42 protein-coding genes, 1 pseudogene and 1 CRISPR repeat array (1 of these 44 running past the window's edge) are annotated in these 57,671 nt (G+C 58.3%); of the genes and pseudogenes, 18 read left to right on the forward strand and 25 right to left on the reverse strand.

Annotated elements, in window-relative coordinates; genetic code table 11:
* The 4 genes from QZ766_RS06130 to poxB all read right to left on the reverse strand — a co-directional run.
* The coding region (locus QZ766_RS06130; RefSeq protein ID WP_297198823.1) for an NAD(P)-dependent oxidoreductase at positions 1-470 on the reverse strand (470 nt) is incomplete at its 3' end.
* Positions 471-560: 90 nt separating this feature from the next.
* Positions 561-2,000 carry an SDR family oxidoreductase gene (locus QZ766_RS06135; protein WP_297198826.1) on the reverse strand — a complete coding sequence of 480 codons (1,440 nt, stop codon included), beginning with the start codon at positions 1,998-2,000 and terminating at the stop codon, positions 561-563.
* A gap of 9 nt (positions 2,001-2,009) precedes the next feature.
* Positions 2,010-3,008, reverse strand: a complete 999-nt coding sequence (gene ltaE / locus QZ766_RS06140) for a low-specificity L-threonine aldolase (protein ID WP_297198829.1) — start codon at positions 3,006-3,008, stop codon at positions 2,010-2,012.
* Between the two features lie 38 nt (positions 3,009-3,046).
* Positions 3,047-4,765 (reverse strand): ubiquinone-dependent pyruvate dehydrogenase, encoded by a 1,719-nt coding sequence (poxB, locus tag QZ766_RS06145; protein ID WP_297198832.1) that lies wholly within the window; start codon positions 4,763-4,765, stop codon positions 3,047-3,049.
* A 150-nt stretch (positions 4,766-4,915) separates the two neighbouring features.
* Here poxB and QZ766_RS06150 point away from each other — a divergent pair, with 150 nt between their 5' ends.
* Positions 4,916-5,350: a DoxX family protein gene (locus QZ766_RS06150; protein ID WP_297198834.1), complete on the forward strand. Its 435-nt coding sequence runs from the start codon at positions 4,916-4,918 to the stop codon at positions 5,348-5,350.
* 173 nt (positions 5,351-5,523) lie between these two features.
* Here QZ766_RS06150 and QZ766_RS06155 read toward each other — a convergent pair whose 3' ends face one another.
* The 6 genes from QZ766_RS06155 to aqpZ form a co-directional block, all read right to left on the reverse strand.
* Entirely contained in the window at positions 5,524-6,036 is a 513-nt protein-coding gene (locus tag QZ766_RS06155) for a YrhA family protein (protein ID WP_297198837.1), read from the reverse strand.
* A gap of 3 nt (positions 6,037-6,039) precedes the next feature.
* Positions 6,040-7,107, reverse strand: coding sequence for an HNH endonuclease signature motif containing protein (locus QZ766_RS06160; protein WP_297198840.1), 1,068 nt, complete (start codon positions 7,105-7,107; stop codon positions 6,040-6,042).
* Positions 7,108-7,472: 365 nt separating this feature from the next.
* Entirely contained in the window at positions 7,473-8,441 is a 969-nt protein-coding gene (hcr, locus tag QZ766_RS06165; RefSeq protein ID WP_297198843.1) for an NADH oxidoreductase, read from the reverse strand.
* Positions 8,442-8,451: 10 nt separating this feature from the next.
* On the reverse strand, positions 8,452-10,104 hold the full coding sequence (gene hcp / locus QZ766_RS06170) for a hydroxylamine reductase (protein ID WP_297198847.1): 1,653 nt from the start codon (positions 10,102-10,104) through the stop codon (positions 8,452-8,454).
* A gap of 145 nt (positions 10,105-10,249) precedes the next feature.
* Positions 10,250-11,149, reverse strand: a complete 900-nt coding sequence (locus QZ766_RS06175; protein WP_297198849.1) for a lysine exporter LysO family protein — start codon at positions 11,147-11,149, stop codon at positions 10,250-10,252.
* A 120-nt stretch (positions 11,150-11,269) separates the two neighbouring features.
* Positions 11,270-11,965, reverse strand: coding sequence for an aquaporin Z (gene aqpZ / locus QZ766_RS06180; RefSeq protein ID WP_297198852.1), 696 nt, complete (start codon positions 11,963-11,965; stop codon positions 11,270-11,272).
* 370 nt (positions 11,966-12,335) lie between these two features.
* On the opposite strand from aqpZ, the gene QZ766_RS06185 reads away from it, so the two are divergent.
* Positions 12,336-13,994, forward strand: a complete 1,659-nt coding sequence (locus QZ766_RS06185) for an ATP-dependent endonuclease (protein WP_297198855.1) — start codon at positions 12,336-12,338, stop codon at positions 13,992-13,994.
* On the opposite strand, the gene QZ766_RS06190 is transcribed toward QZ766_RS06185, so the two are convergent.
* Positions 13,991-14,941 (reverse strand): VirK/YbjX family protein, encoded by a 951-nt coding sequence (locus tag QZ766_RS06190; protein ID WP_297198857.1) that lies wholly within the window; start codon positions 14,939-14,941, stop codon positions 13,991-13,993. The genes QZ766_RS06185 and QZ766_RS06190 overlap by 4 nt on opposite strands.
* A 151-nt stretch (positions 14,942-15,092) precedes the next feature.
* On the opposite strand from QZ766_RS06190, the gene macA reads away from it, so the two are divergent.
* Together macA and macB are read left to right on the forward strand one after the other, a co-directional pair.
* Positions 15,093-16,208 carry a macrolide transporter subunit MacA gene (gene macA / locus QZ766_RS06195; protein WP_297198860.1) on the forward strand — a complete coding sequence of 372 codons (1,116 nt, stop codon included), beginning with the start codon at positions 15,093-15,095 and terminating at the stop codon, positions 16,206-16,208.
* Positions 16,205-18,148: a macrolide ABC transporter ATP-binding protein/permease MacB gene (gene macB, locus QZ766_RS06200; RefSeq protein ID WP_297198863.1), complete on the forward strand. Its 1,944-nt coding sequence runs from the start codon at positions 16,205-16,207 to the stop codon at positions 18,146-18,148. Before macA ends, macB begins: the two co-directional genes overlap by 4 nt.
* Before the next feature lie 68 nt (positions 18,149-18,216).
* Here the strand turns inward: macB and cspD are convergent, their stop codons facing one another.
* Positions 18,217-18,438 (reverse strand): cold shock-like protein CspD, encoded by a 222-nt coding sequence (gene cspD, locus QZ766_RS06205; RefSeq protein ID WP_297198868.1) that lies wholly within the window; start codon positions 18,436-18,438, stop codon positions 18,217-18,219.
* Positions 18,439-18,778: 340 nt separating this feature from the next.
* Here cspD and clpS point away from each other — a divergent pair, with 340 nt between their 5' ends.
* Together clpS and clpA are read left to right on the forward strand one after the other, a co-directional pair.
* Positions 18,779-19,099, forward strand: coding sequence for an ATP-dependent Clp protease adapter ClpS (gene clpS / locus QZ766_RS06210; protein WP_297198872.1), 321 nt, complete (start codon positions 18,779-18,781; stop codon positions 19,097-19,099).
* 30 nt (positions 19,100-19,129) lie between these two features.
* Positions 19,130-21,406, forward strand: coding sequence for an ATP-dependent Clp protease ATP-binding subunit ClpA (clpA, locus tag QZ766_RS06215; protein ID WP_297198875.1), 2,277 nt, complete (start codon positions 19,130-19,132; stop codon positions 21,404-21,406).
* Between the two features lie 179 nt (positions 21,407-21,585).
* On the opposite strand, the gene QZ766_RS06220 is transcribed toward clpA, so the two are convergent.
* From QZ766_RS06220 to QZ766_RS06230, 3 genes are read right to left on the reverse strand one after another with little or no spacing between them, the layout of a single operon-like run.
* Positions 21,586-22,983 (reverse strand): c-type cytochrome, encoded by a 1,398-nt coding sequence (locus tag QZ766_RS06220; RefSeq protein WP_297198877.1) that lies wholly within the window; start codon positions 22,981-22,983, stop codon positions 21,586-21,588.
* Between the two features lie 13 nt (positions 22,984-22,996).
* Positions 22,997-24,586, reverse strand: coding sequence for a GMC family oxidoreductase (locus tag QZ766_RS06225; RefSeq protein WP_297198880.1), 1,590 nt, complete (start codon positions 24,584-24,586; stop codon positions 22,997-22,999).
* Between the two features lie 27 nt (positions 24,587-24,613).
* Entirely contained in the window at positions 24,614-25,135 is a 522-nt protein-coding gene (locus QZ766_RS06230) for a sugar dehydrogenase complex small subunit (RefSeq protein WP_297198883.1), read from the reverse strand.
* Between the two features lie 305 nt (positions 25,136-25,440).
* Here QZ766_RS06230 and QZ766_RS06235 point away from each other — a divergent pair.
* Together QZ766_RS06235 and cas3f are read left to right on the forward strand one after the other, a co-directional pair.
* Positions 25,441-25,641, forward strand: a pseudogene (locus tag QZ766_RS06235) (subtype I-F CRISPR-associated endonuclease Cas1); the annotation flags it as partial.
* On the forward strand, positions 25,638-28,883 hold the full coding sequence (gene cas3f / locus QZ766_RS06240; protein ID WP_297198886.1) for a type I-F CRISPR-associated helicase Cas3f: 3,246 nt from the start codon (positions 25,638-25,640) through the stop codon (positions 28,881-28,883). The pseudogene QZ766_RS06235 and the gene cas3f, both read left to right, overlap by 4 nt.
* Before the next feature lie 49 nt (positions 28,884-28,932).
* On the opposite strand, the gene QZ766_RS06245 is transcribed toward cas3f, so the two are convergent.
* Both QZ766_RS06245 and QZ766_RS06250 read right to left on the reverse strand, forming a co-directional pair.
* Complete coding sequence (locus QZ766_RS06245; RefSeq protein ID WP_297198889.1) at positions 28,933-29,241, reverse strand: CcdB family protein; 309 nt, start codon at positions 29,239-29,241, stop codon at positions 28,933-28,935.
* Positions 29,242-29,243: 2 nt separating this feature from the next.
* Positions 29,244-29,483, reverse strand: a complete 240-nt coding sequence (locus QZ766_RS06250; RefSeq protein ID WP_297198892.1) for a type II toxin-antitoxin system CcdA family antitoxin — start codon at positions 29,481-29,483, stop codon at positions 29,244-29,246.
* Positions 29,484-29,697: 214 nt separating this feature from the next.
* On the opposite strand from QZ766_RS06250, the gene csy1 reads away from it, so the two are divergent.
* The 4 genes from csy1 to cas6f are packed head-to-tail and all read left to right on the forward strand — an operon-like array spanning position 29,698 to position 33,512.
* A complete protein-coding gene (gene csy1, locus QZ766_RS06255) occupies positions 29,698-31,002 on the forward strand; it encodes a type I-F CRISPR-associated protein Csy1 (RefSeq protein ID WP_297198895.1) in 1,305 nt (434 codons plus the stop codon).
* Positions 30,999-31,937: a type I-F CRISPR-associated protein Csy2 gene (gene csy2 / locus QZ766_RS06260; RefSeq protein WP_297198898.1), complete on the forward strand. Its 939-nt coding sequence runs from the start codon at positions 30,999-31,001 to the stop codon at positions 31,935-31,937. Before csy1 ends, csy2 begins: the two co-directional genes overlap by 4 nt.
* 10 nt (positions 31,938-31,947) lie before the next feature.
* Positions 31,948-32,949, forward strand: coding sequence for a type I-F CRISPR-associated protein Csy3 (gene csy3 / locus QZ766_RS06265; RefSeq protein ID WP_297198900.1), 1,002 nt, complete (start codon positions 31,948-31,950; stop codon positions 32,947-32,949).
* An 8-nt stretch (positions 32,950-32,957) separates the two neighbouring features.
* Positions 32,958-33,512, forward strand: a complete 555-nt coding sequence (cas6f, locus tag QZ766_RS06270) for a type I-F CRISPR-associated endoribonuclease Cas6/Csy4 (protein WP_297198904.1) — start codon at positions 32,958-32,960, stop codon at positions 33,510-33,512.
* Between the two features lie 189 nt (positions 33,513-33,701).
* Positions 33,702-34,269: a CRISPR direct-repeat array (repeat unit 28 nt; unit sequence GTTCACTGCCGTGCAGGCAGCTTAGAAA).
* Between the two features lie 90 nt (positions 34,270-34,359).
* On the opposite strand, the gene nifJ is transcribed toward cas6f, so the two are convergent.
* From nifJ to QZ766_RS06285, 3 genes are all read right to left on the reverse strand, one after another.
* Positions 34,360-37,944 (reverse strand): pyruvate:ferredoxin (flavodoxin) oxidoreductase, encoded by a 3,585-nt coding sequence (gene nifJ, locus QZ766_RS06275; RefSeq protein WP_297198907.1) that lies wholly within the window; start codon positions 37,942-37,944, stop codon positions 34,360-34,362.
* A complete protein-coding gene (locus QZ766_RS06280) occupies positions 37,941-39,575 on the reverse strand; it encodes an NAD(P)-binding protein (RefSeq protein WP_297198910.1) in 1,635 nt (544 codons plus the stop codon). Before QZ766_RS06280 ends, nifJ begins: the two co-directional genes overlap by 4 nt.
* Positions 39,576-40,223: 648 nt before the next feature.
* Positions 40,224-41,615 (reverse strand): sodium:solute symporter family protein, encoded by a 1,392-nt coding sequence (locus QZ766_RS06285; RefSeq protein WP_297198914.1) that lies wholly within the window; start codon positions 41,613-41,615, stop codon positions 40,224-40,226.
* Positions 41,616-41,929: 314 nt separating this feature from the next.
* Between QZ766_RS06285 and QZ766_RS06290 the strand changes: the two genes are divergently transcribed.
* Positions 41,930-43,090 (forward strand): amidohydrolase, encoded by a 1,161-nt coding sequence (locus QZ766_RS06290; protein WP_297198917.1) that lies wholly within the window; start codon positions 41,930-41,932, stop codon positions 43,088-43,090.
* Positions 43,091-43,227: 137 nt separating this feature from the next.
* On the opposite strand, the gene infA is transcribed toward QZ766_RS06290, so the two are convergent.
* The 5 genes from infA to trxB all read right to left on the reverse strand — a co-directional run bounded on the left by infA (position 43,228) and on the right by trxB (position 49,319).
* Positions 43,228-43,446: a translation initiation factor IF-1 gene (gene infA, locus QZ766_RS06295; RefSeq protein WP_001040187.1), complete on the reverse strand. Its 219-nt coding sequence runs from the start codon at positions 43,444-43,446 to the stop codon at positions 43,228-43,230.
* 271 nt (positions 43,447-43,717) lie between these two features.
* Complete coding sequence (gene aat / locus QZ766_RS06300) at positions 43,718-44,422, reverse strand: leucyl/phenylalanyl-tRNA--protein transferase (RefSeq protein ID WP_297198937.1); 705 nt, start codon at positions 44,420-44,422, stop codon at positions 43,718-43,720.
* 324 nt (positions 44,423-44,746) lie between these two features.
* Positions 44,747-46,468, reverse strand: coding sequence for a cysteine/glutathione ABC transporter ATP-binding protein/permease CydC (gene cydC, locus QZ766_RS06305; protein WP_297198940.1), 1,722 nt, complete (start codon positions 46,466-46,468; stop codon positions 44,747-44,749).
* Positions 46,469-48,235 (reverse strand): cysteine/glutathione ABC transporter permease/ATP-binding protein CydD, encoded by a 1,767-nt coding sequence (cydD, locus tag QZ766_RS06310; protein WP_297198943.1) that lies wholly within the window; start codon positions 48,233-48,235, stop codon positions 46,469-46,471.
* A 115-nt stretch (positions 48,236-48,350) separates the two neighbouring features.
* Positions 48,351-49,319 (reverse strand): thioredoxin-disulfide reductase, encoded by a 969-nt coding sequence (gene trxB / locus QZ766_RS06315; protein WP_297198945.1) that lies wholly within the window; start codon positions 49,317-49,319, stop codon positions 48,351-48,353.
* A gap of 547 nt (positions 49,320-49,866) precedes the next feature.
* On the opposite strand from trxB, the gene lrp reads away from it, so the two are divergent.
* The 5 genes from lrp to serS form a co-directional block, all read left to right on the forward strand.
* Positions 49,867-50,361, forward strand: coding sequence for a leucine-responsive transcriptional regulator Lrp (gene lrp / locus QZ766_RS06320; protein WP_297198947.1), 495 nt, complete (start codon positions 49,867-49,869; stop codon positions 50,359-50,361).
* Positions 50,362-50,496: 135 nt separating this feature from the next.
* Positions 50,497-54,339 carry a DNA translocase FtsK 4TM domain-containing protein gene (locus tag QZ766_RS06325; protein WP_297198950.1) on the forward strand — a complete coding sequence of 1,281 codons (3,843 nt, stop codon included), beginning with the start codon at positions 50,497-50,499 and terminating at the stop codon, positions 54,337-54,339.
* 137 nt (positions 54,340-54,476) lie between these two features.
* Positions 54,477-55,088 (forward strand): outer membrane lipoprotein chaperone LolA, encoded by a 612-nt coding sequence (gene lolA / locus QZ766_RS06330; protein WP_297198953.1) that lies wholly within the window; start codon positions 54,477-54,479, stop codon positions 55,086-55,088.
* Between the two features lie 9 nt (positions 55,089-55,097).
* Entirely contained in the window at positions 55,098-56,441 is a 1,344-nt protein-coding gene (locus QZ766_RS06335) for a replication-associated recombination protein A (RefSeq protein ID WP_297198955.1), read from the forward strand.
* A 96-nt stretch (positions 56,442-56,537) separates the two neighbouring features.
* A protein-coding gene (serS, locus tag QZ766_RS06340; RefSeq protein WP_297198958.1) for a serine--tRNA ligase crosses the window boundary here: on the forward strand, positions 56,538-57,671 show its 5' portion. 159 nt of this gene lie beyond the right edge of the window; 1,134 of the gene's 1,293 nt are visible here — the first part of the coding sequence; the start codon lies at positions 56,538-56,540; its stop codon lies off the right edge, out of view.

A 57,671-nucleotide genomic window follows, 5' to 3' on the forward strand; every position in this document is an offset into this window, starting at 1 on the left:
GCCTGCGCCAGCAGCTTGATCACCTCTTCGCCTGCCGCCTTGCTGCGGGCAAATTCGTTGGCGTAGCGGTGCGGGCGGAAATCTTCTTTCACGTCCCGGTGATGGCGATAGTCGAAGTACAGCGACGGCGAGGAGATATGGATAAAGTTGCGCACGCCCCAGGCCACCGCCCACTCGCCGAGGCGGCGGGTGGCGCGCACGTTCGCCAGATCGAAGGCTTCCTGGGTGCCCCAGGGGGAGGTAAAACTGGAGCAGTGCCACAGCGTGTCAATTCCGGCCAGCATCACCTTTGCCTGGGACGAGACCAACTGCGTGAGATCGGCGTGCACAAATTCGGCGCCCATCTTCTCAAGCAGCCTGCCCATCGCCTCATTGCGGCCGGTGGCTTTAACGCTAACGCCCCTGCGACGCAAATACTCCACCGCGTTGCGGCCCAGACCGCTGGTGGCGCCGGTGACCAGTACTTTCATATCAATTTGCTGTTCCTGAAAAGAATTTCGTGGGCATTCTTCCGTGAATCACAGCGAGTTGCAATGGGAAACAGGTAACAAATGCGTTCATCATGCCTCTTCGCGCGGGATTTGTTCTGCCAGGGCCGCAATTCGCTTCGCCATTCCGCGAAAGATAAACAGGTGGGCGGGGATCATCAGCAGCCAGTAGCCTAAGCCTGGCATACCGTGCGGATGCCACCAGGCGCGAACGTCAATTTCGCGATGGTCGCCCTTATCTTTTAGCGAAAAGGTGAGCCTGCCGAGGCCGGGTGCCTTCATACCGAACAGCAGCGAAAGCTGTTTTTCCGGCTCGACGATAATTACCCGCCAGCTGTCGACCCGATCGCCGAGCGCCAGCATAGGATGTTCCGGGCGGCCTTTATCCAGCTTGTGGCCGATCAGCCCGTCCATTGCGGCGCGGGTATCCCACAGCACGTTGCCGAAAAAGTAGCGGTGCGGGCCGCCGAGCTGATTTACCACCTGCCACAGCGCGCCAAGGCTTGCCTGAGTGCTGACCGTGTAGCCCGCCTGTTTCGGAAAGAAGCCGTACTCCGGGCGCCAGCGGGCGTAGGCGTGCTCGTCGTAGCCCCAGTCGCTGGAGTTCACCAGCTTCGCCTCTTCCGCCAGGGTGCGCGCGACCGCCTCGTCAAAGCCGATCAGCGTCTGCGGGATCAGCGCGCGCAGGGCGCGGTCGTCTGCCAGCATGTCGTGCTTGAGCCCCTGAATCAGCGCTTTCGCAATTGAGGAGGGTACGGACGTAATCACTTTCAGAAACCAGACCGAGATCCAGCGGGTCGGGAACGGGATGGGGATCAGCGGGCGGTGGCGGCCGCTGATGCGCATGAAGTGCTCAAATTGCTGCTGGTAGCTCAGCACTTCCGGCCCCGCGGCCTCGAAAATGCGGCACTCCTGCGCGGGATGATCGAGCAGGGTCACCAGATAGGTCAGCAGGTTTTCCAGCGCAATCGGCGAGGTGCGCGAGCGCACCCAGCGCGGCGGCGTCAGCACCGGCAGGTTATAGACCATATCGCGCATCACTTCGAACGCCGCGGATCCCGCGCCGATAATAATGCCGGCCCGCAGCTCGGTGACCGGAATGGCGGTATCGCGCAGAATATCGCCGGTGATTTGCCGGGCGCGCAGATGATCGGACTGCTCGGCTTCCGGCACCTGCAGGGAGCTGAGATAGATGATTTGCTTCACCGGCTGCTCCCACAGCGCGTCGCGCACATTGAGCGCTATCTGGCGCTCGTGGGCGATGAAGTTGCTGCCTTCGCCCATGCTGTGCACCAGAAAATAGAGCGTGTCGACGCCGTTGAGCAGGGCCGGAAGGTTCTCCGGCCAGCTGAGATCGACGTGGTGGCAGCTGACGCCGGGAAGCGCCATTTTTTCCAGACGTTCCGTGTCTCGCGCCGCAGCCCGCACGGTATGTCCGCGCTGGCTGAGTTTGGTCACCAGATGCTGTCCGATATAGCCGCTGGCGCCGAGCACCAGAATTATTTGCGGCACGTTATCTCCTTAACGTTTTAAAAATGTCTGCCAGGCCTCGGCGACGTCCGCCAGCTGCTGGCGGCTGATATCTAAATGGGTGACCAGACGCACGACCGGGGAGGCATTAATCAGCACGCCTCGCTCGCGCATGAACGCGCCGAGCGCCGCGTGGTCGTCGCCCACCCGCACGAACAGCATATTGGTATCGTGGCGCATCACGTCCGCGCCGGCCTCTTTCAGCCGGGCGGCCATCCAGGCGGCGTTCTCGTGATCCTCGCGCAGGCGCTGGACGTTATTTTTTAGCGCGTACAGCCCGGCGGCGGCCAGAATGCCGGACTGGCGCATGCCGCCGCCGGTCATTTTGCGCCAGCGGTTGGCGCGCTTAATATAGTCGGCGCTGCCCAGCAGTAGCGATCCCACCGGCGCGCCGAGGCCTTTGGACAGGCAGATGGTGAATGAATCGCAGTACTGCGCGATGTCCTGCAGTCCGCAGTCGTACTCCACCACGGCGTTAAAAATGCGCGCGCCGTCGATGTGCAGGCCCAGACCGCGCTCGCGGGTGAACTCCCACGCCTGGCGCAGATACTCCCGGGGCAGCACTTTGCCATTGTGGGTGTTTTCCAGACTCAGGAGCCGGGTGCGGGCGAAGTGGATGTCGTCGGCTTTGATTTTAGCCGCCACCTTGTCCAGCGGCAGAGTGCCGTCGGGCGCAGCGTCAATGGGCTGTGGCTGAATGCTGCCTAAAACGGCGGCGCCGCCGGCTTCGTACAGATAGTTGTGGGCGCCCTGGCCGACGATATACTCTTCGCCGCGCTCGCAGTGGCTGAGCAGAGCGACCAGATTGGCCTGGGTGCCGGTGGGGAGGAAGAGGGCGGCCTCTTTGCCGCTGAGATTGGCGGCATAGCGCTGAAGCTCGTTAACGGTGGGATCGTCCCCGTACACGTCGTCCCCGACCGGGGCTGCCATCATCTGTTCGAGCATGGCGGGCCCCGGGCGGGTCACGGTATCACTGCGTAAATCGATCACGGCATATCCTTCATTGATTCAGGGGTATGCCTCTCTTTTTACCTGAGCCAGTTGGTTTTCGCCAGTTCGATAACTTCATCGCCGCGGCCGCTGATCACCGCGCGCAGCATATACAGGCTGAATCCTTTGGCCTGTTCGAACTTGATTTGCGGCGGCATCGCCAGCTCGTCTTTAGCAACCACCACATCCACCAGCACCGGACCGTCGATGCTGAAGGCGCGCTGCAGCGCGTCGTTCACGTCCTCGGATTTCTCCACGCGAATGCCGGTGATGCCGCAGGCTTCGGCGATTTTGGCGAAGTTGGTGGCGTGCAGATCGGTGCCGTCCGTCAGGTAGCCGCCGGCCTTCATCTCCATCGCCACAAAGCCGAGAACGCTGTTGTTGAAGACCACGATTTTAATCGGCAGCTTCATCTGCACTACCGACAGGAAATCCCCCATCAGCATGCTGAAACCGCCGTCGCCGCACATTGCCACCACCTGGCGGTCGGGATGCGTAGCCTTGGCGCCCAGCGCCTGCGGCATGGCGTTCGCCATTGAGCCGTGGTTAAACGAGCCCAGCAGCCGGCGGCGGCCGTTCATCTTCAGATAACGGGCGGCCCATACCGTCGGCGTACCGACGTCGCAGGTGAAAATCGCGTCGTCGTCGGCAAACTGGCTGATCTGCTGCGCTACGTACTGGGGATGAATGGCTTTGTCGCTCGGCTTCGCCAGATCGTCCAGACTTTTACGCGCGTCTTTATAGTGCTCTAACGCTTTATCGAGGTACTTAGTATCGGTTTTCTCTTCCAGCAGCGGCGTCAGGGTCGCCAGCGTGGCTTTGATATCGCCAATCAGCGCCATGTCCACTTTACTGTGGGCACCGATGCTGGCCGGGTTGATGTCTATCTGAATAATTTTCGCGTCGGTGGGATAGAAGGCGCGATAGGGGAACTGGGTACCGAGCAGCACCAGCGTGTCGGCGTTCATCATGGCGTGGAAGCCGGATGAGAAGCCAATCAGCCCGGTCATGCCGACGTCGTACGGGTTATCGTATTCAACGTGCTCTTTACCGCGCATGGCGTGAACAATCGGCGCCTTCAGCTTGCCGGCGAATTCGACCAGATCCTTGTGCGCTCCGGCGCAGCCGCTGCCGCACATCAGCGCGATATTGTTCGAGTAGCGTAGCAGCTGGGCGAGCTTGCGCAGTTCTTCCATCTCCGGCACCACCACCGGCTGTGGCGCGTGATACCAGTGGGTGCTGGCGGTTTCCGGCGCGGGCTTGAGCGCCACGTCGCCTGGCAGAACCACTACCGAAACGCCGCGGTTAAGTACCGCTTTACGCATGGCGATCGCCAGCACCTGCGGGATCTGGTCCGGGCTGGAAACCAGCTCGCAGTAGTGGCTGCACTCGCGGAACAGCTCCTGCGGGTGGGTTTCCTGGAAATAGCCGCTGCCGATTTCGCTCGACGGAATATGCGCCGCGATAGCCAGCACCGGCACCCGGTTGCGGTGGCAGTCAAACAGGCCGTTGATTAAATGCAGGTTGCCCGGCCCGCAGGAGCCGGCACAGACCGCCAGCTCGCCGGTAAGCTGCGCTTCAGCACCGGCGGCAAAGGCGGCCACTTCTTCATGGCGGGTCGACATCCACTCGATGGTGCCCATTTTGTTCAGGCTATCGCTCAGCCCGTTGAGGGAGTCCCCGGTAACGCCCCAAATTCGTTTTACCCCCGCCTGTTCAAATACTTTCGCAATATAGGCAGCTACGGTTTGCTTCATGGTTTTCCATCTCCTGTTCAATATCGCCTTCAAGCTTAGATGAATCTGCGCAAAAGGGGTTATTAAATACACGCAATGAATGCAGGGTTGATTGTCTATTTATTGCGCATATGCTGGAGCGGTGATTAGGATAATATGGAGTGTTTTCATATGGTTAAATCATTGCTTCTTTATGTTAATAAATCGCTAAATAAAGGTGATGCTGGCAAACTCTTGTTACGACTTGCCGTGGGCGGGCTAATGCTGTTTCACGGCTTGCACAAGCTCTTTGGCGGCGTGGAAGGTATAAGCAGCATGGTGGTGGAACAAGGACTGCCGGGATTTCTTGCCTACGGCGTGCTGATTGGCGAAGTGCTTGCCCCCTGCCTGATCATTATCGGCGTGCTGACGCGCCCGGCGGCGCTGGTACTGGCCCTGACGATGGCCGCCGCCTGGCTGATGGTGGGGACGACGGAAACCTGGCATCTGGATGAAACTGGAGCGTGGGCAATCGAAAGCCTGGTCTATTTCTTTATCTCCGCGCTGGCCATCGCGCTGCTGGGGGCGGGGCGCTATCGGCTGGTAAAGGGCGAGGCGTGGGCGTGAAAACGTGGAATGAGTATCCTGGCGTTGATATTTAAGTTTTGTGCGGTGACTACCTGAACCGGAGACGCGTGACAGTTCCGGTTCAGGTAGCGTAGTTAGTCAGGCATCAGGTACGCGCTCTGTTCCGTTGTCCGAGGAGGATCTACTTTCCTGAAGTGCCAATGAGCCGAATGCTAACGGACAGTGTCAATAACCGCTGATAAAAAATCACTAAATTCTTTATGAGATTCAATAATATAACTTGTTGATACTTTATCCCGAATTTCAAAGCAGTCATCTATAATGTTATATGCAAAAACGGACATGCCATCCTCGCCAATCAGAACGTTATCTTTAAGATTCGGATCGACATAAATATCATTATCGCGTGCCTCAAGGTTGCGGATAAAGATATTTGACCATAGCGGTTCCCCATTCTCTGCCTGTGCCAGGTTATATAGTGTCAAACCGTTATAATCAAGCCCATCCAGACATATGAACATGTGGGCGTAATCTGGTCTTCTTCTCAAGAGAAGCTGGATCTCCTCATAAACATTTTTTTTTAGGCCGTGCCATCCATCGGGAGGTGTTCTGGTCATGAAGTCGGCCAGCTCAGATGGAGCGAGCGGACTTACTAAAGGATAGTCGCCGGTAACCATTAACTTTTTCAGAGCTCTTATTCGCTGTTCTGTATCCTGGATAATCATCTTTTACTTACCTGAGGGATAGATGACACCTTTCGGTGAGGGCCACAACACTTCTCGGCTGCCATTATAGGGAAGGTCTTTAGTTATTATTGCTTGTGCCTTCGATAGTGCAGAATGATAAGGTGAGTTCTGAAGTAATATCAAGTTATCAAACGCATTTGTACCGCCATCGTCAAGAGGGATCTTGTGGTGCACTTGCCAGCCGGCCGGGACATTTCCTTTTGTCAGACGGAAAAGATCCTTTGCATCAAATGTAGAGAGAGCATCAGGATGGTCTGAGAGTGATTTAAGGAAGTTCGGACGAACAGTATTATTGAATTGCTTTCTAAGCGCTAAGTACTCCTCACGTTCGCGGCGCAGATAATCAAGCCTGGTAACATTTATATCCTCCAACATAACGTGAGACTTTTTATATTTACCTAGATAATTAGTGAGTTCTTCAACTGCCAGCGGATTTCTTACAACCAAAAGTGATGCAATAGCTATCGCCATACCGGAGCTTGTTTCATTAAATACCTGCTCATAGCCTTCAATAGCATCCCCACCTAACTGCTCTGCTGTTTTTCTAAAACCTTCAATATTGCCATTATAAACACCTCCGGCGGCCAGAAGCCGACCTGCTGCTCTACTGTTAATTGTTTTAGTTGCCGATATCTTTGGTGCGGAATGTGCTGATTTTTTTACATGGTAAACAGAACGCGTGGCGTGGTGTGAGATAAGGTAGCGGAGACGCGAACTAAGGCTCAACGGCAGATCCGTACATAAATCTCCGGAAAATGTTCGTACTCCTAAGTTTTCTTTCCCCGCTGTTTTATCTTTTATTAAAATAATCGTGCCGCTCTTTATACCTTTTAAAACCTCGTTATATGCTCTGTGGGGCGATTGTAAGTAAAGCGGTTTGTATAAATTAACAAATGAGCAATAGCCAGAAGGCAAGTCCCACTCATTAAAACGTCTATTCGGTATTGCTGTGTTATCCAGGTCAATGGCAGATTGTAATGGATGACGTATATACGGGATATCTTCAACATACAATCCCTCAAGTGATATTGCACGATAGTGAACAAGCATTATGGTCCTCTGGCAAAGTGATCCTTAACTTCATTTATTAAACGTTCGACTAATCGAAAAATGAAAGCAATATATAACTCCACTATAAAAACAGAGTGTCGGATCTTTTCTAGCTGAGATCGAGAAAGTGAGTTCTTGTTCAAAGTTGTAACAAGTGAGTTTCTGAATATTCTTTTTTCAGTGTTATCATTGATTTTATGTTTTATTTAATACTGAATTACGACAACAACTAATTTATATCATATTCACACGCAAAAAACCCGAAGTCAAAAACGACTTCGGGTTTTCTTTTACTCAGACAGCATCCCAAAACGCACAAGCGTACGGCTTCGAGCATTAAAAACGCATGCGATGACCGCGAACACCTACGCCAGCGTCAAATCACCCTGCGGATGGCAGGAGCAGGCCAGCACGTAGCCGTCGGCGATCTCCTGCTCGGTGAGGGTCATGGTGCTGGTGACGGTATAGTCGCCTGAAACCACTTTGGTTTTGCAGCAGCCGCAGACGCCGGCGCGGCAGGCGGCGCTGACCGCCACTTTATTGCTCTCGAGCGCGTCCAGCAGGGTGGTGCCAACCGGGGCGTAGAACTCGACGGCGGGCTGCAGCTTGGTGAACTTCAGGCCGCTGGTGGCTGCCGGCGCGGCGGGGGTGAAGAACTTCTCTTTATAGAAGCGCGTCACGCCCAGCGCCCGAACGTTTTCCTCAACCCATTCCATATACGGCGCCGGGCCGCAGGTCATTACCGTGCGATCGGCCAGGTCCGGCACGCTTTCAAGCAGCGCGCGGCTCAGGCGTCCGGCGATAAAGCCGTGGGCGGCGTTATTTTCCGCCACCAGCGTGACCGGATACTGGCGCCATTCGTCGGCGAAAATCACATCCTGCGGCGAGCGCACGCTGAAGATAACCTGCACGTCCGCCTCGGGGCGATATTTCGCCAGCCAGCGGCGCATCGACATCACCGGGGTGACGCCGCAGCCCGCGGCGAGCAGCAGCAGCTTATCGGCGGGCTTATCGTCACAGGTAAACTCCCCCTGCGCGTCCGACAGCCAGAGATAGTCGCCGCGCTTCACGCCGCCGGTGAGCCAGGACGAGCCTTTACCACCGTCAATCCGGCGGATGGTCAGGGTGATGTACTCGCTGACACCCGGCGTTGAGGAAATGGTATAGGCGCGCAGATCGTCGGCGCTGTTATTAACACTGACCAGCGCGTACTGACCGGCGCGGTAGGGGTAATAATCGTGGCACAGCAGCGACAGGGTCCAGACATCCGGCGTCTCCTGCCGGATGTGATGAACCTGCATCCGCCACGGGCACTGCGGGGTTGGCATGCTCATGGTTTTCTCCTTACGCGCCCAGCATCATCTGCATATCCTGCTTAACGTCGGTAATGGCGCGCAGGCCAAACTTCTCGTTAAGGATAGCCAGCAGGTCCGGCGTCAGGAAGGCCGGCGCGGTCGGGCCGGTGGTGATGTTTTTCACGCCCAGGGACAGCAGGGTCAGCAGGATCACAATCGCTTTCTGCTCAAACCAGGAGAGCACCAGGGAGAGCGGCAGATCGTTCACGGTGCAGCCCAGTTTTTCTGCCAGAGTCACGGCGAGGATAATCGCCGAGTAGGCGTCGTTGCACTGACCGGCGTCGATCAGGCGCGGCAGGCCTTCGATATCACCGAACTCCAGCTTGTTGAAGCGGTATTTGCCGCAGGCGAGCGTCAGCACCAGGCAGTCATCCGGCACCTGGGTTGCAAAGTCGGTGAAGTAGCTGCGTTCGGTGCGCTCGCCGTCGCAGCCGCCCACCAGGAAGATGTGGCGCAGCTTCTGGCGGCTGACCAGATCGATCAGCGAATCCGCGGCGCCCAGCAGGGTTTCGCGGCCGAAGCCGACGGTGATCAGGTGTTCGATTTCAGTGTACGGGAAGCCGCCCATGCTCTGCGCCTGCTGGATAACCGGCGTAAAGTCGTCGCCTTCGAGGTGGCTAACGCCCGGCCAGCCGACGATGCTACGGGTCCAGATACGATCGTCGTAGTGGCCGACTGTGGGATCGATAATGCAGTTGGAGGTCATTACCACCGGACCCGGGAAGCGGGCAAACTCAACCTGCTGGTTCTGCCAGCCGCTGCCGTAATTGCCGACCAGGTGCTTAAACTTGCGCAGTTCCGGATAGCCGTGGGCCGGCAGCATTTCGCCGTGGGTATACACGTTGACGCCGGTGCCTTCGGTCTGCTGGAGCAGGTTATAAAGGTCTTTCAGATCGTGACCGGAGATAAGGATCGCTTTCCCGGCCACGGCCTTGACGTTGACCTGCGCCGGGGTCGGGTGGCCGTAGGCGCCGGTTTCGCCAGCATCCAGAATGCGCATCACGTTAAAATTCATCTGGCCGATGGCCATTGCGCAGTCGAGCAGGGCGTTCATGTCAGAAGGCCAGGTGCCGAGCCAGGCCATGATGCGGTGGTATTCGGCATAGATTGCCTCGTCGTGCTGGCCCAGCACGTGAGCATGTTCCATGTACGCCGCGGCGCCTTTCAGGCCGTACAGGCACAGCAGGCGCAGACCGAGAATATTTTCCCCGATTGCGGCTTTGTCTTTATTCAGCGAGAAAGCTTCCGCCTGGCGCTGCAGCTCGCCGAGGTCGTTGCTCACCAGCTGCAGGCCGGCCATCGGATTATCCACGGCGGCGGCAGGATCTTTGGCCAGGCACAGCGCTTTCAGCGTCTCGCGCATGGCAATTGCTTCCCGCGCGTAGCCAACGATGCGCGGAGAATCAAAGTTAACGTTGGTCAGGGTGGCGAAAAACGCGCGCGGGGCAAAACTGTCAACATCGTGGTTGATGATGCCGTATTCGCGGGCCTTGCTCGCCCAGGCAGAGAGTCCCTGCAGGGTGGCGATCAGCAGATCTTGCAGATCGGAGGTCTGCGCCGTTTTACCGCACATCCCCTGCGCGTATGCACAGCCGTTGCCGGCGGGCGTACGGATGGTTTGTTCACATTGCACACAAAACATGGTCTCACCTTTTTTAAAGTTATATTTTAAATACATGTTTAAGGGTAAGCCGCATGTACGAGGCTGAAAAGGGATTTGTGTTGCAAAATGCAGGAGGATTGATTTAACGCAATTTTGGCGGTAGCCGTCTACCGCCACGGAGGTATCAGGCGCTGAAAAGCGCCAGCAGGACCGGCACCAGCAGGCTAAGAAGAAAGCCGTGAACAATAGCGGCAGGGACGATATCGACGCCGCCCGAGCGCTGCAGTACCGGCAGGGTGAAGTCCATCGAGGTCGCACCGCACAGGCCAAGAGCGGCCGAGCGGCTGCGCTGCACCAGCCCCGGGATCAGCATAATGGCGATCAGCTCGCGGGCCAGATCGTTAAAGAAAGTGGCGCTGCCGATAACCGGCCCGTAGGATTCGGTCATAAGAATACCCGACAGGGAGTACCAGCCAAACCCGGAGGCCATCGCCAGCCCGGTTTTCAGCGGCAGACCGAGGATCAGCGAGTTAATCGCGCCGCCTGCCAGCGAGCTAACCGCCACCACGATAGCCACGATGGCGCCGCGGCGGTTGAGCACAATTTGTCTCAGGCTCATGCCATTATTGCGTAGCTGGACGCCTATCAGGAACAGCAGGAAAATCAGGGTATATTCGCTCGCTTCGGTGGCGTGCTGCAGCAGCGCAAACCCGGTCAGCCCGAGCAGGAATCCCAGCACCACCACGCCGCACAGCTGCAGCGACTCCAGCGCCATCGCGATGCGCGAGGGCAGCTTCTCCTGCTTGTGCGCGTGTCGCCAGGGCTGCGCGCGGTCGAGTAGCAGCAGCGCCGCGATGTTGCAGGCGAGAATAATCACAATGCTGATGGCCGAATAGTGGAAAATGGCCATCAGATTGCTGCCGAGGTTATCGAGAAAAGCCAGGCTCACGCCCATTAAAAAAAGGATGACGTAAACAATCCAGCTCAGCAGGCGGTTTATGATTTGCAGCGCGCGGCGACTGCGCATGGGAATGAGGTAGCCTATCACCAGCGGCACTAAAATAATCAACAATCCGGATAACATGACAGCGAAAGTCCTTTAGAGAGAAAAAAGCGCTCAAGACACTACCGAATTCGCGACACTCAGTAAACAAAAAAGCGCCCGGGGCGGAAGCCGCCGGACGCTTTTTTTACCCGCGAAAAATTAATTGCGCTTTTCGAGCAGGGTACGGTACAGCAGGCCGCCGAGAATACCGCCAATAATCGGCATCACCCAGAACAGCCACAGCTGCTGCAGGGCCCATCCGCCCTGGAAAATCGCCACCGCGGTGCTGCGCGCCGGGTTAACGGAGGTGTTGGTCACCGGAATGCTGATCAGGTGGATCAGGGTCAGCGCCAGGCCAATAGCGATGGGCGCGAAGCCCGCAGGGGCGTTCTTGTCGGTTGCGCCGTGGATAACCAGCAGGAAGCCGCAGGTCAGCACGATTTCAATCACGATAGCGGAAAGCATGGAATAGCCGCCCGGCGAGTGTTCACCAAAGCCGTTAGAGGCGAAGCCGCTGGCGGCGGCGTCGAAGCCCGCTTTACCGCTGGCAATCACGTACAGTACCGCCGCAGCGATAATGCCGCCGATCACCTGGGCAATGATGTAGCCCAGCACCTCTTTCGCCGGGAAGCGGCCGCCGGCCCACAGGCCAAGAGTCACTGCCGGGTTAAAGTGTCCGCCGGAGATGTGGCCCACGGCATAAGCCATGGTCAGCACCGTCAGGCCAAACGCCAGCGAAACGCCGGCAAAACCAATACCCAGCTGCGGGAATGCCGCCGCCAGCACGGCGCTGCCGCAACCTCCAAAGACAAGCCAGAATGTACCAAAACATTCTGCAGCCAGTTTTCTGAACATAACCACCTCAAAATAATAACGGCAGCAGCAAACGCCGCGCCAAATACAATGAAAATAAAGGCCGCCAGAGACGGCACAGTGAAAGCGCGGGTATTCTAGGAACGAACGGAATCGCTTAACCAGCTAAATAAATTGAGAAATTTTGACGTGGGGCAAGGCAGAGCCATTGTTTAAACAAAATTGAGTATATTTAAGCCTGTCTCATTTTTTTTCGGAATTGCATTATCATTTAATCCGCTTTTTCTTTAATTTATTTAATTACGAATGAAAGAAAAACACCTTTATTTGACCGGGTGGATTTGCCCGGTGCCTGCGGCAGGGCGTTACCACTATACTGCCCTGTAAATGGAAACATCCTGGCGGAGGAGCCATGCTGCTTGAACGCGTAGAAATAGCCGGTTTTCGCGGTATTAACCGCATGTCGCTGGTACTGGAAGAGAATAACGTGCTGATCGGGGAAAACGCGTGGGGGAAATCAAGCCTGCTGGATGCCCTGACGCTGCTGCTGGCGCCGGATCCGGCGCTGTACCAGTTCGTCCGCAACGATTTCTGGTTTCCCCCCGGCGATCTTCAGTCCCGTGAACATCACCTGCACATCGTCCTGACCTTCCGCGAGCGTGACGACGGGCAGCTCAGGGCCGAAAGCCACCGGGCGCTGGCGTCCTGCCGGGTGCAGGGCAACGACGGGTTTCAGCGCATTTTCTACCGGCTTGAGGGCGAGCTTGCGCAGGACGGCAGCGTAGTGACGCAGCGCAGCTTTCTCAACGCCGCCGGGCAGCCTCTGGCTATTGCAGATGCGGATGCCCAGGCGCGCCATCTGGTGCGGCTGATGCCGGTGCTGCGCCTGCGGGACGCGCGCTTTATGCAGCGTATCCGCAACGGCGCGGTGCCTGACGTGCCGGACATTGAACTCACTGCCCGCCAGCTCGATTTTCTCTCCCGGCAGCTGGTCAACAGCCCGCAAAACCTTACCGACGCGCAGATCCGCCAGGGGCTGTCGACAATGGTTCAGCTGCTGGAGCACTACTTCACCGAACAGAGCAGTGCGGCGTCGCGCCAGCGCCTGATGCGCCGACGCTCCCACGACGAGCAGCGCAGCTGGCGCTATCTCGACATCATCAACCGGATGATTGACCGGCCCGGCAGCCGCAGCCACCGGATGATCCTGCTCGGGCTTTTTTCAACGCTGCTGCAGGCTAAAGGCAGCGTTCGCCTGGACAAGGACGCCCGCCCGCTGCTGCTGATTGAGGATCCGGAAACCCGCCTGCACCCGATTATGCTGTCGGTGGCCTGGAACCTGCTGAACCTGCTGCCGCTGCAGCGGATTACCACAACTAACTCCGGCGAGCTGCTGGCGATGACGCCGGTTGAGCACGTCTGCCGGCTGGTGCGCGACGCTGCTCGCGTAGTGCCCTGGCGTCTTGGCCCGGACGGGCTGAGCGCCGAAGACGCTCGCCGCATCGCTTTTCATATCCGCTTCAACCGGCCTTCGGCGCTGTTCGCCCGCTGCTGGCTGCTGGTGGAGGGCGAAACGGAAACCTGGGTTATCAACGAGCTGGCGCGCCAGTGCGGCCACCATTTCGATGCCGAAGGGGTGAAGGTGATTGAGTTTGCCCAGTCCGGCCTGAAGCCGCTCATTAAGTTCGCCCGCCGGATGGGCATCGAATGGCACGTGCTGGTGGACGGCGACGAGGCGGGAAAGAAGTATGCCGCTACCGTGCGCGGGCTGGTTAACAACGACACGGAGCTTGAGCGCCTGCATCTGACCGCGCTGCCGGCGCTGGACATGGAGCACTTCATGTACCGGCAGGGTTTTGCCGACGTCTACCATCGGGTGGCGCAAATTCCGCAGGACGTGCAGATGAACATCCGCCGGACCATCATTAAGGCCATTCACCGCTCCTCGAAGCCGGATTTGGCCATTGAAGTGGCGATGGAAGCAGGGCGGCGCGGCGTTGATGCCGTGCCGCCCCTGCTGCGGAAAATGTTTTCCCGCGTGCTGTGGCTTGCGCGCGGGCGGGGGGATTAGCCGCTGAAGCGGCCGTCGGTCTGGGCGGCGATGGCATCCAGCAGCTGATAGCGGCGGCGGTACTCAGCGCGCTTTTTACTGGCGATTTCCGTTTCCTGTTTGCGGGCGATCTCGCCGGGAATGCGGAAATAGCCCTCGGCGGTCAGCTCGCCGCCTACCGACTGCCAGAAGGCGTCGTAGTCGGCGAAAATTTTATTCTCTTTATCGCGATAGCGCAGGCTGCTGTAGATGTGGGTTTTGTTACCCACCGCGAGGATCTGCTCAACGCCCATGCGCCGGGCGAAATCGCACACCGCTTCCATCACCAGCCGCTTGGGAAACAGGCCGTGGCAGGCTTTGGTGGCTTTCTGAATCTCTTCATGAGGCAGCTCGCGCTTGCCGCCCTGCAGGCCGCCGATAAACAGCGTGCGCTGGCCTGCGTATTCGCACAGGGTAAAAGTCATCTCTGCCAGCGTGTCGCCCGCGCCGTTGCGGATCAGAATAGTGCTGTCGCCCTCTTTATCCAGCGAGATAAGCATGGTCAGCTCCAGGGTAAATACCTCGCCGTCTTTACCTTCCAGAGTGGCGAGAACCAGCCGGTCAGCATTGAAATAGGTGCTGAGCTCCAGCGGCGAAAAGCGTTCGTGCAGCAGGGCGTAATGATAGTGCAGAGCGTCAAGCCGCTGGCGCAATGTGAGCGGGGCGGCAATATAGGGGCGGTGCAGGCGCACCGGCAGGCGCGGCTGGCGCACCAGCAGGGTGTCCAGCTCCGGCCAGTGCGCCAGCGCCGTTAACCACTCGCGGCTTAATTTTGGCATTAGCAGCGAACGCAGCATAAACTTGCGCCGGAAGCTGCGCTGGTGCCAGAATTTGCCGGGCCGCCACTGGCCAAAAGTCAGGCTCAGGAACAGCTTCAGCGGGCTCATCGGCGGAGCGGGATTATAGGTGTTTTGCGTGATCTGCGTCATCTGGGGCGGTCCGGTTACCAGTCGTAGCGCAGAGTTAACCAGCAGAAGAGTAAACCCGGTCTCAATAACTCTGGTAACCTCGGCTTTTTTGATAGCCCGTTTATACAAGGTTGAAATTTGTCTTTTACCTATACCGACACACAGGGATTTTATGCGCACTGGAGTTAAGTTTAAGAAGCGGTATCTGTTGGCAATAGCGATTCTGCTGGTTGTGGCAATTACGGTCTGGCGATCGCTGAACGCGCCGCAGCCGGTATATCAGACGCTGATAGTGCGCCAGGGCGACCTGGAACGAAGCGTGATGGCCACCGGCAAGCTCGACGCCCTGCGCAAAGTGGACGTTGGCGCGCAGGTCAGCGGTCAGTTAAAGACCCTGTCGGTGAGTATTGGCGACAAGGTGAAAAAAGATCAGCTGCTCGGGGTTATCGATCCCGATCAGGCGGAAAACCAGATCAAAGAGGTCGAGGCGACGCTGATGGAACTGCGCGCCCAGCGCATGCAGGCGCTGGCCGAACGCCGGCTGGCCCAGGTCACCCTGTCGCGAAATCAGCAGCTGGTGGGCAAGCACCTGGTCTCTCAGCAGGAGCTGGACACGGCATCGACGGATCTCGCGGTCAAAGAGGCGCAAATCGGCACCATTGACGCGCAGATCAAGCGCAATCAGGCCTCGCTGGATACCGCAAAAACCAATCTGGACTATACCCAAATCGTGGCGCCGATGGCCGGGGAAGTCACCCAAATCACTACGCTGCAGGGCCAGACGGTCATCGCCGCCCAGCAGGCGCCGAACATCCTGACGCTGGCGGATCTCAGCACCATGCTGGTGAAGGCCCAGGTTTCCGAAGCGGACGTTATCCACCTTCATCCCGGTCAGCGCGCCTGGTTTACGGTGCTCGGGGATCCGCTCACCCGCTACGAGGGCACGCTGAAAGATATTCTGCCCACGCCGGAAAAAGTGAACGACGCCATCTTTTACTACGCCCGTTTCGAAGTGCCGAACCCGAACGGTGTGCTGCGCCTGGAGATGACCGCCCAGGTGCATATCCAGCTCGACGGCGTCAAAAACGTGCTGACGATCCCGCTGTCGGCGCTGGGCGAGCCCGTCGGCGATAGCCGCTACAGCGTGCGCCTGCTGCGCAACGGCGATGTCAAAACTCGCGAGGTTACCCTCGGTAGCCGCAATGATACCGAGGTTGTTGTCGTGAAGGGGCTGGATGCGGGAGACGAGGTGATTACCGGCGAAAGCCGCAGCGGGGCCGCGCAGTGACCGCGCTGTTAGAGCTGCGCGACGTTCGCCGCAGCTATCCCTCCGGGGACGGCAGCGTCGAGGTGCTGAAAGGCATTTCGCTTACCGTTAACGCCGGAGAGATGATCGCGATTATCGGCGCTTCCGGCTCGGGTAAATCGACCCTGATGAATATTCTCGGCTGTCTGGATAAGGCCTCCAGCGGCAGCTATCGGGTGGCCGGTGCTGATGTTGCAACGCTCGACGGCGACGCGCTGGCCCGCCTGCGGCGCGAGCACTTCGGTTTTATCTTCCAGCGCTATCACCTGCTGTCGCACCTGACCGCGGCCCAGAACGTTGAGATCCCGGCGGTCTACGCCGGCACCGAGCGGCGTCAGAGGCTGGCGCGGGCGAGGGCGCTTTTGCAGCAGCTCGGGCTTGACGCGCGCCAGGATTATCAGCCTTCCCAGCTTTCAGGCGGCCAGCAGCAGCGGGTCAGTATCGCCCGTGCCCTGATGAACGGCGGGCAGGTGATCCTGGCGGATGAACCTACCGGCGCGCTGGACACCCGATCCGGCGAAGAAGTAATGGCTATCCTGCACCAGCTTAAGGCGCAGGGACATACGGTGATTATCGTCACCCACGATCCGACGGTAGCGGCGCAGGCGGAGCGGATCGTCGAGATCCGCGACGGGGAAATTATCAGCAACCCGCCGCCGGGCGCGCCGTCGCAGGCCGTGCCTGAAAAAATGGTCGCGGGCAGCGAGCCCGGCTGGCGTCAGCTGCTGGGCGGCTTTCGCGAAGCGCTGGCGATGGCCTGGCGGGCGCTGTCGGCCAACAAGATGCGTACTCTGCTGACGATGCTCGGCATTATTATCGGCATCGCCTCGGTAGTCTCAATCGTAGTGGTAGGCGACGCGGCGAAGCAGATGGTGCTGGCGGATATTCGCGCCATTGGCACCAACACCATCGACGTCTATCCCGGAAAAGATTTTGGCGACGACGAGCCGCAGTACCAGCAGGCGCTGAAATATGACGATTTGCTGGCTATCCAGAAGCAGCCCTGGGTGCGCTCGGCGACGCCGGCTGTCTCGAAAAGCCTGCGCCTGCGCTACAACAATATCGACGTCTCCGCCAGCGCCGAGGGCGTGGGTGCACAGTATTTTAACGTCTACGGCATGACCTTTAGCGAAGGAAACACCTTCAACGAGGTGCAGCTCAACGACCGTGCGCAGGTGGCAGTACTGGACAGCAATACCCGCCGGCAGCTTTTTCCCGATAAAGCCAGCGTCGTAGGGCAGGTGATTCTGGTGGGGAATATTCCGGTGACGGTGATCGGCGTTGCCGATGAGAAGCCCGGCATGTTCGGCAGTAGCAAGCTGCTGCGGGTCTGGCTGCCTTATACCACCATGGCGGGCCGGGTCATGGGCCAGTCGTGGCTGAACTCGATTACCGTACGGGTAAATGAGGGCTACGACAGCGCGCTGGCCGACAGGCAGATTATCCAGCTGTTGAGCCTGCGCCACGGTAAAAAAGATGTCTTTACCATGAATATGGACAGCATCCTGAAAACCGCCGAGCGCACCACCCACACGCTGCAGCTGTTTTTAACATTAGTGGCCATTATCTCGCTGGTGGTTGGCGGTATTGGCGTAATGAATATTATGCTGGTATCTGTCACCGAGCGGACCCGGGAAATCGGCATCCGCATGGCGGTGGGTGCCCGTGCCAGCGACGTGCTGATGCAGTTTCTGATTGAGGCGGTGCTGGTGTGTCTGGTGGGCGGCGCGCTGGGCGTTAGCCTGTCGCTGATGATTGCCTTTACGCTGCAGCTGTTTCTGCCGGACTGGGGCATTGGCTTTTCCCCGCTGGCGCTGCTGATGGCGTTTATCTGCTCAACCTTAACCGGCGTGCTGTTTGGCTGGCTGCCGGCGCGCAATGCCGCACGGCTCGATCCGGTGGAGGCGCTGGCCCGCGAGTGATGAAAATAAAAATGCCAGTCTACGGGACTGGCATTTTAGCGGCGGGATAGTCAGAATGAACCCTGGCGTCAGGCGGCTGTTGCCGCCTCAACGGGTACAATCACGCTGGCGTGATTACCCTTTGGGCCCTGATGAATATCAAACTGAACGGCTTGCCCGGCCTTTAGCGTTCTGTAGCCATCCATCTGGATGGTTGAGTAATGGGCGAATATGTCTTCGCCGCCGCCTTCGGGGCAGATAAATCCAAACCCTTTGGCATTGTTAAACCACTTAACAGTACCCATTTCCATACTTCGACATCCTTCGTAAAACCAGTAATCAGATGGAATGAAACGGTGGCGGATCCGGGGATTGTTCAAAACCTCGCCAGATCTCGCTGTTCAATTTAGAGAAATCAGGCATCGGGTCAAGAGTCAGGGAGCGAGTTTTGGCGAAGAATTCATCAAAATTTGAACCAGTTAACGCTATTGCTTAGAGTGTGATGTACGTCGCGAATCGCGCTCTTGATGATGTAAATAGCAGTAATAGAAGATAGTTATCTACACTTACTGTAGATTGGATTTATGTACAGGCTTTGGCTCGTGACAGGAGGTCTTCCGCTAAAGCTGCAACTGAAGATGACAACTGATAATGGGTAATACGCGGGATTGGCTGGATTTTGACCAGCTGGCGGAAGACAAAGTGCGTGATGCGCTACAGCCGCCGTCGATGTATAAGGTAATACTGCTTAATGACGACTACACTCCGATGGAGTTTGTTATTGACGTGTTACAAAAATTCTTTTCTTATGATGTAGAGCGTGCAACGCAGCTGATGCTTACGGTTCACTATCAGGGTAAAGCGATTTGCGGGGTCTTCACCGCCGAAGTGGCAGAGACCAAAGTCGCGATGGTGAACAAATATGCCAAGGAGAATGAGCATCCGCTGTTGTGTACGCTGGAACAGGCCTGAATACAGGCAATAAAATTGGGGGAGGTGCCTATGCTCAATCAAGAACTGGAACTCAGTTTAAACATGGCTTTCGCCAGAGCGCGCGAGCACCGTCATGAGTTTATGACCGTCGAGCATTTGCTGCTGGCACTGCTCAGCAACCCATCCGCCCGCGAAGCGCTGGAAGCCTGCTCCGTGGATCTGGTGGCGCTGCGTCAGGAACTCGAAGCCTTCATCGAACAGACCACGCCCGTACTGCCGGCCAGTGAAGAGGAGCGCGACACGCAGCCGACGCTCAGCTTCCAGCGCGTTCTGCAGCGCGCGGTCTTTCACGTCCAGTCCTCTGGCCGCAGCGAAGTCACCGGCGCGAACGTGCTGGTTGCCATCTTCAGCGAGCAGGAGTCACAGGCGGCCTACCTGCTGCGTAAACACGAAGTGAGCCGCCTTGACGTGGTTAACTTCATCTCTCACGGCACGCGTAAAGACGAGCCGAGCCAGTCTTCCGATGCCGGAAGCCAGCCCAACACTGAAGAGCAAGCAGGCGGGGAGGAACGGATGGAGAACTTCACGACTAACCTCAATCAACTTGCTCGCGTCGGCGGCATCGATCCGCTTATCGGGCGCGATAAAGAGCTGGAGCGCGCGATTCAGGTGCTGTGCCGCCGCCGGAAAAATAACCCGCTGCTGGTGGGCGAGTCCGGCGTAGGTAAAACCGCCATTGCGGAAGGTCTGGCCTGGCGTATCGTCCAGGGCGACGTGCCGGAAGTGATCGCCGACTGCACCATCTACTCGCTGGACATCGGTTCGCTGCTGGCGGGCACGAAATACCGCGGCGATTTCGAGAAGCGTTTTAAAGCGCTGCTGAAACAGCTGGAGCAGGACACGAACAGCATCCTGTTTATTGATGAGATCCACACCATCATTGGTGCCGGTGCGGCTTCCGGCGGCCAGGTGGATGCGGCAAACCTGATTAAACCGCTGCTCTCCAGCGGTAAGATTCGGGTAATGGGCTCCACCACTTATCAGGAATTCAGCAACATTTTCGAAAAAGACCGCGCCCTGGCGCGTCGCTTCCAGAAAATTGACGTGACTGAACCGTCGGTCGAAGAGACCGTGCAGATAATTAACGGCCTCAAGCCGAAGTATGAAGCCCACCACGACGTGCGCTATACCGCGAAAGCGGTGCGCGCGGCGGTGGAGCTGGCGGTTAAATACATTAACGATCGCCACCTGCCGGACAAAGCGATTGACGTTATCGACGAAGCGGGTGCCCGCGCTCGCCTGATGCCGGTGAGCAAGCGCAAGAAAACTGTCAACGTGGCGGACATCGAATCCGTGGTCGCTCGCATCGCACGCATCCCGGAGAAGAGCGTCTCCCGCAGCGACAGAGACACGCTGAAGAGCCTTGGCGATCGCCTGAAAATGCTGGTCTTTGGCCAGGACAACGCTATCGAGGCGCTGACCGAAGCCATCAAGATGAGCCGCGCGGGCCTGGGTCAGGATCATAAACCGGTAGGTTCGTTCCTGTTTGCCGGACCAACCGGCGTCGGGAAAACCGAGGTCACCGTTCAGCTGTCGAAAGCGCTGGGTATCGAGCTGCTGCGCTTTGATATGTCTGAATATATGGAGCGCCACACCGTAAGCCGCCTGATTGGCGCGCCTCCGGGCTATGTGGGCTTCGATCAGGGCGGCCTGCTCACCGATGCGGTTATCAAGCATCCGCACGCGGTGCTGCTGCTGGATGAAATCGAGAAGGCGCATCCGGACGTGTTCAACCTGCTGCTGCAGGTGATGGATAACGGGACGCTCACCGATAACAACGGCCGCAAGGCGGACTTCCGCAACGTGGTGCTGGTGATGACCACCAACGCCGGCGTGCGCGAAACCGAGCGTAAATCCATCGGCCTGATCCACCAGGATAACAGCACCGATGCGATGGAAGAGATCAAGAAGATCTTTACGCCGGAGTTCCGCAACCGCCTCGACAACATTATCTGGTTCGATCACCTCTCTACCGAGGTTATCCATCAGGTGGTGGATAAGTTCATCGTCGAACTGCAGGTGCAGCTGGATCAGAAGGGCGTATCGCTGGAAGTCAGCCAGGAAGCTCGCGACTGGCTGGCGGAGAAAGGCTACGACCGCGCAATGGGTGCCCGTCCGATGGCGCGCGTGATTCAGGACAACCTGAAAAAACCGCTCGCCAACGAGCTGCTGTTCGGCACGCTGGTGGACGGCGGGCAGGTAACCGTAGGCCTCGACGCGAAAGATAACGCGCTGACCTACGACTTCCAGGCCGCGCAGAAGCGCAAAACGGAAGCCGCACACTAGTTTAGCAATGTGATGTTGATGTCGTTGGAGCCGGGCGAAAGCCCGGCTTTTTTATGCCCGGGTTTTACGAATGCGCCGATCTTTTACGCAGTTCTAGCCGGTTGGCCTGAAGACATGAGCATAAAAAACCCGCCGTAGCGGGTTTTGTAATGTAATTGCCATTTGGCCTGTGCGGAAATCTACTTCTTCTTACGCAACCGCAGTAGTCCGAACAGCACCAGCAGGATGATGAATGCGCCGCCGCCTGTCAGATAATTAACGTAGCGCACGATAAAGGGAACTTCGCCCCCGCTGCGCCAGGTATTTACCTGGTCAACCGTTACCGGTTCCTTGATATGACCAAACTGACTGCGCACATAGCTGCTGACCGCTGCAATCTGGGCATTACTCATCTGCTGACCAAATGCGGGCATGCTGACATCGCTGTCGCTGCCCTTGCGATGCAGACCTTCGCTGACCGCCATCACCAGGTTTTGCGCGGTTGGACCAGAAACTGCGCTATTACTGGTTAAAGAAGGATAAAAGTTGTCTTTTGTTCCCTGGCCTTCAATGCCGTGGCAGCTGGCGCACGCGCCGTTATAAAGTACAGCTCCATCGGTGCCTGAACTGTCTGCCAGCGAAGACTGGCTGCCCTGTCCGCTAATAACCCGGTTGATATCTGTCTGCGCCGGGGCCTCTTTTGAAACCTCTGCAACTGATGTTGTAATGGCAGGAACCTGTTTCAGCCACACTGCGATTGCGTTCAAATCATCATCGCTGAGATAGCGGAAGCTGTGCTCCACGGCTTCCCCCATTGGCCCGGCTGCCTGAGCTTTACCAGCAACGTGACCTGTTTTCAGGTAAGTGACGATCTCTTTCCCGCTCCAGTCACCAATGCCGCTTTTATCCGGCGTAATATTTGGCGCATACCAGCCGCCTAGCGGACCGCCGGACAGGTATTTATCGTTCTCTTCGGCCATCATCATATTGCGCGGCGTGTGGCAGGTGCCGCAGTGCCCCAGCACATCGACCAGATATTTGCCGCGATTGAGCTCGACCGAACCACCTTTCAAATTTTCAAAAGGTTTATCACTGCGATAAAGCAGGTTCCAGCCCCACATTATCTGGCGGATATTGAACGGGAAGCCGAGCTGCGTCTTGTCCTCTGCCGCATCATCAACAGGCTTAACACCCTGCATAAAATAAACATAAAGCGCGTGAATATCATCATCAGTCATGCCGTGAAAGGCGGTGTATGGCATGGCTGGATATAAATTACGACCGTCTGCTGCAACCCCTTTACGTACCGCATCGGCAAACTGTTTTTCAGTGTAGCTCCCAATCCCAAATTGCTTTGACGGGGTGATATTGCTGGCAATAATTCTCCCCATCGGCGAGTCAATCGCGTAACCCCCGGCGTAAGGCTTACCGTCTTCGTGGGTCTGCCGATGGCAGGCGCCGCAGTCGGCTGCGATAGCGATGTATTCCCCGCGTTTAATCAATTCGTTAGTGGATGTATCGGCGGCCTGGGCAGGTATAGCGCCGTAAAGTCCTGCCATCAGCGCAGCAGCGGTTAAAAATTTGAAATGCATGTCCATGATTTTCCTCTGCTCAAATCTCTTTATCGATGATTTCAGCCGCTCTGATACTGAGCGCGACGCCCGTTAATGTTGGATTTATTACGCCTGAGGCAGGAATAACGCCTGTGGTCGCGAGGAACAAATTGCTGTGATCCCAGGTTCGGCATTCATGATTAACAACTGAATCTTTCTGACTGTCGCCCATAATCACTGTACCCATCAGATGATCGCGATTTTGCCAGCCGGTATTATCTTCAATGACAGTGCCGCCCATAAGATTTACAAACCTCTTATAATCGGCGTCTACCACGCTTTTAGCGGCTTTAACGTAGTCATCGACTTCGTAATGTACCGTCAGCATTGGAATACCCAGCGCATCCTTGCGGGTGGTGCTGGGACGAACCGTATTCGTTGCATGCGGCAGAATTTCAAATACCGTTGAGATATCTACCCAGCGTGCGGCCTGATGGCGAATTTGCTTATCGAGTTCTGTGCCGATGACGCCTTGCGCAATCAAACGCTGTGCGACCGCCATATTTGGCACGTTATTGGACAATGCATGTTTAATAGCCGCGTGGCGTTTACGAAAATCGCCATCGCGGTAGTTAAAGATCCCACCTTGCTGAACGGCACCCCGGCCGGGCCACACGGGTTCATCGGCTAAAAACTGGCACCCCATGCCGGTGTGATCCATCAGGTTACGCCCCACCTGATCGGAACTGTTTGCGACGTCGGAAATCAGCAGCAGCTTCGGCGTCTCAAGTCCGTGGGCAGCAATGATAAAATACTTAGCTGTCAGTCGCTTGTCTTCACCTTTAGAATTGCGAACGTGCACGGCAACAATGTTATTGTCCGCGCCTTTTTCAAGTTTCCAGGCGGTAGCATCGGTGAGCAATTGTGCGCCGGCATCTTCCGCGTGCTGCGCATGTTTGTCACCGCTGTACATTGAACCAATTGGGCATACCGGCATGCAGTTGTTATTGCCGCTGCACGCGGGGCGACCATCGTAGGGACGCGTGGCCCGACCGTTTGGTTCATGAATAAAATGATATCCCGCGGGGCTGAGGCGACTTTTCAAGCGTTGAAACAGATAAGTTTCTCCTTCAGGCTCCATTGGATAAGGCTTCGAGCGCGGCGGGAAAGGTTGACCTGCCTGACCACTCTGATCGTCAGTATTGCTGCCGCAAACCCCCAGCGCTTCCTCGGCCTTCTGGTAATAGGGTTCGAGCTGATCGTAATCCATTGGCCAGTCGCGACCTACCCCGTACAGAGTTTTGAGCTTCATGTCGTTAGGAAGATAGCGCCAGCAGGCGGCTGCCCAGTGCCAGGTTGTCCCGCCGACCAGTTTCAACATGCCGGGGCGAAAATCAAACGAACCTGTGTTTTCGATGTACTGCTCATCGTATGAGTGGTGTGCCCAGGGCTCATTAGGATAAGGCGAGTTGTAGTTGCCTTTTTTAGATGAATTACGGAAGTTTTCGACAATTTTCCAGCGGGGAATTTTTTCACCTGCTTCAAGAATTATCACCGAGCGGCCCTTAGCGGCCAGGGTATGAGCTGCATTGCTGCCTAGCGCACCCGAGCCGACGACGATAACGTCGGCATCATATTGTTTAGTCATTTCTGGCTCACATAAATAGCAAAGGAATTAATCATTTTTTATTGTTGCTGGAGGCTGGGTCCAGTAATTGGTATGGCCGCGGGAATAGGTCGGAATTACGGTGGCGTCAATTGTTGGGGCATACATCAGCGCGTCGGTGTAAGTGACAAAACGAGTGTTATCTACCGCCCGCAAAGCAACGGGCTTACCGGTAAAGCCCAAATACCATGCGGAAATAATTTTTTTAGCGGTAGCGCCAGTTAACGTATCGGACATGATTGGATGACCATTAAGCCGATCGGCATCGGTAATGCCCGCGTTGGAGAGCGCTTTTACCAACTCCTGCATTTTAGACGGAAAGGTCGCATCTTCTTCGCTCAGGCAGTTCAGGGCGCGCTGACTTACCAACTGACTGAGTTGCTTACGTCCGGTAAGAAGGCACGAGAGTGTGTAAAAAGTAGCGGTATCGCTGCTCTCTGCGGGCGATGCGGCCCACGAAAGAAGCGGATTGAGCGCGGCAAATCCTGTCAAATAAGCGCCGGACTTAAGAAGTTGTCTTCTCGTTAACATCGAATAAACCTTTTATATTGATAATGTTATTTATTTGATGCCAATTACATGGGTTTGTATATGTAAATATGAATAAATTTAGTATCGGCTTGATGAAAAACATATTTACTGACATTGGTTAGCATCTCTTTCGCACAGCAACTATTTGACCCCACGCGTGCTTCAGTGCTACCACTGCCTTTCAGGAAAAAGCGCGTCGCACCAGGAGGGAACTCATGCCAAACCTGACTCCAAATGAAAAGATTATTCTCTCCGTCAAAAGGGCCAATATTTATCGCTACGAACAAGGTTACGCTTCATCGAGCGGCGGCCTGGTTTTTGATATCGCCGATATTATTAAAGACGCGATTGTCATGCCACAGGCCTTTATTTCCGCCGCACAGGGAGATGACGCTCAGGCCTTTCCCCAGCGCTGTATTGACAACTTCCAGCAGACAGAAGCGCTGGATACCATGATTGTCACGCTTCAGGAAACGGCCTCCGCTATTGCAGGAGCGAGCCTGTGAACGTGCTGATTATCTCCCAATGTACTAAACGCGCCAGGGAAGAAACCTGTCGGATTGTCGACCAGTTTGCGGAGCGGGCAGGCAACGGCGCATGGCAAACGGCCATCACTCAGGAAGGTCTCGCTACGCTGCGCAAGCTGCTGCGCAAAAGCGCGCGCCGCAATACGTCTGTCGCCTGTCACTGGTTAAAGAAAAGCGGCCAGAGCGAGCTGCTGTGGATAGTCGGCAGCCCGCGTCGTTTCAACGCGCAGGGAAGAGTGCCCGTACACCGCAGTGCCCGGCCGGCCTGGCGGTCCGACGGCGAGCACCGCTGGCAGTGCGCGGAAAGCATGGCGCTGCTGGCCGCAGTTGCGGGACTGTTCCACGACTTCGGCAAGGCCAGTAAAGGATTTCAGGACACGTTGCAGGGGGAGACTGAATATACTTTTCAACCGTGGCGCCATGAGTGGATCTCCCTGCGGCTGTTTCAGGCCTTTGTGGGAGAGAGCAGCGATGAGCAGTGGCTGGCGAAGCTGAGTGGTGTCTCACCGCAGGATGAGCCGGATTTACTCGCCCGCCTGATTGCGGATGATACCGCGTCATCCAGCCCTTTTAGCACGCTGCCCGCCGCGGCAAGGGTAGTCGCCTGGCTGATCTTATCCCACCACCGCCTGCCTGAAAATTTTTTCTCCGAGAGCCAGGAATCTCTTGAAAACAGTGAAACCTGGCTGGTGAATCAGCTCAACGCGGACTGGAACTCCAAAAATCATCGTAAGAAATGGCCACGAGAGGAACTCAGCAGCAGCTGGCTCTTCCCGTTTGGTACGCCGCTGCGCAGCAGGACCTGGTGCGATAAAGCGCATCAGATTGGCAAGCGCATAAACAGCGCCGTCGGATTTGCGCAGTGGGCAGCGATGGATCAGCTGTTTACGCTGCACATGGCGCGCTTCTCGCTGATGCTGGCCGATCATTACTACTCCTCAGGGCCGGCGCAGTCAAAATGGCAGGACCCGGACTATCTCCCCTGGGCCAACAGCGATCGCCAGACCCGGACGCTTAAGCAGCGCGTTGATGAACATCTGTGCGGCGTGTCCCATCATGCCCTGCTGATTGGGCGGCAGCTGATGCGGGCCCGGGTTTCGCTACCCTCTATTGCGCGCCATAAAGGCTTTCGCCAGCGCGCCAGCGACCCACGCTTTCAGTGGCAAAATCGGGCCTGGGACTGCGCGGTGGCGCTGCGTGATAAGAGCCGCGAGGAGGGATTCTTCGGCGTCAATATGGCTTCCACCGGCTGCGGAAAAACCTTTGCCAACGCCCGAATTATCTATGCACTCTCCGACGAGCAGGAGGGCTGCCGCTTTACCGTTGCCCTCGGCCTGCGCACGCTGACCCTGCAGACCGGCGAGGCGCTACAGTCGAAGCTCGGGCTGGAAGAAGACGATCTGGCAGTGCTGATCGGATCGCAGGCGGTGACCCGGCTCTGGAAAGAGCAAAAGGCGCAGGATGTTGATAAAGACACCGACAGTGCCTCGGCAGAGGCGTTTGACGACGCGCAGCAGTATCTGCGTTATGAAGGTAGCCAGCAGGCCGGCGCGCTGCATACGTGGCTGCAGCACGATCCCGCCACGGCGGCGCTGGTCAGCGCGCCGATTCTGGTCTCTACGATCGATCATCTGATTTCCGCCACCGAAGGCGTGCGCGGCGGTAAGCAGCTGCCCGGGATGCTGCGCCTGCTGACAGCCGATCTGGTGCTGGATGAGCCGGACGACTTTGATATCGATGATTTACCCGCGATCTGTCGGCTGATGAACTGGGCGGGCATGCTGGGCACCCGGGTTTTGCTCTCGTCCGCAACGCTGCCCCCTGAACTGGTTCAGGCGCTATTTGCCGCCTATCGCGAGGGGCGGCAAATCTGGAATACCTCCTGCGGTGGAGCAACGCAGGAGACCAACATTTGCTGCGCCTGGTTTGACGAGGCGGGCACGCATGCTGAGCAGATCGCCAGCGAAAGCGGGTTTGAGCAGGGCCACGAGAAGTTTGTGAAGGCCCGAGCGCAAATGCTGGCGGACAGGCCGCGGCTGCACGCCGGTCGCATCGCGTCGGTGGAGGCCGCGTCGACGGCAAAAGAGGCAGTATTCGATGCCGTGGCCCGCGCGGTTCATCGTGAGATGCTAACCCTGCATCAGGAGCACCACGCGGTGTCCCCCGATGGCAAAACTGCCTCCTTTGGGCTGGTTCGCTTTGCCAATATCAATCCGCTGGCGGCGGTGGGAAAACGCCTGCTGGCGATCCCTTCCCCTGACGATTTCTGCATCCACTACTGCTTTTATCACGCCCGCCACCCGCTGGCGGTGCGCTCGGCTATTGAAAGCAGGCTCGATCGCGTCTTTAACCGCCACCGGCCTGACGATATCTGGCAAGATCCTGACGTTATGGCTGCACTCGCCGATCGGCCGGAAAAACACCACCTGTTCGTGGTGCTCGGCACCTCCGTTATGGAGGTTGGGCGCGACTGGGACGCCGACTGGGGGATCATCGAGCCAAGCTCGATGCGCTCCATTATCCAGTTTTCCGGACGGGTGCAGCGCCACCGCCAGCGCCTGCCCAACGCGGAAAACATAGTGATTCTGAGCCAAAATATTCGGGCGCTGCGAGGCGAGAGGCCGGCGTTCTGCAAGCCCGGCTTTGAGGACAGCCGACACCGCTTTTCCGGGCACGACATGCGCAAGCTGTTACCGGCGTCGGGTTATCAGGCCATTAACGCTCTGCCGCGCATTTTGCCGCTAAGCAAAGGCAATCCACTGGCCGCTCTTGAACATACCCGGCTGCAGCACGCGCTGCTGCAGCCGCAAGATTATGCGAAGAATGAAAAGCCGACCGCCGCCAGCTGGTGGCGCCTGCCGCTGACCTGGAATGGCTATCTGCAGCGGCGAACGCCTTTCCGTGCTTCGCAAATAGAGGCGACACTTTTTTTACATATGCAGGAAGAGGACAGCGAGCCGCGATTTTTTTACCGCACGGCGTCCGGGCACCTGAAAGAGGACTGCCCGTGCTATGAGCCCGTTACCGCTGCCGGGGGCGTGGCTCCCTGGGGTGAAGTGGACTACAGGCAGGCGCTGCTGGAATTGTCAGATAAGCTGGAGCTGGATATTGCGCAGGTGGGGGGGCGGTTTGCGGAAGTTCGGCTGCCGGTTAGCGGCGATGAAGATTCGCTGTCGGACTGGTCCTACCACCCGTGGCTGGGAGTGTATCGCGCCCTCTGAGGGAGGGCTGCCGGTGCCTTTAAATCATAAGATAATGAGCGATAAATAGCTAAAACCCGTCGATGATGAAATCCAGCGCGGCTCTGATGCGTTGGCGGTAGGGCGCAGCGCTCATGACCTCTTCACCCAGTTGAGAAAGTCTTATCGAGGCCATTTCATGCGTCATGACCAGATAATCTTCACCCTCAACCGTCAGCGTAGGTGTAAGACGTCGGGCGGGTGAATGTGATAAGCCTGAAAGAGGGTAGAGTGGGATCGCTAATCGAGTGTGAAGTTCATCGATAATGTCACTCTGAATATCCAGCAGGTACGGATAGGCCGAGTGACTGTTTTTGTTGCGATAAACAACGTATTGCATTGTTAAAACGTCCTGTAATCATCAGAAAGAAGGCCGTGTTCTTCTGTAATGCGATTGAGCTCTTCCACTGCCGCTCGGTTTTCTTGTTTCCAGCGTTCAACGCCTTTGGCGCTGATTTCCTGCTCCAGGGCTTCGGTGAGGAGAGCGGAAAGATTAATTCCGGCCTCGCGAGCCTGCTGCAGTAGCGCGGGTTCTAGCGTTACGCTGATGGTTTTTTTGTGTCTGACATTTAAACCGGGCATTTCGCTCTCCTTCTCAACACGTGTACTGAACATGGGTAATTAGTATGGGTAAAACCTTATACAAAGGCAAATATTCATTTTTTTCTATTTAGTTAAGGATAAACAATGGGTTGTGAACTATTTACCTCAGGCGTAATCTTTTAAGGGCCTTAACGCATTCAAACAATATCGAAACTGACGCAGGGCAAAATATTTCATCAAGGAGGTAACAACGTTGGAACAGGAAAACCTCATCACCTTTATCACCGGCTTTATTGCTGACCGAAGGCAGACGAAAGCCGAGGCCTTCGAGAAAGAAGCGCAGAAGCGCCTGGCCCAGGGCGAGCCGCTGTCGGCGATCGCCGAAGAGCGTCAGGCGCTGGAGGAGCGTTACCGGTCCCGGGCCTGGCTGGCGGACGCGGCCCGGCGCGCGGGGCAGATTAGCCTGGTTACCCACGCGGCAAAATTTACCCACGGCGATGCCAAAAGCAGCAGCCTGTATAGCGAAACCACCGCCGCTGACGGATACCTCACCACCTCATCGCTCACAACGCTTTCTGCCGATGCCGTCGGCAACGCCGCCGCGCTGGACGTGGCAAAGCTGCTGCAAACGGAGGTCGACGGCGACTCCCTGCTGGCCTGCCTGCGGCGCGGCGATCGCCAGCCTCTCAAAGCCTTCGCTGAAAACGACGCCGAACTTGCCCTGTGGGTGGAGGGCTTTGAAAAAGCCCTCACCGCCGGAGAGCCCGCCTCCCACAAGCTTGCCAAACAGGTCTATTTTCCGGTGGACGGCGGCTATCACCTGCTGAATCCGCTGTTCGCCACCTCGCTTGCCCACGCCGTGCAGGCCAATATCCTCGACGCGCGGTTTGGCGAAGCGGCGAAGGAGGCGCGAACCGCGCGCAGGGAAAAACGGCAGCATCCGGAGCCGGTGGTTTTCTATCCGAACCTGGCGGAAATGCATTTTGGCGGTACCAAGCCGCAGAATATCTCCGCCCTTAACAGCGCCCGCGGCGGCAGGATGTCGCTGCTCCCCGCAGCTCCGCCGGTCTGGACCCCGCAGCACGCCGCGCCAAGAAATCTGCGGTCTGTTTTTGCCGCGCGCGGCGATTTCAGCAGGCAGGCGCGGCCGGTATTGATGCGGCTTACCCACCGGCTCAACAAACCGGGCGGAAAGGATACCCGGCAGGCCCGCGATGGCTATATTGACGAGCTTATCGACATGCTTTTCGTTCACGCCGCCGCTTTCCAGCAGGAGGCCTGGCAGGGCTGGTCAGCAGACAATCCGGAGCTGCCCAGACATCAGCAGCTGTGGCTCGACCCGTGGCGCGGCGAGTCTGACGCCGCCTTTCGCGCCGAGCGCGAGAGCGGCGACTGGCAGGCGCAGGTGGCGGAAGACTTTGCCCGCTGGCTAAACCAGAGCCTCAAAAAAGCGCAGCTTGATGTGGGCAGCGTTGAGCGGCGCGAGTGGCGTACCCGGCCGCTGTTTCGCGGCCGCATGCGCGAAATGGACGCTATTTTGCAGGAGGTCATGAGATGAGCTATCTGATCCTGCTGCCCCACCTGCGCATTGAAAATGCCAACGCCGTTGCCGGCCTGACGTGGGGATTTCCCGCCATTACCCACTTTCTCGGCTACACCCACGCGCTGTCGCGCAGGCTCGAATCCGCTGACGGGCTGGTGCTGGAAAGCTGCGCCGTTATCTGCCACGAGCATCAGGTACACGCCCATTCGTCCGGACGCGACTATCAGTTTGCTCTGACCCGCAACCCGCTAACCAAAGAGGGGAAAACCGCGTCGTTTAATGAAGAGGGGCGCATGCACCTCACCGTTTCTCTGCTGATCGAGTGCCGCGGCGAAATTCTTAACGGCGAGTACGGCAAAAACGCGCTGGCAGAAAAGCTGAAACATCTTTGCCCAAGCCACAAGCTGGCCGGGGGAACGATTACCGGGATGCGCGAGCCGCGGATCTTTGACTATCCCGGCGACGACGGGGCGCTGCGCAAGATCCTCTGGCGCCTGATGCCGGGATTTGCGCTCTGCGATCGCAGCGAGTGGCTGGAGGAGCATCACCGCGCCCTGCGCCAGCAGCGGCCGGAGGCCACGCTGCTGGAGGCATGGCTTGACTTCGCGGCGCTGAAGTATCGGGCCAGCGACGAGGGCGGCGATGATGGTGAGGTCGAGTGGCTGTACCAGCCTAAACCCAACCCGGGCTATCTGGTGCCGCTGATGTGCGGCTACCAGCGTATTTCACCGCGCTATGCCCCTGGTACGGTAGCGAACGCCCGCGACGGCGAAACCCCTTTTGCGTTTGTCGAAGCGGCTTATGGCGTGGGCGAGTGGCGCAGCCTGCACCGCATCACCGATCTTCAGACGCTGCTCTGGCGATACAGCACCACCGACACCGGCTACTACTGCAAAGCAGCGCCGCTGCCGGAAGAGTTTACCTTTTACGAATTAGACGACCTGGAATAAGGACATAACAATGGCAAAGGCACCCACTTCAATCAAAACCGCTTCCGTCCTCGCGTTTGAACGCAAACTGGCCACCTCTGATGCAATGCTTTACGCGGGCCGCTGGCAGGGCGACACCTGGCAGCCGGTGACGCTGCAGGAGAAAGCCGTGCGCGGTACCATCTCCAACCGCCTGAAGAACACAATCGGCAACGATCCGGCAAAGCTTGACGCCGAGATCCAGAAAGCCAACCTCCAGCTGGTGGACACGGCAGCGCTTCCCGCCGATGCGGACACCCTGAAGGTGGTATTCACTCTGCGAGTGCTGGGCGATCTGGCAACGCCGTCGGTCTGTAATGACGTGGCCTATCAGGATGCCCTGCAGGCGGTCATCGGCGAATACGTCAGCGAAACCGGCTTTCACGAGCTGGCCTCCCGCTATGCGGCAAACCTGGCAAACGGCCGCTTCCTGTGGCGCAACCGCATCGGTGCTGAAGCCGTTCAGGTTAAGGTCAGCACCCAGGATGCTTCCTGGCAGTTTGATGGCCACGCCTATTCCCTGCGCAATTTCGAACAGCGGGACGAGTCGCTGCAGGCGCTGGCGAAGGTCATTGAAAGCGGCCTCAGCGGCGAAAGCTGGGTGATGCTGACCGTCGAGGCACAGGTTAAGCTCGGCGCCGGTCAGGAGGTCTTTCCGTCTCAGGAGCTGGTGCTCGATAGTAACAGCAAGAAGAGCCGGGTTCTCTATCAGGTCTCCGGCATCGCCGGGATCCACTCCCAGAAAATCGGCAATGCTATCCGCACCATTGACACCTGGCATCCCCGCGCCGACGAGCTGGGGGCGATCGCCGTTGAGCCCTACGGCTCGGTGACCAGCCGCGGTGTGGCCTGCCGTCAGCCAAAAGAGAAGCTTGATTTTTACACCCTGCTGGACAACTGGGTGACCAAAGGCGTCAAGCCGGATCTGGATCAGCAGCACTTCGTGATGGCGGTGCTGATCCGCGGCGGCGTCTTCGGTGAGAAAGGGGAGTAGCCGGGCCTATGGACAGCTACCTTGATATTCAGGTCCTGCCCGATCCCGAGTTCGGGGAGGATACGCTGATGGCGGCGCTGGTGGCGAAGCTGCACCGCGCGCTCGGGGCCAGAGGCAAAGGCGATATCGGCATCAGCCTCCCGGAGCACGGCGTCAAGCCGGGCGCCCGGCTGCGGTTACACGGTACCGCTGCGGCGCTGCAGGCGCTGGAGGAGAGTAACTGGCGCAAAGGCCTGCGGGACTACTGCACCTGCACCGGTATCGCTGCCGTACCGGCCGTTACCCGCTGGCGCACCGTAAGCCGCGCGCAGGCCAAAAGCAGTCCGCAGCGCCTGCTGCGCCGCTCGGTGAAGAAGGGCTGGATAACTCAGCAGGAAGCCGACCAGCGCGTGCGCGACATGCGCCCGCAAACGCTAAGTTTGCCCTATCTGAACCTGACCAGCCTCTCCACCCGGCAGCCGTTCCGCCTGTTTATCCTTCACGGAGAACTTCAGGCGACCCCCGTTGCCGGAACGTTCAGCAGCTACGGGCTGAGCCCGACAGCGACGATCCCCTGGTTTTAGGTGCGATAGCCGTCGGATCACCGGCGGCTTTTTACCGCCTTAAACGCTAATGGCGTAAACCCTTTTTCTTGGTGGTTCGCTAAGTTTTTGATTTTTAGTGGTACAAAAGGAGGGGGAAAAAAGAGGGGTAAGGAGGCTAATTGTGGTTTTTTTCTATTGAGAACAGGTGAATGTGGTATTTTTCTTCCAGTTCACTGCCGTGCAGGCAGCTTAGAAAACGCCACAGGCTCGCTGTCCAGTGCGGCCAGCGTTCACTGCCGTGCAGGCAGCTTAGAAACATCAGTGCCGTTACCGGCCAGCCTGACAGCTGTTCACTGCCGTGCAGGCAGCTTAGAAAGCCTGCAAATGGATGGCGGCATGTGGGTAAATGTTCACTGCCGTGCAGGCAGCTTAGAAAAGGCAGACGGCGCGTAGCTGTTCCTCCCGCCAGTTCACTGCCGTGCAGGCAGCTTAGAAATTTCCTCGCAAACGCGCTTTCTAACTTCCGCCGTTCACTGCCGTGCAGGCAGCTTAGAAAATCTGCCCGAACGAGCGCAGGGAGGTTATGAAGTTCACTGCCGTGCAGGCAGCTTAGAAACACCTCGTGATATAGGATTTCAGCTCGATAGCGTTCACTGCCGTGCAGGCAGCTTAGAAAGACATGTCAGCGTACAGCTCGTAATTACTGCTGTTCACTGCCGTACAGGCAGCTTAGAGATCTGACAGCCGGGTAAAGGCGCTGTCGATGCGGTTCACTGCCGTACAGGCAGCCTAAAAACACTCCTCCCCAGCGCCATCCACCCCACACCCAAACAAATGGGACAGCCCCCGCTGTCCCATTAATCACTAACTCACTCTCTCCCTCAACTCATCGCCGCGCGTCCGGGTGGAAGGTGCTTGCCGGTCGGGTCGCCAGGTTCTCGTAGGTCGCCCATTTCTGGTGGGCAACCTCCTGGGCGATCGCCATCAGGCGCTCCGCTTCCTCGGGATGCTGCTGCATCAGCGCCATAAAGCGCGTTTCGTGGCGGCGATACTCGTACAGCGGGATCGTCGGGCGCAGATTATCGAGGGTGAACGGGTTGCTGCCGTTTTCGCGCAGCACCGGATTGTAGCGCACCAGCGGCCAGTGGCCGGAGGCCACCGCGCGCTGCTGCTGCTCCAGCCCCTGGGTCATGTCGATACCGTGGGCGATGCAGTGGCTGTAGGCGACAATCAGCGACGGACCCGGATAGGCCTCCGCCTCGCGCATGGCCTGCAGCGCCTGCTGGGGATTGGCCCCGAAGGCGATGCGCGCCACGTAGACGTTGCCGTAGGAGATGGCCTGCAGCACGATATCCTTCTTCGCCATGGTCTTGCCGCCGGCAGCAAAGCGGGCGATGGCCCCCAGCCGCGTCGATTTCGACATCTGGCCGCCGGTGTTGGAGTACACCTCGGTATCCATTACCAGAATGTTGATATCCCGGCCGGAGGCGAGGGCGTGGTCGAGGCCGGAGGAGCCAATATCGTAGGCCCAGCCGTCGCCGCCGACGATCCAGATCGAGCGGCGGATCAGGTGGTCGAGCATGCTGCGCAGGTTTTTGGCCTTCTCGGACTGGTCTGCTGCCAGCGTCTCTCTCACCTGCTGCAGACGCTGGCGCTGGCGGTGAATGTCGGACTCCACCTGCTGCGGCGCGTTGATAATCTCCTCCACCAGCGCTTCCCCAACCTTCGGAGCAAAGGCGCGCAGCACCTGCGCCGCCCGCTGCCGGTGGTGATCGGCGGTCAGCCGGAAGCCGAGACCGAATTCGGCGTTATCTTCGAACAGCGAGTTGGACCACGCCGGGCCTTTCCCGTCGCGGTTTTGCGACCACGGCGTGGTAGGCAGGTTGCCGCCGTAAATGGACGAGCAGCCGGTGGCGTTGGCTACCATCATCCGGTCGCCAAACAGCTGGGTCAGGGTTTTCAGGTAGGGGGTTTCGCCGCAGCCGGAGCAGGCGCCGGAGAACTCAAACAGCGGCTCCAGGTACTGCACGCCGCGAACGGTGGAAAAATCTATAGTCGAGCGTTCGGGCCACGGGATCGCCCGGAACCAGTCAAGCGCGGTTTTCTCCTCTTCCAGCACCGGCAGCTTGTCGACCATATTGATGGCGCGGATCGGCTCGCCCTGATCGTCCTGCGCCCGCACCGGGCAGGCGTTAACGCACAGTTCGCAGCCGGTGCAGTCCTGGGGATAGACCTGCAGGGTATAGCGGGTATCCGGGAAGCCGCGGGCGCTGATCGGCGCGCTTTTGAAGCTCTGCGGCGCGCCGTCGAGCAGGTCCTGGTGGTAAAACTTGGCGCGGATCGCGGCGTGCGGGCAGACAAACGAGCAGTTGCCGCACTGGATGCACAGATCTTCCCGCCATTGTGGGATGGTCAGGGCAATATCGCGCTTCTCCCACTGGCTGGTGGCGGTAGGCCAGGTGCCGTCCGCCGGGATCATTGATACCGGAATGCGGTCGCCGCGATCCTGCAGCATCTCGGCGGTCACCTCGCGAACGAACGCCGGGGCCTCGGGGGAGACGTGCCAGCCGGTATCGGCGCTGGCCTCAGTCTGAGCTGGAATAGTTACCCGGTGCAGATTTGCCAGCGCGGCGTCCACGGCGGCGAAGTTTTTCTCCACCACCGCCCGGCCCTTGCGCAGATAGCTCTTCTCGATGCTTTTCTTAATCAGCGCGATGGCGCGATCTTTTTCCATTACCTTCGACAGGGCGAAGAAGCAGGTCTGCATAATGGTGTTGATGCGCGTGCCCATGCCGTTATCGCGGGCAACGTCGGCGGCGTTGATCACGTACAGCGCAATATCTTTCTGCCGCAGCTGCTGCTGCACGCCGGCGGGCAGATGGTGCAGCACTTCGTCAGGGCCCCACGGGCTGTTCAGCAGGAAGGTGGCACCGGGCGCGGCGTAGGTCAGCAGATCCAGCGTTTCGATAAAGTTGAACTGGTGGCAGCCGATAAAGTTTGCCGAGCTTATCAGGTACGGCGAGTCGATAGGCGACGGCCCGAAGCGCAGGTGCGACGTGGTGCGCGACCCGGACTTTTTCGAGTCGTAGACGAAGTAACCCTGGGCGTGGTACTCCGGCAGCTCGCCGATGATCTTGATGCTGTTCTTGTTGGCCCCGACGGTGCCGTCTGCCCCGAGTCCGAAGAACAGGGCCCGCACCTGGTTATCCGGTTCGATGTGCCAGCTGTCGTCCCACGGCAGGCTGAGGTGCGTAACGTCGTCGTGAATGCCAATCGTGAAAAAGCGCTTCGCGCCGGGCTGCTGCTGCTGTTCGAGGACCGCCTTGACCATCGCTGGCGTGAACTCTTTTGACGACAGCCCGTAGCGGCCGCCGCTGAGGACGGGCAGCGTTGCCAGCGTACCCTGCTGCAGGGCGGCCACCAGCGCGCTAAGGGTATCGTGATACAGCGGCTCGCCGTTGGCGCCCGGCTCTTTGGTGCGGTCCAGTACCGTAACGTACCTGACTCCCGCGGGCAGGGCCTTGACCAGCGCTTCGGCGGGGAAGGGGCGATAGAGATGCACGGTGATAACCCCGTACCGTCCTCCCTGCGCGTTAAGCCGATCCACGGTCTGGCGAATGGTTGATGCCGCAGAGCCTATCACCACCAGCACGTGCTCCGCGCTCTGCGGGCCGTAATACTCCACCAGCCGGTAGCGCCGTCCGGTCAGCTGCGCGAAACGCGCCATGGTATTTTCAACAATGTCCGGCACCCGGTCGTACCAGGCGTTGACGCTCTCGCGCCCCTGGAAATAGGTATCGGGGTTCTGCGCTGTGCCGCGCATTATTGGCCGATCCGGATTCAGCGCCCGCTCGCGATGCTCGCGCACCAGCCGGTCGTCAATCATGCTGCGGATCTGCGCGTCGGTCAGGCGCGAGATCTTGTTCACCTCGTGCGAGGTGCGGAAGCCGTCAAAAAAGTGGATAAACGGAATGCGCGCCTCCAGCGTCGCCGCGTGGGCAATCATTGCCATATCCTGCGCCTGCTGTACTGTCGCGGCGCTGAGCATCGCAAAACCGGTGGTTCTGGCGGCCATCACGTCCTGATGATCGCCAAAGATAGAGAGCCCCTGCGCGGCCAGGGCGCGGGCGGCGACGTGAAATACCGCGGAGGTCAGCTCCCCGGCGATTTTATACATGTTCGGCAGCATCAGCATCAGCCCCTGAGAGGCGGTAAAGGTGGTGCTGAGCGCGCCGGCCTGCAGCGCGCCGTGGACGGTGCCGGCGGCGCCGCCCTCGTGCTGCATCTCCATGATGGTGGGAATGTCGCCCCAGATATTCGGTTCCTGCTTTGATGCCCATTCGTCCGCCAGCTCCGCCATGTTCGAGGAGGGCGTGATCGGATAAATGGCGCACACTTCACTGACTTTATAGGCAACCCAGGCGGCGGCTTCGCTGCCGTCCATCATCGCCATATGGGTGGTTTCACTCATGAGCGGCTCTCCTCTGCAACCATTTCAATCGCGTGACACGGGCACTGCTTAAAGCAGGCGGCGCAGCCGGTACACAAGCTGTAATCAAACTCGTAGCGCAGGCCTTTGCCGAGTTTGATCACCGCCCCTTCCGGGCAGGCGCCGTAGCAGCCGTCGCACTCAAAGCAGTTGCCGCACGAGTAGCAGCGCGCGGCTTCGTAGCGCGCCTGATCTGCCGTCAGACCGCCGATGATTTCGTCAAAGCCGGTGCGCGCTTCCGGGGCCATCACCGGCTGGCTTATGGCGTCGGCGTCGGTGTTGTACCAGAGGTGCAGGCCGGGATACTCCATCACCGGAACCGGCTCCGGCTTGTGGTAGGGACGATGGCGCAGCCAGCCGTCGATGTGGCGTGCCGCCTTCTTGCCGTGGCCGGTGGCGATGGTGACGGTGCGCTCGGAGGGCACCATGTCGCCCCCGGCGAAAATACCGGGCGCGCTGGTCATCATGTGCTCGTCCACGTCCACCACGCCGTCCTTGTGCAGCCGGATACCGGGAATGCGCTCCAGCACCGAAAGATCCACATCCTGCCCGAGGGCCAGGATCAGGCTGTCGGCATTCAGGGTCTCGAAACGGCCGGTGGGCTGCGGGCGGCCGTTTTCGTCCAGCGCCATTTCCTCGACCGTCATGGTGGTGCTGTCGATATTGCGGATGGTGCGCAGCCAGTTGATCTTCACCCCTTCTTCGATAGCTTCGTCGGCTTCAAAGGCGTGGGCGGGCATGTGATCCCGGTCGCGGCGGTAGATAATCATCACCTCTTCGGCCCCGAGGCGGCGGGCGGTGCGCGAGGCGTCCATTGCGGTGTTGCCGCCGCCGTAAATAGCCACGCGCCGCCCGAGCTTGGGCGCTTCACCGCGCTCAACGGCGGAGAGATAGCTTACCGCATCAAGAATTTTGCCCGCTTCCCGGGCGGGAATATCGACCTTCTTCGCCAGGTGCGCGCCGATAGCCATGAATACGGCATCAAAGCCGCCTGCCTCTTTTTCCGCCAGCACATCTTCCACTTTGTGGTTCAGCCGCAGCGTAACGCCCGCGGCGAGGATCTGATCTATCTCCTTGTCGAGCACGTCACGCGGCATGCGGTAGGCCGGAATGCCAAAGCGCATCATCCCGCCGGCCATCGGCCCCGCCTCGCGGATCTCCACCTCGTGGCCGAGGCGGCGCAGGTGCCAGGCGCAGGAGAGCCCGGAGGGGCCCGCGCCGATAATCAGCACGCGCTTGCCGCTGGGCCGGCTGTTCCATACCGGCTTCCAGCCATTTTGCAGCGCCATATCGCCGAGAAAGCGCTCCACGGCGTGGATGCTGACCGAGCGGTCTACCTGCGCGCGGTTGCAGCTGCTTTCGCAGGGGTGATAGCAGACGCGGCCGTGAACCGCGGGCATGGGATTATTTTCCACCAGGGTCTGCCACGCTTCCTGATAGCGGCCCTCCTGTGCCAGGGAGAGCCAGGCCTGAATATTCTCACCGGCCGGGCAGGCATGGTTGCAGGGAGGCAGCGAGTCCTGATAAACCGGCCTGTGTTCACGCACCGGCCCGGTGCCGGTATGCCCGGCAAGATCCGGCGGCAGCGTCATATCTTTTTTGAGTTTGTTCATAACATTGCTTATTTCTTATGGTTGTTATTAACAACGGGTTATTATTCTCCTCCGCGTGAAATATAAGTGATAACCACTATCATTTATATTTGGATGATAATCGAGGTGGTGATTTATCACCTCAATTATCAACGGAGGAAACGAAATTCAGACAATATTCATCGCTATAGTTATCGTTGGTTTCAGGAAGGTATGACAGGTATTTAATGATGCAAATCGTTAAAAGGGAATATGCTGAATACTGTCACTGTAAATCAAGCAAGCGCTGTGCCAGTAACAGATGAAGATTCGGCCTGAGTATTATCCTGTGAACCGCATTACAAACTTGATGTATATCGGGCTGTTGCGTGCAGGAAAATTATCGCGAGCACTACCGATTTTTTATTAAATTGAGAGGGTAATTATCATAATGATAACTACTGACAAAAAAGTAAGTAGGCGGAAAGATAATAAATCTCTTTCTTGCTACAGGGAGAAGCAGGGCGAACTGAAATATTTATATACCTTAAATAATTCGGGTATGGCCAGCGCGCTGACAGTCTGGATCATGACGGCGAGAGACATTCTGTCATTGATCCAGGTGACTGGGTTAGCAGGTCCCGCTGCTTTAAGCTGCGGGTACAGCATGCCTGCAAGGTTTATCGATTTTCAGTTTTGCCGTGCGGTGCGGTGTTTTACCCACGTCCAGCTCAGCAAATAGGTTATCAGGCTTGCCAGCGCCCCGATGATAATGGCGAAAATCCCCCAGGGCTGACCAATAAGCTGCCAGATAAGTCCGCAAAGGGTTCCTGCCACGATTGAAATAAATCCGGACTGGCGCGGCGGCGTATCGCAAAGCAGGCCAAACAGGTATGCCGCGAACGGGCCGGTAGCGCGGATGGTAAACGCAAAAACCAGCAGCTCGATGATTTGCTGGCTTAACAGGGCAATAGCGATGCCGAGGGCGCCGACGATGAGCACCACGATGCGGCTGTTGCGCAGCTCCTGTCCGCCACCCGCCGCCGCGGGATTCAGGTAGCCGTAATAGATATCCTTGACGCTAATACTGGCGGCTCCCAGCAGGTCTCCGGAGCCGCTCGACATGGTAGCGAACAGCACTGCAGAAAGCACAAGACCGGCGAACAGCGGCGGCAGCTGCCCGGTAGCCAGCGTGGCCAGCGCTTCATTGGCCGGAATGTTGGGATAAAGCACGAATGCCAGAAGACCGAAAATGGCCGGTACAAAAGCGTACAGCACCATCACCACGCCGCACAGCAGCGCGCCTTTAATCGCCACCTTCTCATTACGGGCGGAGTAAAAGCGTTGTACAGCCTCCTGGCCGGTACAAAAGGTCATAAAGTACATGACGATAAGGCCAATAATGGTTCCCCAGCCGAGCTTTGTGGTAGCCAGTTTTTCTGCTGGAAGATGAGTTGAAAGCAGGGCGACACCTTCCGGATGGTGCCAAAAAATATAAACAATCCCGAGGCCAAAGCCGAAGACGATGATAAAGAACTGGATAAAGTCGGTCATGGTCAGGCTCCACATTCCGCCGACCCAGGTATAAAACACCAGCAGCGCCCCGGCCAGTATTACCGCCAGCGTAAAGTTAATGTTGAGCAGCACGCTGACGATAGTGGCGCAGGCGGTAATTTGCGCGGCCGAAAGTGCAATCAGCGATATCACCGACAGGACGCTGGTGACGACGTGGCTCGGCCTGCCGTAAATCTTGCCGATAATCTCCGGCACCGTTGTCGCCATCGAGCGGCGCATATACGGAGCAATGAACGCCACCAGAAAGATACCGATACCGGTGGCGATAACGTACCAGGCGGCGGAGAGTCCCCATTCGCCGTAGGCTTTGGCGGTCACCCCAATGGTGCTGCCGCCGCCGATTTCCGTCGCGGCCAGCGTTCCCGCCAGCATTAACGTGCCCAGCCGCCGACCGGCCAGATGGTAATCGTCAGAATTACTGATTCTCGTTTTGGCATACAGCGCTACGCCAATCATCAGCACGATATAGACAACAATAGTTGTCATAATAATGACATGCGCACTCATGTTATTCTCCCGATAGTTATTATGCTGGAGTTAATGCAATGCGCGTGCTGATAAAAGGGTGAGGACACAAAAGAGAAATAAAATGTGATGTCGCTCGAAAACAGAATGGGAAAGCGCGGTTTAATAATTTCAATCTGTATTTAGATGTAAATTTATATATTTATCATTGCGATCTTTAATTATCAGGATAGAGGTTTTCACTGTCATATTGATATTTATCACCGTCCAAAAGGAAAGTTTCTGCCGCCGCGGGCGCGCATGACGCTGGCACGATTAATGCTGTAATTCAGTATGGTTTCATTAAGGAGAACGTGATGGAAAATATCGACTGGCAGCGGCTGGAAAAACAGCTTGCCGGGTGGCGCGCCGCCATCCACCGCTATCCGGAGTTGTCGCATCAGGAGACGGTGACAACCGACTATATTGCGCAGCAGCTCTCCCGCTACCCGGAGCTGGAGATTACCCGCCCGGCGGCGACCGGGCTGGTGGTGCGATTAAAAGGCGCGAGCTCAGGGCATACCGTGGCCTTTCGCGCCGATATTGACGCTCTGCCGGTGGAAGAGAAAAGTGGCCTGGCCTGCGCGTCTACCCGGCCGGGTCTGATGCACGCCTGCGGTCACGACATGCACAGCGCTATGCTGATGGGCGCGGCCAGCACGCTGGCGCAGCGCCAGACGTCGCTGAAAGGGGAGGCGGTATTCATTTTTCAACGCGGGGAGGAGATGTCCCCCGGCGGCGCGAAGGAGCTGGTAGATGCCGGCGTGCTGGCGGACGTAGAAATGTTCTTCGCCCTGCACGTCCAGCCAACGCTCCCCAGCGGCACGATTGCGCTCAGGCGGGGAGTTGCCACCTCCAACCGCGATACGTTTCATATTCATATTGAAGGCAGGGGCGGCCACAGCTCGATGCCACATTTAATTATCGACCCGCTAATTGCCGCATCCGCAACGGTGCAGGCGCTGCAGAGTATTGTTTCCCGTGAGATAAGCCCCCGGGAGTCGGCGGTAATATCCATCTGCAGCCTGATCTGTGGCGACGGCACCACGGCCGCCATTCCCAATGATGCCCGCCTCTGCGGCACGACCCGAACCTTTACGCCGCGGGTACGCCAGCAGATTAAAGAGGCGATGCCGCGCATTGTGCAGGATGTTGCCCGGGCGCACCGCTGCCGGGGAGAGGTGATTTTTGACGAGTGGGACTACTCGGCTATCGTCAATGACGAGGCGCTGTGCGATCTTGCCGCCGCAGCGGCTGGCGAAACGGGGCTTTATCAGGAGGAAGACGCGCCGGCGTTTGTCGGGGAGGACTTTTCCGAGTACCGGGCTATTGCGCCGGTCTGCTTTGCCTGGCTCGGGGCCGCCCGGGAGGGGGAAGAGCGGGCCCCGCTGCACAACTCTTATTTCAATCCCGATGAAGCCGCGCTGCTGCACGGCACCCGCTATTATTTGAGTCTGGCGCAGAAGCTGCTGATGTAAGTGATGCGGTGGCATGCCCGCGTAGTCATTCGAAAAATGCCCCGGCAGCTCGCGGTGCCGGGGCATAAATTACGGGCATAAAAAAGCCGGGAATCAAACCCGGCCTTATGTTGATTACCCCATGGGTATCACTTTAATTAGCGACTACGGAAGACAATGCGGCCTTTGCTCAGGTCGTACGGGGTCAGTTCAACAGTCACTTTGTCGCCCGTCAGAATGCGGATATAGTTTTTACGCATTTTACCGGAGATATGCGCGGTAACCACGTGACCGTTTTCCAGCTCAACGCGGAACATCGTGTTAGGCAACGTTTCGAGAACGGTACCCTGCATTTCAATATTGTCTTCTTTGGCCATCTAGTCCTCGGGGGTATCACTACCATAGTTTTTAACCGGCAAGATAATGCCGAAATTCAGTAATTAAGTAAAGATTTACCGGTCATCTTTCCAGTTTGGTGACGATCGGCAGGCTGAGATCGTTTCTGCGCATTACCCGGGGGTCGCACGAAAACCGTGTGACGCGAGTGCAAACCAAGAGAGGAGAGTCCTGAAACGGCGGCAGGGCAACGGGCAGAAACGACGTGCGGGCGGCATTATATCACCCTGATAAAAAATGTGCCGAAAACATTTAATCAAAAGGCGAAAAGAGCACTCGCGGTATCCAAAAGTGCGGGGGAAGGGACAGCGCCCGCAGCTCGGCCAGCTGTTCCAGATACGCTTTGCGCGGGATCTCTATCGCTCCCAGCGAGGCGGTATGATTGTTAAGCACCTGACAGTCCAGCAGCCTGCCGCCGTTCTGTGCAAAGGCCCGACAGAAGACCAGCAGGGCGCTTTTGGACGCGTTCTCGGCCCGGCTGAACATGGACTCGCCGCAAAACAGCGCGCCCTGTACCACGCCGTACATGCCGCCCACCAGCTCATCCCCGCGCCAGACCTCAACCGAGTGGGCGTGGCCCAGCTCGTGCAGGCGGTGATAAGCCTGCAAAATACTGTCGGTTATCCACGTGCCCTCATCGCGCTCTTCGGCGCAGCCGTGGATGACCCGCTCGAAGGCGTGGTTGAGCGTAATGCGGTACGGCGAAGATTTGTGGAAGCGCTTCATGCTGCGGCTGAGGTGAAATTGGTCCGGCCACAATACTGCACGCGGATCCGGCGACCACCACAGAATCGGATCGCCCGGGGAAAACCACGGGAAAATACCCTGTTGATAGGCCATCAGCAGGCGGGCCGGGCTAAGATCGCCGCCCAGCGCCAGCAGCCCGTTAGGCTCACGCAGCGCGCCCTCCGGTGATGGAAAGGCAAGGGTATTACGTGACAGCTGAACCAGACGCATGCTTCATAACTCCGGGCCTGATAGTGATAGAAAGCGTAGCCTAAATTCGCTGTCGGAACTGGTGCTACGCCCGCGTCTGTTCAGCAATTTGGCGTGCTTAACATGCGCAATAATTTGCGGGTTGTCTACCAGAATTATGTGGCGAAAAAAGTGCTGCGTCGGGTGATGCATTTTTGATATTTATCGGACGTAAGTATTGACGCTGTTGGGGAGTAATACGGTGCGTGCTGGAAGGTGCTTACCCACGTTTAAATATTGAAAGCGCGCCTGTGCAGATAAGCAGCAACAGGCGAGCTCAGGATAGACCGCCTGTTGCTGGCGCCGCTACAGCCGCTGCTTAAACTGGTAGTAGCGCCCGCGCTGGCGCAGCAGCTCTGCGTGAGTGCCGCGCTCAGTAATCTCGCCATTATCCATCACAACGATTTGCTCAAAATTATCCAGACCGCGCAGGCGGTGAGTCACCATCAGCACGGTTTTATCCCGCATTGCGTCCTGGATCAGGTTGAGGATCTGGCTTTCCGTTTCCGCATCCAGTCCTTCGGTTGGCTCGTCGAGCAGCATCAGCGGCGCGTCGTGCAGCAGGGCGCGGGCGATAGCAAGGCGGCGCAGCTCGCCGCCGGAGAGCTGGCGTCCGCCTTCGCCGAGCCAGCTGTTCAGGCCACTGTCGTCGAGCAGTTTTTCCAGCCCGGTGCGCCGTAGCGCATCAGCAAGCTGTTGGTCGGAAGCCGACGGTGCGGCCAGCAGCAGGTTATCGCGCAGGGTAGCGCTAAACAGGTGTACGCGCTGGGGCACGACGCTCATGCTGGCGCGCAGCGCCTCTTCGCTAAGCCCGGCTAGCGGCACGCCGTTAATTTTCAGTTCGCCCTGCTCAGGATCCCAGGCGCGGGTGATTAGCTGCAGCAGAGTGGACTTTCCGCAGCCGGTACGGCCGAGAATGGCTACGTGCTGGCCGGCCGGCACCGCCAGGCTAAGATCGCGGATCGCGGGCTGCACCTGCTGCGGATAGTGAAAAGAGAGATTATCCAGCGTTAGCTCAACGCGAGCGGGCGCAGCGCCGTCGCGCGCCGGGAAGGTGACCTCCGGCTGCTGGTCGATAATTTGCGTAATGCGCAGCGCGGAGGCCATCACCTGGCCCAGATGCTGGAACGCGCCGGTAACCGGCGCAAGCGCTTCAAAGGCCGCAAGGGCGCAGAACACAAACAGGGCAATCAGCGCCCCGGGCTGGGTGCTGTCGCCGACGCCGGCAGAGGCCATCCACAGCATTGCAAGCACCGCGGCACCGCCGATCAGCAGCATTACCACCTGCGACAGTGCGGTTAGCTCAGCCTGCCGGCGCTGGGCGTCGTACCAGGCCTGTTCTGTATGGGTCATCGCCTCGCGGTAGCGCTGGCTGGCGCCGAAGATAGAGAGCTCGGCCTGCCCCTGTAGCCAGCCGGTCAGCGCCTGGCGATACTGTCCCCGCAGCCCGGTCAGGCTTTCGCCGACGGGCTTGCCGGCGCGATAAAACAGCGGCGGCAGCAGCAGCAGCGTCAGCAGCATAATGCCGCCAAGGGTCAGCGCCAGCCCGATATCCAGAAAACTCAGCCCTGCGGTGACCACAATAATGACAACCAGCGCGCCGGCGAGGGGAGAGATAACCCGCAGATAAAGGTGATCCAGCGTGTCGACATCGGCCACCACGCGGTTAAGCAGGTCGCCCTGGCGAAACTTCGCCAGCCCGGCAGGTGAAAGCGGCAGCAGTTTGCTGAAGGTAAACACCCGCAGATGTTCAAGCACGCGAAACGTTGCATCGTGACTCACCAGCCGCTCAAAATAGCGTCCGGCGGTGCGAATAATGGCGGCCCCGCGCACGCCGGCCGCCGGCAGCATATAGTTGAAGCTGTAAAGACCGCTGACGCCAACCACCGCCGAGGCTGACAGAAACCAGCCGGAAAGGGTCAGCAGACCGATACTGGCGAGCAAAGTGATAATCGCCAGCACTACGCCGAGTAGCAGCAGCCACTTGTGCCGTTTGTACAGCGCCAGATAGGGGGCCAGTACGCGCATTTAAATCTCCTCCTGACGATGGACAAGCAGGCTGGCAAAGTAGCCCCCGGATGTGGACAGGGCGGCAAAGCTGCCCTGCTCGACGAGCTGGCCCTGATGCATCACCCAGACGCTGTCCCACTGGCCCAAATCTTCCAGCTGATGGGTCACCATCAGCGTGGTCTGGTGGGCGGCAGCCTCGGTGAGCGACTGCATCACGCGCTGCTCGCTGTGGGCGTCCAGGCTTGCCGCAGGTTCATCCAGCAGCAGCAGGCGGCAGGGCGACAGCAGGGCGCGGGCGACCGCCACGCGCTGGGCCTGACCGACTGACAGGCGGCTTGCCTGGTCACCCACCTGCGTATCAATCCCCTCCGGGAACTGAACGATAAACTCGTTGACCCAGGCTCGGTCGAGGGCGCGCTGAAGCTGCTCTTCGCAGGCCTGCGGATCCGCCAGCAGCACGTTATCGCGAATGGTCGCTGCGGGAAGCTGCGGATTTTGCCCGACCCAGCTCAGCTGCCGCCGCCAGGCGGTGAGGTCCAGTTCCCGCAGTTCCCGGTCATTAATCCGCAGCGAGCCTTCATAAGGCAGAAAGCCCAGCAGCGCGTTGATAAGCGAACTTTTCCCCGAGCCGCTTTGCCCCACCAGCACTGCCCGCTCGCCGGCCGCCAGTGTAAAGTTCAGCGGGCCGGCAAGCACGTGCCCATCCGAAGAGTGAATAACCACCTCCCGGGCCTCAATGCTGACCTGCCGCGAGTCGTTCGGCAGACATTCACCTTCGTGCGGCTGCGCCAGCGGTGCTTCGAGGAACGTTTTGAGGCTGTCGGCGGCGCCCACGGCCTGCGCTTTAGCATGATAAAAGGTGCCCAAATCGCGCAGGGGCTGAAAAAACTCCGGTGCCAGAATCAGGGCCAGAAAGCCAGAGAGCAGCGTTACGCCGGTGGAGTAGTGGCCGAAGTTAAGCTCGCCGAGGTAGCTGAAGCCAAAATAGACCGCCACCAGCGCAATGGAGAGGGAGGTGAAGAACTCCAGCACGCCGGAGGAAAGGAAGGCCAGGCGCAGGACTTCCATCGTGCGCTGGCGAAAATTTTCTGAGGCCTGGCGAATATTTTCCGTTTCGGCCGCGCCGCGTCCGAAGACGCGCAGCGTCTCCATCCCGCGCAGGCGATCGAGGAAATGGCCGCTCAGGCGCGCCAGCGCTTTAAAGTTGCGGCGGTTGGCGTCGGCGGCACCCATGCCGACCAGCGCCATAAACAGTGGGATCAGCGGGGCAGTGCATAATAGAATCAGCGCCGCGGCCCAGTTGAAAGGCAGGATAGTGATGATGATCAGCAGCGGCACGCAGGCGGCCAGCGCCATCTGCGGGAGATAGCGGGCGTAATAGTCGTGCATGTCGTCAATCTGCTCGATAATCAGCGTTGCCCAGCTCCCGGCGGGTTTGCCCTGGATCCAGGCCGGGCCCGCCTGCTGCAGCCTGTCCAGCACCACGTTACGAATGTGCTGGCGGATGTGCTGTCCGGCCTGAAAACCCACGCGCTCGCGCAGCCATACCACCCAGGCGCGAAGCACGAACACGAGAACCAGCGAAACAAAGGGCAGCAGCAGCGCCTCGCGGGGAATGTTCTCCATAATCATGTGATCGAGAATGGAGGCCAGCAGCCAGGCCTGGGCCACAATCAGCACCCCGCTGGCGGCACCAAGCAGGCGCGACAGCATCAGCCAGCGGCGGGAGAGAACACTTTGTTGCTTTAACCAGCGGGTCAGGGCTTGTTGGCGGGTTTTATTCATCGCGTACTTAGCAGGCATCTTGTAAGAATGATTAGGCCCGATAATGTTACATCGTGGAAAAAATAAAGGCGACTTATCGTCGCCTTTATTTGTCTTTGTTACTGACTTGTAAAGATTATTTGCACGCGTCCGCTAATCCGTCCAGATAACGTTCTGCGTCCAGCGCTGCCATACATCCGGTGCCGGCAGAGGTAATAGCCTGACGATAAATGTGGTCCATCACGTCGCCGGCGGCAAACACGCCGGGAATGCTGGTTTGCGTGGCGTTGCCGTGAATGCCGGACTGCACTTTTATGTAGCCGTTCTCCAGTTCCAGCTGGCCCTGGAATATCGCGGTGTTCGGGCTGTGGCCGATGGCCACAAACAGGCCCGCGACCTCGAGCTGCTCTTCAGTATCCGTGTTGCGGGTATCGCGCAGGCGCAGGCCGGTGACGCCCATCTGATCGCCGGTCACTTCTTCGAGGGTGCGGTGGGTGTGCAGCACGATATTGCCGCTCTCCACTTTATCCATCAGGCGCTTAATCAGAATTTTTTCCGCGCGGAAGGTATCCCGGCGGTGGATCAGGTGAACCTGCGAGGCGATGTTAGCGAGATACAGCGCTTCTTCAACGGCGGTGTTGCCGCCGCCGATAACGGCAACCTGCTGGTTGCGGTAGAAGAAGCCGTCGCAGGTGGCGCAGGCAGAAACGCCGCGACCTTTAAATGCTTCTTCAGAAGGCAGGCCCAGATAGCGAGCCGAGGCGCCGGTAGCAATGATCAGCGCATCACAGGTGTACTCGCCGCTGTCGCCGGTCAGGCGGAAGGGGCGATTCTGCAGATCGACGCTGTGGATATGATCGAAAATAATTTCGGTATCAAATTTCTCGGCATGCTCTTGCATGCGCTCCATCAGCAGCGGGCCGGTCAGATCGTTCGGGTCGCCCGGCCAGTTTTCTACTTCGGTGGTGGTGGTCAGCTGACCGCCTTTTTCCATACCGGTTATCAGTACCGGCTTGAGATTGGCACGCGCGGCGTATACCGCAGCGGTGTATCCCGCAGGTCCGGAACCAAGAATAAGCAGTTTACTGTGTTTGGCTGTGCCCATGAGATCCCCATAAATGTTGGCAGACAGTGGGCGCGATTGTAGAAAATTTGGCGCACTAATTAAAGAGGACAGCAATTTTGTTAACGATGTGTGCAATCGAACATTCCGATGAATTGCTGTTTTTAGCGCCGGAAGTAATAACTCATTCTACTGAAATCGAGCCCGTTATAAGGAGATAACATGATGAAGAGCCCGCAAGGATGACGAATATTCGGCATCTTGTACTAAAAAACGATGTTTTGCTTTGACAATCCCCTGTGCTTTTGCGAAAACATTCCATGGAGAAGAAAGCAGTATTTAGCGTGTGGTGAATTAACAACCCTGCAAAATATTCTGTTATACCGGGTCAGTGCGATCGCGCATGGCGTGGACAGACGGCATACGCGATAGCGGTGGCAGCCTTAGGGCAACGGATTCTCAATACGTATCCCAGGCGTGGGCATGCCAGCTTTCAGATTGGCAGCGCAGGCCGCGGGCTCAGACTCTGAACAGTGAAGTGCACAGGGTCCAGACGGGAGTAGGGAAGGAATACAGAGAGACAATAATAATGGTAGATACTAAAAAGCGCCCTGGCAAAGATCTCGACCGCATCGATCGCAATATTTTAAACGAGCTGCAGAAGGATGGCCGAATTTCCAACGTGGAACTCTCCAAGCGGGTAGGGCTTTCCCCGACACCTTGCTTAGAGCGCGTTCGTCGTCTGGAAAGACAGGGGTTTATTCAGGGCTACACGGCGCTGCTTAACCCGCACTATCTCGATGCATCACTGCTGGTTTTCGTTGAGATTACTCTGAATCGCGGCGCGCCCGATGTCTTCGAGCAATTCAACTCTGCAGTACAAAAGCTGGAAGAAATTCAGGAATGCCATCTGGTTTCAGGCGACTTCGATTACCTGCTGAAGACGCGCGTGCCAGATATGTCAGCATACCGTAAGCTTTTGGGCGAAACTCTGCTGCGCCTCCCCGGTGTGAACGACACCCGAACCTATGTGGTTATGGAAGAGGTCAAACAGAGTAATCGTCTGGTTATTAAAACTCGTTAAAACGGAACAGGTGCAAAATCAACGTAAGTTGATTACACTCCTGGTAATTCATACAGCAGCAGTACCGGGGCCACCCGGTGCTGCTGTCCGTTTTAGCATCAGGCAGGATTCGGCCTCGAACCTGGAGAGCTTTTCTTGAGCCAGGAATACACTGAAGACAAAGACGTCACCGTGACGCAATTGGGCAGCGGCCGCCGCTTATTTGAGGCGCTACTGATTCTGTGCGCGCTTTTCGCCATCTGGCTGATGGCGGCCTTACTCAGCTTTAATCCCTCCGATCCCAGCTGGTCGCAGACCGCGTGGCACGAGCCGATTCACAACCTCGGCGGCGTACCGGGCGCGTGGCTGGCGGATACGCTATTTTTCATTTTCGGCGTCATGGCGTATACCCTGCCGGTGATCATTATCGGCGGATGCTGGTTTGCCTATCGACACCGCGCCACCGAAGATTACATTGATTATTTTGCCGTCTCGCTGCGTCTGATTGGCGTTCTTGCGCTGATCCTCACTTCCTGCGGGCTGGCAGCCATCAACGCCGACGATATCTGGTATTTCGCCTCCGGCGGCGTTATCGGCAGCCTTCTTAGCACCGCGCTGCAGCCGCTGCTGCACAGCAGCGGCGGTACGCTGGCGCTGCTGTGCGTGTGGGCCGCGGGACTGACGTTGTTTACCGGCTGGTCCTGGGTCAGCATTGCTGAGAAAATTGGCCACTGGATCCTCAATATTCTGACTTTCGCCAGCAACCGCACCCGCAGGGATGATACCTGGGTTGATGATGAAGAGTATGAAGACGAGTACGAAGACGACGAAGAATATGAAAAGCCGCAGGTAAAAGAGAGCCGCCGTAGCCGGATCCTGCGCGGTGCGCTGGCACGCCGCAAGCGCCTGGCGGACAAGTTTATCAATCCGGTAGGCCGTAACACTGATGCCGCACTCTTCTCGGGCCGGCGAATGGACGATGGCGAAGACGCTATTGAATACAGCGCCCGCGGCCAGGCTGCCGATGCCGACGACGTGCTGTTTTCCGGCAGCAGCGCCGCCCGCCAGCCTGATGCCGACGATGTTCTGTTCTCGGGAAGCAGCGCGGCGCGAGCCAACCCGTGGGATCAGAATGACCCGCTGTTAAACGGCCACGCGGTCACCGAGCCGGTAGCCGCCGCTGCTGCTGCAACCGAGGCAGCGCAAGGCTGGGCCGCAAGTGCCGAGCCGGTTACCCAAACCCCGTCCGTGCCCGGCGCCGAGGCCGCGCTGACGCATAACAGCGTTGAATGGCAGCCAGTCGCCGCGCCGCAGGTGGAAGAGCCCGCCATTTCGCCATCCCCTGACAGCTGGCCGCCGCAGGCGCCCGCGGCCAGACCGGAATACATTGAGCCTGAAGCCTTCCGCCAGCAGCCCTCCATTGAGGCGATGTGGCAGGAGCCGGCGGTTCAGAGTCCGGCCGCCCAGCCGTCGCACGCTCAGTTCCAGACTCAGGTTGCGCCGCAGGCTGAATATGCTGCCCCGCAGCACGCCCGCGCAGAACACAATCCTTATTCGGCCGCTGAAAGCCAGCCGGATGACGAAGAGAGTCATCATTCACAAGGCGCGAAGCAGCACCGTCCGCCGCTTTACTATTTTGAAGAAGTCGAAGAGAAGCGCGCCCGGGAGCGTGAACAGCTGGCGGCCTGGTATCAGCCGGTGCCGGAACCCGCTGCCCCGGCCATGCGCGAAACGGCACCCGCTGCTGAGCCAGCAGCGCCGGTAGCCCATTCGGCAGCCTCCGTTGCGCGGGCGACTTCTGAGGCTGCAGCAGTCTCAACGCCGCTGTTCAGCCCTGCAGAAGGTCCGCGTCCTCAAGTAAAAGAAGGTATCGGCCCGCAGCTGCCGCGCCCGAATCGCGTACGCGTACCGACGCGCCGCGAGCTGGCCTCCGCCTCTTTTGGCATTAAAATTCCGTCTCAGCGCACGGCTGACGATCGGGACAGCTACGGCGACGACGCAGTAATGGACGACGCGGAAGACGATCTGCACCAGCACGAGCTTGCCCGCCAGTTTGCCGCTCAGCAGGAGCAGCGCTACGCAGAGCCTGCTGACAGCGATCTTGATGATGCCGACGCGGCCGCCGAAGCCGAACTGGCGCGGCAGTTTGCCGCCCAGCAGCAGCATCGTTACACCGCAGGGCAATCCGCTGCGGCCGATCCGTTCTCGCTGTCTGATTTCGACCTGTCACCGATGAAGACGCTGGTGGACGACGCGCCTAAAGCGCCGCTATTCATGCCCGAAGCGATGCCGGAACAGGTAGCACAGCAGCCGCAGCAGCACTATCAGCAGCCGCCTCAGGCTCCTCAGAGCCAGCCGCAGCAGCACTATCAGCAAACCCAGCCGCAGCACGGCTACCAGCAGCAGCCCCCGCAGGCGCAGCCGCCGGTCCAGACGCCTGCACCTCAGCCGCAGGAGAGCCTGATCCATCCGCTGCTGATGCGTAACGGCGACTCGCGTCCACTGAATCGACCGACCACGCCGCTGCCGTCGCTGGATCTGCTGACCCAGCCGCCGACGGAAGTTGAGCCGGTAGACACCTTCGCGCTTGAGCAGATGGCGCGCCTGGTTGAGGCCCGCCTCTCAGACTTCCGCATTAAAGCTGACGTCGTTAACTATTCGCCGGGCCCGGTGATCACCCGGTTCGAGCTGAATCTGGCGCCGGGCGTCAAGGCCGCGCGTATCTCTAACCTCTCCCGGGATCTCGCCCGCTCGCTGTCGACGGTGGCGGTGCGCGTGGTTGAAGTTATTCCGGGTAAACCGTATGTCGGCCTTGAGCTGCCAAACAAGAAGCGCCAGACCGTTTATCTGCGCGAAGTGCTGGACTGCGCGAAATTCCGCGAAAGCCCGTCGCCGCTGACAGTGGTGCTGGGCAAAGATATCGCGGGCGATCCAGTTATCGCCGACCTGGCGAAGATGCCGCACCTGCTGGTGGCCGGTACGACCGGTTCCGGTAAATCGGTAGGCGTTAACGCCATGATCCTCAGCATGCTCTATAAAGCCACGCCGGAAGACGTGCGCTTTATTATGATTGACCCGAAAATGCTCGAACTTTCGGTCTATGAAGGCATTCCGCACCTGCTGACAGAAGTGGTTACGGACATGAAAGACGCCGCTAACGCCCTGCGCTGGAGCGTCAACGAGATGGAACGTCGCTACAAGCTGATGTCGGCGCTGGGCGTGCGCAATCTCGCCGGCTATAACGAGAAAATTGCTCAGGCCGCGCAGATGGGGCGTCCGATCCCCGATCCTTACTGGAAACCGGGCGACAGCATGGATGCCGAGCATCCAACGCTGGAAAGGCTGCCGTACATTGTGGTGCTGGTGGATGAGTTCGCCGATCTGATGATGACCGTGGGTAAAAAGGTTGAAGAGCTGATTGCTCGCCTGGCGCAGAAAGCGCGCGCGGCCGGTATTCACCTCGTGCTGGCTACCCAGCGTCCGTCGGTTGACGTTATCACCGGCCTGATTAAAGCTAACATCCCAACCCGCATCGCCTTTACCGTGTCGAGCAAAATTGACTCCCGCACCATTCTCGACCAAAGCGGCGCGGAATCGCTGCTGGGAATGGGGGACATGCTCTATTCCGGGCCGAACTCCAGCGCGGCACCTACCCGCGTACACGGTGCGTTTGTTCGCGACCAGGAAGTTCACGCGGTGGTGCAGGACTGGAAAGCGCGCGGCCGGCCGCAGTATGTTGAAGGCATCACTTCTGATAGCCAGAGCGAAGGCGGCAGCAGCGGTGTTGACGGCGGCGAGGAGCTGGATCCGCTGTTCGACCAGGCGGTGAATTTCGTCACCGAAAAACGCAAAGCCTCTATTTCCGGCGTGCAGCGCCAGTTCCGCATTGGTTATAACCGCGCGGCGCGCATTATCGAGCAAATGGAAGCGCAGGGCATCGTGAGCGAAGCGGGGCACAACGGCAACCGCGAGGTGCTGGCACCGCCGCCGTTTGAGTAATGTGGCGTGCACAGGCCCGGATAAGCAATCGAAAATTCAGCATTTTCTCCTGTTCCGGTTGTAGAGTAACCCTCTATATTGGCTAGCAGAGAGGCTCCCGCGTCGGGAGTGATGCACTTAAGGACTAAGGAAATAAGATGAAAAAAATCGCCATCACCTGCGCCTTACTGACCAGCTTTGCCGCCAGCAGCGTCTGGGCTGACGCCGCCGGCGATCTGAAAAGCCGTTTGGATAAGGTGAGCAGCTTCCACGCCAGCTTTACGCAGAAAGTCACTGACGGCAGCGGTAATGCCGTGCAGGACGGGCAGGGCGATTTGTGGGTTAAGCGGCCTAACCTGTTTAACTGGCACATGACCCAGCCGGACGAAAGCGTGCTGGTCTCCGACGGTAAAACCCTGTGGTTCTACAATCCATTTGTCGAGCAGGCAACGGCGACCTGGCTGAAAAATGCCACCAGCAACACGCCGTTTATGCTGATCGCCCGCAACCAGTCCAGCGACTGGCAGCAATACAATATCAGCCAGAGCGGCGACAACTTCCAGCTGACGCCGAAAAACAGCAGCGGCAACCTGAAAGAGTTCACCATTAACGTCAGCCGCGACGGCACCATCAACCAGTTCAGCGCCATTGAGCAGGACGACCAGCGCAGCAGCTACCAGCTGAAGTCCCAGAAAAATGGCGCGGTGGACGCGTCCAAATTTACCTTTACGCCGCCGAAAGGCGTAACGGTGGACGACCAGCGTAAGTAAGAGGTAAAAGTGAGCAACCTGTCGCTCGATTTTTCCGATAACGCGTTTCAACCTCTGGCTGCCCGCATGCGGCCAGAAAATTTAGCGCAGTACATTGGCCAGCAGCATCTGCTGGCGCGGGGTAAACCGCTGCCGCGCGCCATTGAAGCCGGGCACCTGCACTCGATGATCCTGTGGGGACCGCCGGGTACCGGTAAAACCACCCTGGCGGAAGTCATTGCCCGCTACGCCGATGCCGACGTTGAGCGCATTTCCGCCGTCACCTCCGGGGTGAAGGAGATCCGCGAAGCCATCGAGCGCGCGCGCCAGAGCCGCAACGCCGGGCGGCGCACCATTTTGTTCGTCGACGAAGTGCACCGCTTCAATAAAAGCCAGCAGGACGCCTTCCTGCCGCATATCGAAGACGGCACCATCACTTTTATTGGCGCAACCACCGAAAACCCTTCGTTTGAGCTTAACTCGGCGCTGCTGTCCCGCGCCCGCGTCTACCTGCTGAAATCCCTGACGTCAGATGACATCGAGCAGGTGCTTAACCAGGCGATGACCGATAAAGCGCGGGGTTACGGCGGGCAGAATATCGTCCTGCCGGACGAGACCCGGCTGGCCATTGCCCAACTGGTCAACGGCGACGCGCGCCGGGCGCTCAATACGCTGGAGATGATGGCCGACATGGCGGAAGTCAGCGACGGCGGTATGCGGGTGCTCAAATCCGAGCTGCTGACCGAAATCGCCGGCGAGCGCAGTGCGCGCTTTGATAATAAAGGCGATCGTTTCTATGACCTGATCTCGGCGCTGCACAAGTCGGTGCGCGGCAGCGCGCCGGACGCGGCGCTTTACTGGTATGCGCGAATTATTACCGCCGGCGGCGATCCGCTATACGTTGCCCGCCGCTGTCTGGCCATCGCCTCTGAGGACGTCGGCAACGCCGATCCGCGGGCGATGCAGGTGGCGATTTCGGCCTGGGACTGTTTCACCCGGGTGGGGCCCGCCGAAGGTGAGCGGGCGATTGCGCAGGCGATTGTCTATCTGGCCTGCGCGCCGAAAAGCAACGCCGTGTACACCGCTTTCAAAGCGGCGATGTCCGACGCCCGCGAGCATCCGGATTACGATGTGCCGGTACATTTGCGCAATGCGCCTACCAAACTGATGAAGGAAATGGGCTACGGGCAGCAGTATCGCTACGCCCACGACGAACCCAACGCTTACGCCGCCGGCGAAGACTACTTTCCGCAGGAAATGGCGCAAACCCGCTACTATCATCCCACTTCGCGCGGTCTTGAAGGCAAAATTGGCGAAAAGCTCGCCTGGCTTGCCGAGCAGGATCAGAAAAGCCCCACAAAACGCTACCGCTGATGCAGGCGTTGCGGTAAGGTTAGCAAGACTATTCAGGCGGCTGCAGGCTGTGGCCGCTCTTCCTTTCAAATTCAATTCGATAAGCACAGGATAAGCATGCTCGATCCCAATCTGCTGCGTACAGAGCCAGACGCAGTCGCTGAAAAACTGGCACGCCGGGGCTTTAAGCTGGATGTAGAAACGCTGGTCGCTCTTGAAGAGCGTCGTAAAGTTCTGCAGGTTAAAACGGAAAATCTGCAGGCTGAACGCAACTCGCGATCGAAATCCATCGGCCAGGCGAAAGCGCGCGGGGAAGATATTGAGCCATTGCGCCAGCAGGTTAATCAGCTGGGCGAAGAGCTGGACGCCGCGAAAAGCGAGCTGGACGCGCTATTGGCGGAGATCCGCGATATCGCGCTGACCCTGCCGAACATCCCGGACGACTGCGTGCCGCTGGGCAAAGACGACAGCGAAAACGTTGAAGTCAGCCGCTGGGGCACCCCGCGCGAATTCGACTTTGAGGTGCGCGATCACGTTACTCTCGGCGAAATGGCCAAAGGCCTGGATTTTGTCGCCGCGGTTAAGCTGACCGGCTCCCGCTTCGTGGTGATGCAGGGGCAAATTGCCCGCATGCACCGCGCCCTGAGCCAGTTCATGCTGGATCTGCATACCGAGCAGCACGGCTACAGCGAAAACTACGTACCGTACCTGGTTAACCAGGAGACGCTGTACGGCACCGGCCAGCTGCCGAAATTCGGCGGCGACCTGTTCCACACGCGTCCGCTGGAAGAAGAGGCCGACAGCAGCAACTACTCCCTGATCCCGACGGCGGAAGTGCCGCTCACCAATCTGGTGCGCGATGAAATCATCGACGAAGATCTGCTGCCGATCAAAATGACCGCCCACACGCCGTGCTTCCGTTCCGAAGCGGGCTCTTACGGGCGCGATACCCGCGGCCTGATCCGCATGCACCAGTTCGACAAAGTGGAGGTGGTGCAGATCGTGCGTCCGGAAGATTCCATGGACGCGCTGGAAGAGCTGACCGGCCACGCGGAAAAAGTGCTGCAGCTGCTGAACCTGCCGTACCGCAAAGTGCTGCTGTGCTCCGGCGATATCGGTTTCGGTGCCCGTAAAACTTACGATCTGGAAGTGTGGCTGCCGGCGCAGAACACCTACCGTGAAATCTCGTCTTGCTCTAACTGCTGGGACTTCCAGGCCCGCCGCATGCAGGCGCGCTGCCGCAGCAAGTCT

This window comes from uncultured Pluralibacter sp., assembly GCF_913775985.1.
GTDB lineage: Bacteria > Pseudomonadota > Gammaproteobacteria > Enterobacterales > Enterobacteriaceae > Pluralibacter.

What these genes read in the sequence shown, in the direction of transcription:
- QZ766_RS06250 (WP_297198892.1), bottom strand. Translation starts at nt 29,483, where the DNA reads ATGCCCGGTTTAAATGTCAGACACAAAAAAACCATCAGCGTAACGCTA.
- QZ766_RS06230 (WP_297198883.1), bottom strand. Translation starts at nt 25,135, where the DNA reads ATGTTAACGAGAAGACAACTTCTTAAGTCCGGCGCTTATTTGACAGGA.
- QZ766_RS06290 (WP_297198917.1), top strand. Translation starts at nt 41,930, where the DNA reads ATGGAAAATATCGACTGGCAGCGGCTGGAAAAACAGCTTGCCGGGTGG.
- cydD (WP_297198943.1), bottom strand. Translation starts at nt 48,235, where the DNA reads ATGAATAAAACCCGCCAACAAGCCCTGACCCGCTGGTTAAAGCAACAA.
- QZ766_RS06160 (WP_297198840.1), bottom strand. Translation starts at nt 7,107, where the DNA reads ATGCTTGTTCACTATCGTGCAATATCACTTGAGGGATTGTATGTTGAA.
- cas6f (WP_297198904.1), top strand. Translation starts at nt 32,958, where the DNA reads ATGGACAGCTACCTTGATATTCAGGTCCTGCCCGATCCCGAGTTCGGG.
- macA (WP_297198860.1), top strand. Translation starts at nt 15,093, where the DNA reads ATGCGCACTGGAGTTAAGTTTAAGAAGCGGTATCTGTTGGCAATAGCG.
- QZ766_RS06190 (WP_297198857.1), bottom strand. Translation starts at nt 14,941, where the DNA reads ATGACGCAGATCACGCAAAACACCTATAATCCCGCTCCGCCGATGAGC.
- QZ766_RS06280 (WP_297198910.1), bottom strand. Translation starts at nt 39,575, where the DNA reads ATGAACAAACTCAAAAAAGATATGACGCTGCCGCCGGATCTTGCCGGG.
- cydC (WP_297198940.1), bottom strand. Translation starts at nt 46,468, where the DNA reads ATGCGCGTACTGGCCCCCTATCTGGCGCTGTACAAACGGCACAAGTGG.
- QZ766_RS06155 (WP_297198837.1), bottom strand. Translation starts at nt 6,036, where the DNA reads ATGATTATCCAGGATACAGAACAGCGAATAAGAGCTCTGAAAAAGTTA.
- csy3 (WP_297198900.1), top strand. Translation starts at nt 31,948, where the DNA reads ATGGCAAAGGCACCCACTTCAATCAAAACCGCTTCCGTCCTCGCGTTT.
- aqpZ (WP_297198852.1), bottom strand. Translation starts at nt 11,965, where the DNA reads ATGTTCAGAAAACTGGCTGCAGAATGTTTTGGTACATTCTGGCTTGTC.
- QZ766_RS06285 (WP_297198914.1), bottom strand. Translation starts at nt 41,615, where the DNA reads ATGAGTGCGCATGTCATTATTATGACAACTATTGTTGTCTATATCGTG.
- hcp (WP_297198847.1), bottom strand. Translation starts at nt 10,104, where the DNA reads ATGTTTTGTGTGCAATGTGAACAAACCATCCGTACGCCCGCCGGCAAC.
- infA (WP_001040187.1), bottom strand. Translation starts at nt 43,446, where the DNA reads ATGGCCAAAGAAGACAATATTGAAATGCAGGGTACCGTTCTCGAAACG.
- csy2 (WP_297198898.1), top strand. Translation starts at nt 30,999, where the DNA reads ATGAGCTATCTGATCCTGCTGCCCCACCTGCGCATTGAAAATGCCAAC.
- QZ766_RS06185 (WP_297198855.1), top strand. Translation starts at nt 12,336, where the DNA reads ATGCTGCTTGAACGCGTAGAAATAGCCGGTTTTCGCGGTATTAACCGC.
- lolA (WP_297198953.1), top strand. Translation starts at nt 54,477, where the DNA reads ATGAAAAAAATCGCCATCACCTGCGCCTTACTGACCAGCTTTGCCGCC.
- QZ766_RS06175 (WP_297198849.1), bottom strand. Translation starts at nt 11,149, where the DNA reads ATGTTATCCGGATTGTTGATTATTTTAGTGCCGCTGGTGATAGGCTAC.
- QZ766_RS06245 (WP_297198889.1), bottom strand. Translation starts at nt 29,241, where the DNA reads ATGCAATACGTTGTTTATCGCAACAAAAACAGTCACTCGGCCTATCCG.
- trxB (WP_297198945.1), bottom strand. Translation starts at nt 49,319, where the DNA reads ATGGGCACAGCCAAACACAGTAAACTGCTTATTCTTGGTTCCGGACCT.
- cspD (WP_297198868.1), bottom strand. Translation starts at nt 18,438, where the DNA reads ATGGAAATGGGTACTGTTAAGTGGTTTAACAATGCCAAAGGGTTTGGA.
- aat (WP_297198937.1), bottom strand. Translation starts at nt 44,422, where the DNA reads ATGCGTCTGGTTCAGCTGTCACGTAATACCCTTGCCTTTCCATCACCG.
- QZ766_RS06220 (WP_297198877.1), bottom strand. Translation starts at nt 22,983, where the DNA reads ATGGACATGCATTTCAAATTTTTAACCGCTGCTGCGCTGATGGCAGGA.
- hcr (WP_297198843.1), bottom strand. Translation starts at nt 8,441, where the DNA reads ATGAGCATGCCAACCCCGCAGTGCCCGTGGCGGATGCAGGTTCATCAC.
- poxB (WP_297198832.1), bottom strand. Translation starts at nt 4,765, where the DNA reads ATGAAGCAAACCGTAGCTGCCTATATTGCGAAAGTATTTGAACAGGCG.
- clpA (WP_297198875.1), top strand. Translation starts at nt 19,130, where the DNA reads ATGCTCAATCAAGAACTGGAACTCAGTTTAAACATGGCTTTCGCCAGA.
- lrp (WP_297198947.1), top strand. Translation starts at nt 49,867, where the DNA reads ATGGTAGATACTAAAAAGCGCCCTGGCAAAGATCTCGACCGCATCGAT.
- nifJ (WP_297198907.1), bottom strand. Translation starts at nt 37,944, where the DNA reads ATGAGTGAAACCACCCATATGGCGATGATGGACGGCAGCGAAGCCGCC.
- QZ766_RS06225 (WP_297198880.1), bottom strand. Translation starts at nt 24,586, where the DNA reads ATGACTAAACAATATGATGCCGACGTTATCGTCGTCGGCTCGGGTGCG.
- QZ766_RS06150 (WP_297198834.1), top strand. Translation starts at nt 4,916, where the DNA reads ATGGTTAAATCATTGCTTCTTTATGTTAATAAATCGCTAAATAAAGGT.
- clpS (WP_297198872.1), top strand. Translation starts at nt 18,779, where the DNA reads ATGGGTAATACGCGGGATTGGCTGGATTTTGACCAGCTGGCGGAAGAC.